We start from the raw sequence: 43,398 nt of genomic DNA on the forward strand, positions 1-43,398 counted from the left end.
CTCTCTGGACAGCTGATTCAGCAGCTCATAGTCAATTTCATTCTTATTGCTTAATAATTCTTCATAAGTTGAATGTTTCTTTTGATTTATTTCCATTTTTCTATTTCTTCTTTCCTTTAATATGTCAGTATATGACCAGAAACAACATTGATGAAAGACTCAAAAAGAAATAATCAGATGATCCTTATTACATAGACATCATCAATCTTCATTACTTCTCCGTGAGAATATGACCATTCATGCTCTGCCAGACATTCGGGAAGACCTTTTGCAATCGCAAATCCATAGCTTTTTATCTTATATCTGGATGATATCAAGGGATTTCCCAAGCCTTCTGTGATAGTGTCCAGATTATCCCTGATCCACTCATCATCCTCCTTTTCGCTGTGCGGAATGATCTCCTCCCAGAAAAGAACCCTGTCCTCTTCTGATGGAAGAATCCATTTCCCGCTGTGACGCTTCGTCCTGATGAATCTGTAGACATCCACCTGTATGTTGCAGGTCATGACATAGTATTCACCATCCCTGTCTGGGATTTTTTCATAAATTGAAATCATATTTTTCTTCCTTTCCTGATTTCTTTTCTATTGAAACCAGCCCGTTTGTTGTCTTTCTTGTACCATATGATTTTCTTCTTTCCATTTCATCAATATCCACGGTCTTCCTTCTTGTGTATCTCGCTCCGCCATCCCATTCCGAATCAGGAATGACATATTCAAGTGCTATATGACAGACGTCACTGTCTGCGACAAAGTCTACAGACGTTCTTTCTGTCCTGAAGATGCTTCTATCGAACAGTCCTCCATAGCTTCGAGAGATTTCTGCAGTTCCTGAAAGCGTGTATCTGCATCCTTTCTTCAGTCTGGCGATTCTATATGTCTCCACCAGTCTTTTTCCGGCGAACTTCGAGTCTTCACATGAAATCGTCAGGGCTTCACGTTTCAGCCTGTTCTCTTCGATCTGACCCTTTCTTGCTTCATTGAGAATATGAGCTGATGGCCCTGCAAAGCCCAATACCGCAGTGACGAGCACAATGCCTGCATGCGGCAATATGTTTTTCAATAGAACATCCTTTCTCGTTTTTCTGTCAGAAATCTCCTTTCTGAGAAGAATGATCTTGAACGCCAGAAGGATGGATAGGATGATGCAGATTTTTGGCATGAGAGATGCAAGAGAAAGAATTATGTGGTCAACAATATCCACTACTATACTCATCATTCAATCTCCTTTTTCTTGTTCTGTCCTTTCTTTTTTCCTCTGGCGTTCTTTCAGGGACCTTCATATTCGCCACGCTGTATCCGGCAGCACAGAATCCTATGGCTGCCGCATTCGAAATCCCCATTAAAAGCAAAAACCCAATCATTTCCTTTTCCTCCTATGTCTCTTTCCTCTTTCGTATTGGATAGTAAAGCACATTGCTTCTGACTGCTCCCACGGGCAAGCCCGTGGGGTTCTGATTGCCAAGGGTAGCCTGTAATCGTATACCATTTTCAGGCTTTGGAGTTACAAGTGTAAATCTGTCTGAATCAGGACTTTCATTACCAAGCAGTCCAACGACCACATTAGCGGTAAATTTCTGCCTTGCGGCAAGGAAGTACAGTCAATCGCCCTGATGATAACCTTGAAGCAGAATTGTCAATAATCCAATGTTGACTATTCATCATCTTCTGTCGAACCGGGAACCTTTGAAATAATCTTATCTTCCGGTTTCCCCACTTTGGAAATCTTCAGTCGGGAATCTTTTTCGAATCCGCACATTGTTGCGCTTCCGGCATAGGAGAATTTGTATCTGGTTCTTGTTTGGCTGTATCCTGAAGCGTAATTGACCGTATATTCGGCATCAGAGATATCCTTTTCGCTGGCAAGCTCCTTGGGAACAGTATAGTGAAGCGTAAAGTAAGTTTCATCGTCGTAGTTGATGACAAACACATCAGTCTGGCTGGCTACAGTCCAGTTCTTTCCTGTCATGTTGTCGTGGATCTTCAGCTCTCCTCTGATGTGATATTTCCCCTCTGATGCGTTCGCCAGTTCATATTCAATCTCGATGACTGAACGGCCGTCCTTTAGCTTTAAAACTTCCGCTTCACTCGTGGAAGCGGCAATTATGACGTATTTTGCCAGTAGTGTCGGAGCCGACGCCAGGCATCCGACCATTACGAGAATGGAAAGACACCAGCCTATGAATTTTCTTCTGCGGAAAACATAATTCACTCCTATGATCATGAGCGTCATCAGCACGGCTGCTGTTATGAAATAGATACAATTCATTGCTACTACCTTCGCTACTATGATTATGAGCATCATCAGCACGGCTGCTGTTATGAAATAGATACAATTCATTGCTTCTGCCCCTTTCTTTTTTATCATTTTTTATATTCACCTTTCGTATTGGATAGTAAAGCACATTGCTTATACATGTCTTCATTACTGATAATTGTTGTTCCTGGTTCCCACGGATCAAGATTTCCTCTCGCATTTGTCCAAGGCAATTCTTTACGAGTCATAGTTTCAAGTTCATTGCCTGTAAAATCTTTAAAAACGCTATACACTTCTTCTAAAAATTCAATCGTATTTTTTTCTTTTTCCTCCTAATCTAGTTGTTTACTTTCTTTTTTTCCTCTCATCTTCGTCATCGAGATAATCAAATATCATTAATACCCATGGGATGAAGAAGGCTACAGCAAATAAATAACCAAGCATTTTCTTTTTCCTCCTAATCTAGTTGTTTACTTTCTTTTTTCTTCTCATCTTCGTCATCGAGATAATCATGCAGCAATACGTAAAGAGCAAAAATTATTGTTACTAACAATGCATTAACCCAGGCTCCAAGAAATAAATAACCAATCATTTCCATTATTCTTTTCCTCCCATATTTTTTTAATATTTATGATTAAGCATGGATGAAACGGACTGTCTTCATTCTTTATCCGTTACTATATAAAAGACAAAACAGGCCCTATAGAATTGCATCCATGCTGATCTTCTTCGTGTTTATCTGTTTTCCCTTTTCTTCGCAGCCAATGAAATGATCACTGCAATCGCCTTTCCAAGGAATGTTCCCATCACAAATCGGAACCCTAGCAACAAGACAAATGTCATGTCTGAATCGGATGATGAAGTCATTCGTGCCTCCGCAATCTTTATCAGTACAAGCTCAGAAATAATCATCATGCCCAGTACAGCAAGCTTTATCAATGCTCCTTTCCAGCTTTGCTGTCTGCTGTCCCTGCGCCATGGCGCACTTCTGATGATATCATCTGCTGCTCCAAAAATAACTCCCAATACTACCGCTGTTATGTTCATTCTTCTTTTCCTCCTGTTTCTTTCATTTTGGATATGCTTCTGCTTCTGGAGATGCTCATGGTTCTGGCATCCCTTGATGTGAAGGGAACAGTCATCAGTGCGATGCTGTCTTCTGTAATTCTTTTCCCAAAGATATTCTCATACCTTCTGCAGGTATCACAGATTCTTGAATACATTGTCTGATCGTATCTGAGGTCATACTGATAAAGCAGCTCCTGTGAATCAAGATTCTGGTATTCATCGGTAAGCTGATCAAGCCCCTTGTTCTGCTCCAGTCCGCTTTCAATGTCATGGAGAGCGCACTGCTGAGCAAGAAGGGTGCAGGTCTCATTGTCCAGTGTCCATCTGCCTTCTCTGAAGCAGATAGTCTCTGCAAGCTGTCCAAAGCTTTCAGCAATGGGCGTAAGGCAGAAACATGACAGATCATCCTGCATGTCTGCACACTTCTCAGATTCCATGATATTGCTGTTGCTGCTTAGTGCAGCTTGGACATGCAGCTCCTTGTGTATTCTTTCAAAGATGTTCTTTTCCTCATGAACATGCTCGAATTCTGCTCCTCTTTCTATTCCGTCGCGAAAGAATCCGAACCTGCTCACATCAGGGTGAGAGACATAATATCTCTGTGCCTGTTCAGGATCGTAGAAAACCTCGCTGTCCAGATACATGTACATGTCAGTATCCTCCTTTCATAGATTCAAGCATCATGACCGCATTTTCAAGCGACTCTGAATCGCTGAACGAAAGCGTGACACTGACACCCTTTTTCTTCTTTTTTGCTTTTGCATTGGCGGAAAACGCTGATGAAAACGCCTCCTCTATCTGCTGAAGCTTTTCATCTTGCAGGTCGCCGTCTTCCGTCTTCGGTGATGATGCACCTCTTGGCTTTTCCTCGGGCGAAGGCTTTTCCTTTCCCGTGGCTATATTGATGTACTTCTGAACAGTTCGTGGTGATTTACCGATAAACTGTGCAATCCAGTCTCTTTTACGACCTTCCACATGAAGGTCTTTGTCATCATCTAGAATTTCTAGAAGCATTTTTACTGTAGAAATTCTATCATCTTCTGTTTCTTCTCTCTGTGCATTTGAGAGTATCAGCTGAAGCTTTTCTACCGATGTTCTGTCAGGGCGTCGGTAGACAAGGCACGGCACATCGGTGTCTATGTCTTCACCCATGTCTACAAGCTTTTTCAGTGCAGTATATCTGCGTTCGCCGCCGAGCAGTCTGTAGCTTCCTTCATCGGTTTCATATACCTCCAGCGGCTTCATAAGGCCATACAGACGGATGGATTCGGCAAGCTCATCAATATCGCAGATTCTTGCGATATTGTTCTTGTTCACTTCAATCTCATCTATGTCGATGCTTCGATACGTAGGACGTTTGTTTATCTTTTCATCCTGTGCGAGCATGCTTGTCAGTGCACTCATACTATTCCATCTCCTCTTCAAATATTCTTTTTTCCAGTTCGCTTGCGAACAATGCGATTGCTCTGCCCTTATCATTCACTTCCGACAGGGCTATTCCCTCATCAAGAAGCCTGGTTACCACTTCCTCAGCGGAAAGGCAGCATATGTCATTGAATTCCTCTCTTGTCAGTTTTTTCATGATGCATCACCCATCACTTCCTGAACAAGATTGTAAAAGTCCTCTCCAATCTTTTTCTTTCTGTCATCAATGATGAAGCTTGATGTCATCGTTGATGAACTTGCAGGAGAATCCTGATAACCTATTGTTGTGTTGTACACATCAATTCCTTCATCAGCATCAGAGAAGATGCTTCTCATCTGCTCAATGAATCGAATATAATCAGGACGGTTCCCCCTATGCACCATCGTAATCAGAAGATGCATTTTAAGATTTAATCCATAAATTTGATTAAATTCCAATACTGTAATGGCTGTTGTAATAAACCCATCCATTTCATACATTCCTGCGGGTTTTAATGGAATAATAATTTCATCACTGCACAAAAGAGCATTAATTGTAATATTATTAAATGCTGGAGCATTATCAATAATTATATAATCATAATGTTTTCTGACTACCCTAATAGCCATTTTCAATTTTCTATCAAAAACTGAAGCTTTTTCATTGCTATTTTTTCTTCTTGTTAACTCTTCATTCGTATTAATAAGTCTTCCACCAATTGATGGAAGAATATTGAGATTTTCATATGCAGTTGTTTTTATACATTCATAGATTACCTCTGGACTTTCCAGCAAAACATCATTAACATCTTTAATATTTCCTACACTTTTTCTAAAATAATTTTCCAATTCTTTCAATCTTTCAATACTGTTTTTCCCTTTCACAGTTAAAAGATTAAAATCCTTTATTCCAGAAGCTGTATAAAACTCAGGGAAAAAAAATCTTGATGTATTACCTTGAGAATCAAGATCAATTAATAAAACTTTTTTTCCTTTATCTGATAAACCCTTTGCAAGATTAAGACAGGTAGTCGTTTTTGACACTCCACCTTTATTATTTAACACACTAATTACCCTCATACTTTTACCTCCATATGTCATCATATAGTATTGCTGATTAATCAAAATTCAATTAACAAATACTCATTAATCAACAACACAAATATAAAATATGTGCAGACAATCCTGATCAGGGATTCATTGGTATTTCTACCAGTATGCTTCGGAAGCAGACGCCATGACTCTTTTGCCCCACTCAGAGTTTCTGTTGGAAGTAGTCGCATGACAAGTATCATTACTTTTAATATAACGGTCTTTGCATCCATTCAATCAAATGAATTTTAACATTCTAAGAGTATTCGCTCCTTTCAATATATGAAGATCATGGCGTCTTATTGTTATAGCTCTCGTTATACGAATATGTATCTACACATGCTATGAAATTGTCAAGATACTCTCTCAGACGTGTGTCTGATGGAAGACACATAAACTCTCCCATGAGACACACGTCTCTTCCTCTATAGACATTAAAGCTTTGCTTTAATGTATAAATTAATTATTTTGAATTTAATTTGACACAATTTTCCAATGATTTTCTATGTGCTTTTGCCAAAATTTTTCAAAATTTAATATGATATTTTTGATGTTCTCTCTTAAAGCAATCAAGTAATCTCTAAAATGCTCATTTGAAGAATGATAAGATAAATAGTAAACACTTCCCTTAACTTCTAAAGTACTGGTATGTGCTACTTTATTTAGTTTATGCAAAAATGTATAAAATTTGTTTGTCCATACTTCATCATCACTAAAAGCATATTTTAATGATTCAAACATATAACCAATTCGTGCATTTATTTCATCAATAATTGAATTAATCGAACGTATCCTAAAGCATGTACAAACTGTGTAATTCTCTTTTATTTGCCTTTTTGGTATATACGATCTATGTGTCTTTTTTGAAAACGACAATACTTCATATAAATCTGAAAGGATTCCCTTCATAAAATCAATCATCCTATTAAAACCTGTACGACCACGATAACTAAAAATTCTTTCTTCAGTCTTCCTTACGGATCGTTTTATTTTTAAAGGATGTCCATTTATGTCTTTTTTTATTTCTCCTTTTTGATGAAGGAGAACAGCATCAACATCCTTTTTTGATGTAAGTTTCTTCTTTAAAGGATTCCAATAATAATCTCTATTGTATTTTTCAAATTCTTCTACTTTCTTTTGCAAAAGCATTCTTGTAAATATAACCACTCTTGCGAATGGCAAATTATTAATAATCTCTATCTCACCACACCACAACATTTTTTCAGTAATAGGGTTATATTTTTTTAAAAACAATTTAATAAATGTCTCCTCACTATTTTTTTCCTTTAACATATTAGGAATCATAAAAAACAATTCATAACTGAAAATATTTCGGTATCCAGAGGAATAATGATATTTTTTCTTTTTTTTATAATTTATAATAAGTTCGGATTTTGAATAAAAATCCTTGTGAGAAAAGATTGTCATATTTTTGATTTTTTCTCTTGTTTCTTTTTCTTCAAGTGGTTTAAAACGGATAAACAATCCATTTGATAACGCCATTTACTTGTACCTCCTACATGAAAAAATGCTCAATTTCAGGTATCTTTTAAAACCTAAAATTGAGCATTTTGACATAATGTTGTTTGTAATAAGCACATATATCGCCCCATTTAATAGAAAGACAAAGTACCTCTAACAGAGGTACTTTTTTATTCCAGAAGCAAAGAAAGCAAAACTTAAGAGCTATTAAAAAAGGCGGCGTTCCCAAGAATACCGCTTTTTATTGTACGCTATCTTGGGATATACTTATTATATTTTAAACAACTGAGGATTGAGTGTATGGTGAATCGCAAAAACAGTTTATTAGACAATGAAGTATATGTATTATAATATATTTAGAAAGAATGGTACTTGGATATTGAAAGTCAGTAAAGATATGCTTCATAAATTATCTAGACTGTTTGATCTCATTTTTTTCTATATTTCTAATGCTATATATCACATGGGGGGTTTACTACAGCATTAATGTAAAATTACCAGTACTCATACGTGTTGGTATATTTGTATTGCTAGTGATGTCATTCTTTAAAATCTATTGGTCATTTATCAGATGTCTTAAGAGTTACACAGAGTCAAACTTTTGAAAGTGACTCTTTTTTTCTTGAATACGCTAACATTTCATCTTGTGAAAAAATTTTATTTTATTAAAACGCCCTATTTATCACCGAAAAAGCCCTTCCATATATTTCAATGGTTTTATATTTGACAGATATTTCACATGAAATGTGGTATATTTATATAAGGTACCAGTTATAACTGGAGAAAGGGAACGATTGATCTCTATGACCAATCAGGTTTGTTTATGATATCTTTACTATTATCATTTGTTATCTTAATTTTAGGTTATTTGGTCTATGGGCGCATTATTGAACGTGTGTTTGATCCAGATGATCGAAAAACACCAGCTATCGAATTAGAAGATGGTGTTGACTATGTGCCAATGAAGCCTTGGAAGGCATTTCTTGTTCAGCTATTAAATATTGCTGGAACAGGTCCAATCTTTGGTGCCTTGATGGGGGCTTGCTTTGGCCCAGTTGTATTCTTGTGGATTATTTTCGGAGCTATCCTCGGTGGTGGTGTTCACGATTTCATGGTTGGAATGATTTCCGAACGTCATGCGGGACAATCCATTGCAGAATTATCAGGTAAATATCTTGGTAACCACGCAAAATGGATTATGCGTATCTTCTCTATCGTACTACTGATCTTATGTGGTACTGTCTTTGTTACAAGTCCTGCTGCTCTTCTTGCAGCATTGACTCCAAATGGATTATCTCAATCCTTCTGGATTGTCGTTATCTTAATCTATTATGTTTTAGCTACACTATTGCCAATCGATAAAATCATTGGTCGCTTCTATCCAATCTTCGGAGCTGTTCTTATCATTATGGCTGTAGGTATCATGTACGGAATTATTTCTGGTGGATATTCAATCCCTGAAATCAACTTCACAGATATGCATCCTACACACTTGCCAGTATGGCCATATATGTTTATCACTGTTGCCTGTGGTGCCATTTCTGGCTTCCACGCAACACAGTCGCCAATGGTCGCAAAATGTATTACATCTGAACGTCAAGGTCGTACTATTTTCTACGGTGCTATGTTGACTGAATCTGTCATCGCTTTGATTTGGGCTGCTGGTGGTCTTGCATTCTATAAAAATACACCTGCATTATTTAATGCTTTAACTAATCTTGGTCAATCTAGCGTTGTTCATCAGATTTCTACAGGTATGCTTGGTGGTGTCGGTGGTATTCTTGCGATTATTGGGGTAGTCGCTTGTCCTATCACTTCTGGTGATACAGCCTTCCGTTCTGCTAGACTTATTCTTTCAGAAATCACTCATTTAAATCAGAAGAGCATGAAGAACAGACTTGTGATCACAATTCCACTTCTTGCAATTGGAGCACTTTTAACTCAGCTTAACTTCGATGTATTATGGCGTTACTTCTCTTGGAGCAACCAGACTTTAGCAATGATTTCTTTATGGGTCAGCACAGCTTACTTATTAAAGAAAAAAGACAACAAGTTCTTATCATTGTTTACAGCCTTGCCAGCTACATTCATGTCAGCTGTCAGCTCGACATACATTCTTATGGCAAAAGAAGGTTTCCAGGTAACACAGTCAATCGCCTATCCAATTGGCGTATGCTTCGCAGCCTGCTGTTTCGTGTTCTATCTTATTCAACTTAAACATTCAAGGGAAAACTAAAAAAGTTCACAATTAGGACATAAATGTTATGTACTCTAAGCTTGTCAATAAAATTGACAGATACAAACATAACATTTCCCTTCCCTTTAACTTATGTTAAAAATGAAAAAGAATCCGATTCCCCTATCGGATTCTTTTTCTTATGCATTAAAAGAAAATTTCACAATCATCTTCAACGATCTTACAGTTTTCAAGTACTCTTGGCATAACTTCTTCAGGTTTAGCACCTTCTTCAAATTCAACCATCATCTTTAATGTCATAAAGTTTACATTAGCATCCTTGACACCTTCAGTCTTCTTAGCTGCCACTTCCATCTTATTGGCACAGTTTGCACAATCCACATCAATCTTATAACGTCTTTTCATTATTATTTCTCCTTTTATTTTAACGATTAAGCATGTATTTAATTGTATACTTAAACAGTACTCCTCAAGTTAGAATCTGTCAATATATTTGATTGAAAAGTTCATAACTTTTGTTAGAATGTATATATTGAAAGGAGCATCCTATGAATAAAGAATTACCACATAATCACGGAGGAAAAAGTATTCAAGTCATCGAACAGATGCCTTCATTAGATGTTGTAGAAGATGTCGCTAATGTCTTTAAACAGTTAGGTGATGCCAGCCGCTTAAGAATCTTCTGGTTCTTATGTCATTGTGAAGAATGTGTCACTAATATTGCGGCCGCCATGAATATGACTTCACCAGCGGTCAGTCATCATCTCCGCTTATTAAAAAGCTCCAACCTGATTGAAAGTCATCGTCATGGAAAAGAGATGTACTATCATGCAACCAATACGGAAATAGCACAATCTCTTCATCACCAGATTGAATCACTTGTTAAGATTACATGTCCAGATGAAAAGTAGGAATCATTTGATTCCTACTTTTTTACTTTGATATATTGTACACCAATACCGCCTACACCCATATGGGCACCAACTACCGCTGGTAGTTCTCTTACGACGACATCGCATTCACCAATTTGACTTATCAAGTAGTCTTTTAGATCATTGGCTTCTTTCTCACATAATACATGTTCAATCGCAAAGGCGTATGTTGAAGCATCTGCACCTTTTTCAATAGCACGATCTATTAAGCTTTTAGCTGCTTTTTTTACAGTTCTTACTTTTGTCAGAGTGTCAATCTTGCCACCTAACTTATAGTTCAGTTCCATAACTGGAACAATTTTTAGCATTCCAGCAAGCAATGCAACTGCAGGGGTGATACGTCCACCTTTCTTTAAATGATCAAGGTTTGGTACCATAATGACTGTTCCTGAATGTTCTACCATATCTTCAAGAACACCCTTGATATAATCTACATCTTTCCCTGCTTCTACAAGTTCTCTTGCCTTATAGACAAGTTCCCTTTGGTTTCTGGCAGTTCCTTTAGAATCAACAAGTGTTATTGGTAATCCAACCATATCACAAGCTACTTTCATTCCATTTAATGTCGAAGAAAGACCAGTTGCAATAGGAATACCGATGATTTCTTCGTAACCATCTTCCTTGATCTTTTCAACAGCCTTTAGCATTTCTCCTGTAGAAGGCTGAGATGTCTGTACAATAAGGTTTTCTTTCTCCATTGTCTTAAATACATCAATACTTGTAACCTCTAATTGATCCAAGTATGTTTTCTGTTTCATCGTAATACAAAGAGGAGCAATATATATCCCTGGATGATCTCCAGTTATTTCTATCTGACATCCACTATCAGCGAGCACTGCAATTTTTTTCATTTTCTTACCTCTCACTTCTTTTTGACAATCTACCGACTATCCTATAATATAAATTTATGAAATCTATAGAAAACATAACACAATATACAACAATCATCAAGAAATCAGAGTTTATTACAACGTTAATTCCATGTAATGAAATTGAACAGGTGGAATCCCTTGTCGCAAAATACTCAAAAAGCGATGCAACTCATAACTGTGTTGCCTATATTGTCAACAATCATGAAAAAGCCAATGACGATGGTGAACCTAGTGGTACAGCTGGATTACCAATGTTAAATGTGCTACAAAGACAGGGATTAGAAAACATCATAGCAATTGTCACACGTTACTTTGGTGGTATTAAGCTAGGGGCTGGTGGCTTAACTAGAGCCTATACCAATAGTGTCGCTGATGCCTTAAAAGAAGCACGCATTGTAGAAAAAGAATGTGTAGCTAAATATCGCATTGATGTAGACTACCATTACAGCAAGAAACTTAGCTACCTTATTCAAGCTAAGAATCTTCCTCTTGTAGATACTATCTACGATGAAAAGGTTCACTACATTCTCTTTTTAAAAGACACATCGTTCATTGATGAAATACAGGAATTAACAGCCAATACTTTCACTTATGAAAAGATTGGTGAAGATTACATCGAAATTGCCTAGTCACTTTCTTAATTGCAAATTAAAGAGTATAATAAAAGCAAGGAGTGATTAAGATGTATGATGTCGCAAAATTATATCAGTTAGTGCTTAACAGAGAAATTGCACTTGCAAAAAATCAGATTCTTGATACACAAAGAATCAAGCATAAGCTTCTAGCCTTCTTGCAGAGTGTCAACACTGTTGGTGAAAAAGCTCATGTCTACACATTCTGGGATCGAGAAATACGTATTGATCATCAGGAAATCCTTGAGAGTTTTATTGAAGGTATTTCGATGATCATGAGTATTGGATATGAGATGCGTATTGATGAAATCAAGACGCATGAAGAAATTCCTTCTTCTATTTCAAAAGATGAACTCATGTTTAAGATCTATGAAGATGTCATTATCTTCAAGAACACATTTGATCCTATTATCTATCAAGATCTTCTAGATGATTATTTCCATCTTGGCTTTATGCTAGGAATTAGCATAGAAGAAATTGTCAACTCATACAAATAACCTTTTGAATAATCAAAAGGTTATTTTTTTCTTTGTATAATTGTTACTTTTTCATTATAGATTGCATTAAGCCACTTGTTGAGCTGTTCTTTCTTTTCATTAGATAATGGTTCTTTTACAGTAATAATAAATACTTTACTCGTCTGTTTCTTGTTATTGACCATCTGTTCCATATTACCTAAAGAAACATTTTCTATTTCTGGATAGATAATCTTTACTTGCTTAGAGACATTCTCTATTGCCCCTATCGCATTGCTTGTAGAACGAGATGAATTTTGTGAATTGATCATAATTCCTGCCATGACAAGACTTGGAATAATCACAATGATAGTATTGCGAATAACTCTCTTCTTTAATTTCTTCCATGCTTCAGGAGAAACATGTCTTACCTGTGGTACTTCTAGAATTAACAAGATCGTCATCGCTGATAAGAAAATAAAGTACGCATTTACAAAGAACAGATACATGGCACTTGCAAGTCTTAGCCAATTTCCTCTTGCTAAAAAGAAACCACAAGTACATAAAGGCGGCATGAGTGCTGTCGCGATAGCGACACCCGGTATGACATTGCTTTTCTCCTTCCTTGTAATGCCAATAATGCCCGCAAGACCACCGCACGATGCAATGAGGACATCATAGATGGATGGAGTCGTTCTAGCAAGAAGCTCCGATGTTTCAGTTGTAATTGGTGATAATCTAAAATAAATTGTAGAGGCTAAAATACTAAGTGTAACCTGGAACATAAGACCAATCACTGATTTTCTAAACAGATGAAAATCAGCTGTAGCAGCTCCATAGGCCATAGCGTGAATACTGCCCATAAGCGGACTGATAAGCATAGCTCCAATAATAACTGCGGTGGAATTCATATTGAGCCCAATTGATGCAACAAGCATCGCTAAAATAAGAATGCTCATATTGCTGCCGGTTACCTGTCCATCATCGACCAGTCTTGTTTTAATCGTATCGTGTGAAGCTGTATCGTTTCTAAGAGAGAACGCTTCACGTATTATTTCTTTAATCTTCATATTGCTATTATACATGATTTATTCAAGTAAATTAACTATAAAAATAGAAACCGAAAAACGGTTTCTATTTTAAGGTTCTATAAATATCTTTTAAAAACTTTGTTGCTAAAGGCAACGGAGAAGGATCATTGATGGCAATAGCAAGCTGATTATCTTCAAAAGAAAGCTTTGCTTTTTTAAATAATGAATTAGAAAGACTAAAGAGATGGACACCATCCGCTTGTCTTGTATAGTCTTTTGTAAATGTGATAACCAGTCCTTTTGCTCCTTCATCTACATTTTCAATAATTGGATGATAGCAAAGGATTTCGAATCTTCTTTTTTCTACGATATTGCATATTTCTCTTGGTAATTCTCCATAGAGATCCTTTAAGGCTGCTTCTACTTCATCAAGTTCTTTCATGCTGTTAGCACGATATATTCTTTGATAAAGCTCAAGTTTTTCCATATCGCTTTCTACATAGTTTTCTGGGATATAGCCATCTACTTTTACATTGGTAGTAGGCACATCTTCTTTTTCCTTTTTCCCTTGCTTTTCATCAATGGCTTCCTGAAGTATTTTCATATACATATCAAAGCCGACACTATCGATAAATCCGGCCTGTTCTCCACCTAGAATATCTCCCGATCCTCTGATAGAAAGATCTCTCATCGCAATCTTGTAGCCACTGCCTAAGGCTGTGAATTCTTTAATGGCCTTTAGACGTTTTGCGCCTTCTTCAGTCAGATTCTTGTTTTTACGGTAGAACAGGTAAGCGTAGGCAATACGGCTGCTTCGTCCTACTCGTCCTTTAATCTGATAGAGCTGTGCTAAGCCAAAGTGATCGGCATTTTCAATGATAATCGTATTGGCATTAGGAATATCGATTCCTGTTTCTACGATGATTGTACAGACAAGAATGTCGTATTCATGATTGACAAAGTCTTCCATGATACGTTCAAGATGATCCTTATCCATTCTTCCATGTCCAATCGCAATACGGGCATTTGGTACTAGCTGCTGGATACGTGAAGCAAAGGATTCAATAGTTTCTGTTTTATTGTAGAGGTAGAACACCTGTCCTCCTCTTGCTAATTCTCTTTCAATGACCTGTTTTATTAATGGTACATTACGTTCACTGACATAAGTCTGTACTGGCAGACGGTTACGTGGTGGCGTTTCTATCTGAGATAGTCCTCTAATGCCCATAAGTGACATCTGCAGTGTTCTTGGAATTGGTGTTGCTGTTAATGTCAATACATCTATCGTTTTACGATATTCCTTGATCTTTTCTTTTTGTCTTACACCAAATCGCTGTTCTTCATCGATACATAAAAGTCCTAAATCTTTAAACTGTACATCTTTTGAAAGAATACGATGTGTTCCTACAAGAAGATCTATCTTTCCTTCTTTTAAATCAGCAAGTATTTCTTTTTTCTGTTTTGTAGTTGTAAAACGGTTCAATAAGGCAATACGTACACCAAAGTTTTCAAATCTCTTTGTCATTGTACGATAATGCTGAGAAGAAAGAATGGTTGTAGGACATAGAAAAGCACACTGCTTATTAGAAAGAATGGCCTTGAAACAAGCACGAAGTGCAACTTCTGTTTTCCCAAATCCAACATCTCCACAAAGAAGACGGTCCATTGGTCTTGCCAATTCCATATCAGCCTTGATTTCATCAACTGCCTTCTTCTGGTCAGGTGTTAATTCGTAGCCAAAGGCATTCTCAAATTCTATCTGCATTTCACTATCTGGCTCAAAGGCAAATCCTGGCTGTTTCATTCTTTCCGCATACAAGGCGATAAGATCATCCGCTAAGCCATCCACCTTAGCTCTGACGCGTGCTTTTTCTTTCTGCCATTTTGTAGAATTCAAGGCATGAACTTGTGGTATCTTGCCATCTCTTGAAGCGTATTTACGAATAAGCTTGAAGTTTTCTACTGGTACATAAAGAATATCATTTCCTTTATAGGCAATATAAAGGAAGTCCTTGTGTACACCTTTAACGACCAGTGTCTTAATGCCCATATATTGTCCAATACCGTTGGTATCATGAACAACATAGTCTCCAATATTTAATTCATTGTAGTCATGGAGTACCTTAGCATCCTTGTATTTTACATAGCCTTTCTTTTTAGATGCTACATGGAAAAGTTCTCTTGCTGTAAGAAGGACAACACGTTCATCAACGAATTCTAAGCCTCTGTTTAATTGTCCCTGATAAAGGTTGATGCCATCGTAGATGCTATCTTCACTTCCTACTACAGTATAGGAAAGCTGATGTTCTTCTAAGAATCTCAGCATGCTGTTGACTTGTGTTTTTTCATTAAGACATATTAACACCTTATCAAAAGTAAGATAATCTTTAAGCTGATTAATAAATACTTTATCATTAATCATCTCTATCTGTGCTGGTCTTGTTCTAAATTCTACCTGATCATCTTTATTTTTAAAGGCAATAAAATCAATATCTCGATGCTTAAGTAGTGTTGAAGGATTATGCGTCAATACTAATCCCTTCAGCATCTCTCCTACTTCCTGCATTTCATGGAAATAATAGAAATTCTCTTCACTGTATCTTTGATATGACTTTGATATATTCAAATAAGATGCCGTAATGATTTCTGCATTATCAGCATAATCCAATATAGAAGATGTTTCACTAAATAATGATAGATACTGATAAATACGCGGATTATAGTCTTCACTTCGTAATGCTTCTTTATCTAAGAAAAGATGTTCTTCAAGGTTCTCTTCTGCTTCTTCTTGAAGACTCATTTTCTCATGAAGTTCATCCATCTTCTTGATGACTTCTTCTACTTCTTCTTTATTAAATAACATATCAGTAGCTGGATAGATTTCTACTTCCTTCACTGACTGTGTTCTTCTTTGACTGTCTTTATCATAGAAAGAAATGGATTCTATTTCATCATCAAAGAATTCAATACGAATTGGATCTTCATATTGAATACTGTAAACATCAATGACACCGCCTCGTCTTGAAACATAAAAAGGACTGTCAACACGTTGAGATGTGTGATAGCCAATATGTATAAGTTTCTTTCTTAACTCCTGTGGGTCAATGATTTCTCCTACTTTTAGTGTCATCAGTGATTGATCAAACAATGTCACTGGTGTAATAAATCTGCTTAAAGAATGCATATGACATATACAGACACATGGTTCTTTTCTTAGCATTGCCATAGCGTTTAATCTTTCACCTACAAGTTCATAAGAATAGGCAACAGATTCTATTCGCAATGATTCATCGCTTGGAAAGTAGCACACCGACGAGAGCAGTTCACTTAATTCACGATAGAGCTCTAATGCCTGATACTGATTTTCTTTTACGATAATCATTGTTTTTTTCTTAAGCAGAAAAGCACTAGCAATGAGGTAGGCCTCATCACTAGCTTCATTTGTAACGATTTCTCCCTTACCTTTGATCATCATCTTTAAGGCAGGATTGTTTTTCAATAAATTAAGTATTTTCTTCATTGTGTTCCTCTAGTTAAATGTATTCATCGCTTTATTGAAATCATCATTGTCAATATAACACATAATAGCATCTACACATGTCTTGATTCCTTCTTGAATAACTGGATATTCAGCAGGACCAAAATGTCCAAGAACATAATTCACTACATCACAGTGTGGAATCTTGCCGATTCCAAATCTGATTCTCTTGAAGTCCTGTCCACCTACATGAGATATAATGCTCTTCATGCCATTATGTCCACCAGCGCTTCCTTTTTCACGTAATCTAAGTTTTCCTACTGGCATATCCATATCATCATAGATGACAAGAATATCTTCCTTATCAATCTTGAAGTATTTCATAATAGCACCTACAGACATACCTGAATTATTCATGTATGTCTGTGGCTTAAGAAGAACAATGTCTTCTCCCTTATATTTAAATTTAGTATACAGTCCTTCAAATTTCTTTGTTCCAATCTCCTGATTGAAATGTTCTGCCAAGGCATCAATACACATAAAGCCAGTATTGTGTCTTGTGTTGTCATATTTTTTCCCTGGGTTTCCTAATCCAATAATTAACTTCATCTTATCTCCTATCTTGCTGCTATGACGAAAGAGCATGGGGCAACGTTCATATAGCCGTTCTGTATTTCTTCATGATCAGCTTTTTGTAATATCTTAAAACTATCTTCGATAGAGATGCCAATGTTATCCAATGAAGGGTTAACATAGATTCTAAATTCATGATAGCTTCCCTCATCCTGAGTAAGGATATATTCTATCATACGATGGTTGATATTGTTAATAGAAATATGATTTCTCATGTCTTCAAAATCATAATATCTAAAACATTTATTTTCTTTTCTTAAGCGAATAAGATCTTTTACAAGATGAACAGTCTTCATGTTCTGATCTCTTCTTCCCCAGTCAAACTGATTGACTTCGTCTCCAGCATTATAGGAGTTGGCATTGCCTTTCTTAGTATCATAGAATTCTTCTCCTGCATGCAAGAATGGAACACCTTGCGAAAGCAATGTCATAACGAGTGCAAGATCACATCTTCTTCGAATATAATCTTCTCCTTCGTCTCTATTGCAGACCACAAATTTATCATACACAGTAGCATTATCATGGCATTCTACATAATTGATGCTCTGTTCAATACTTGAGAATTTATTGTAGTCACACATCGCAAAAATCGCTTCATTGGTTTTATATGTATCACCAGATGTATATCCCTTGATTTCCATCTGATTATTACCACGCATAGTGTCTCTGAAGAAATCATTAAAGAATCCAACCTGAGGCATTTTTCCATTGTTTTCAATAATCGCTTTTTCTTCAATTGGCAATGTCCCCATGTTCCATCCCTCACCATAAAGCATAAATGATGGATCAATAGAGCGTCCCTGTTCTTCTATCGCATTGACTGTCTCTACATCAAGAATTCCCATAAGGTCCATACGATAGCCATCTACACCATAGAGTGTCTGCCATCTCTTGCACATATCAAGAATGTACTTACGACACATCTTAGCAGTGGAATTCATATCGTTGCCACACCATGTCCCGTTAGTTAAGTATCCATTTTCATCTGTTCTAAAGAAATAATGTGGAACTGTTTTTGCAAGAGCATTGTCGAAGATATCGTGCATGTGGTTATAGACAACATCAGGAATAACTCTCATACCATGTTTATGAATGGCATCAATCATATCACGACATTCCTGAATACGGCGGTATCCATCATTAGGAATTGTGACATAACTTCCTTCTGTTACATTGTATTGAGCTGGGTCATATCCCCAGTTATAGAGTTCATATGGATGATCTTCATCGACTGTCGCATAATCGTTAATTGGCATTAACTGAATATGTGTTACACCTAGATCTTCTAGATAATCCACACCACTCTTCTCATTCATCATTGTTTTATTGCCCTCTTCTGCGAAAGCAAGGAACTTCCCTTTATGTCTTAAGTTCCCATAGCTATCAACTGAGAAGTTTCTAACATGAAGTTCGTAGATGACAGCATCTGTCTTATGTTCTAATGGTGGTAGATCATAAGTTTTCTTTCTGATTTTATTTAAATCAACAATAATTGATGAACGTTGATTTGAAGTTGATGCATAAGCATACGGATCACATGATTCAATGACTTGATCATTATTTCCAATGAAATAAGTATATTCATAATTTTCAAGATCCTTAAATATACGTAAGGCAAAGACACCTTTATCTAATCTTTTCATTTCATAGAGTTTAATGTCATCATAATGTTTCAACTTAACAATAACACTTGTCGCTGTAGGGGCCCATACCTTAAAGCTTGTCGCATATGGTGTATAGGCTGGACCAAGGTCATCTCCATCATAGTAGAAATGATCATCAAACTCTTTACATAATGGTAGGCGAGAAAAATCAAGAAAACAGGTTAAGCCGTAGGCGTCAGATACACGGTAGCTCTTCCCTATCTTAAATGACGTATGGAAAAGATATGTGTTGTATCCATCTTCTTCACCGGCTGTATCCCCATGAAGGAGTTCATGTTCACTTGTTTCTAGATCCTTAAGATAAAATTTACTAGAAATACCATTATAGTAGTTCTTTGAAAGGTAAACCTTAATCGTATCAAAGGATATGGCATACGCATACATTCTTGCAGACTCCTGCTGCATATCAAAACACCCCTTTTCTATATTTCACATTCTATCACAAAGAGCTAAAAAAATCGTTATTATCACTTATTATTTTTATATATAAAGAAACCATAGAGCAAAATCTCTATGGTTTCTGATTATTCTTCTAGGAATGAAGAGAGAACGCTATCGACAAGTTCCCAATCTTCATCGCTTTCGCAAGGATGAAATACACCTTCTTCATCAGTGTCATCCTGATACATTGCATAATATGAGATATTTCCTTCATCATCTTCCTTGTAATCTGTATAGATTGTATAATGACGCGTATTATCTAAATTATCGAATGTATAAACGATAAAGTAGTTTTGTTCTTGTCCATCTTCGTCCTGCAATGTGATTTTTAAATCATTATCCATCTTAATGCTTTACCTTTTCTAGATGCCAGATATCTCTTACATATTCTTCAATTGTACGATCACTTGAGAAGTAACCTGCTTCGGCAATATTCTTCAAGCACATTGCTGACCATTTCTGGCGCTGCTGATAAAGATCATTGATCTTTTCTTGTGCCTGACGATAAGCTTCAAAGTCTGCCAATAAGAAATATTCATCATTCTTTGACATTAATTCATCAAAAATAATCTTGAATTCTTCTCTTGAAGGATGGAAAGTACCATCTGTTAAGCTATCGACAACTTTCTTGATCTTTGGATTATTGTTGTAGTAATTCCATGCAGAATATGAATGAGAAGCTTTTAATGCTTCAACTTCATGATCCCTTAATCCAAAGATAACAACATTATCTTCACCTACACGTTCTGCAATTTCTACATTGGCACCATCTAATGTACCTAATGTAACTGCACCGTTAAGCATGAATTTCATATTACCAGTACCGCTGGCTTCCTTACCAGCTGTAGAAATCTGTTCTGAAACATCAGCTGCTGGCATAATCTTTTCTGCTAATGTTACACCATAGTTTTCAAGGAAGACTACTTTTAAGAACTGATTAGTTTCTGGATCATTGTTGACTTTATCTGCGACACTGTTGATAAGCTTGATAACCTTCTTTGCAAAATAGTAAGAAGGAGCAGCTTTCGCACCGAAGATAAATGTACGTGGATAGATTCTAAAGTTTGGATTCTGTTTCATTTCCTGATATAGGTAAATGATATGCATGACATTAAGAAGCTGTCTCTTATACGCATGCAGTCTCTTTACCTGAATATCGAAAATAGAATTAACATCTACATCAATATCATTGTGTTCTTTGATATAATCCGCAAGAACCTGTTTTCTCTTCTGTTTTACATTGTAGAATTTAGCCTGAACGATAGAATCGTTGACATATTTATTAAGACAAGTTAACTGATCTGGTTCTTTGATCCATTCATCACCGATTGTCTCTTTTAATAATGCTGTTAACTCAGGGTTGCTGTAAGCAAGCCATCTACGATGTGTAACACCATTTGTCTTATTGTTGAACTTACCAGGATATAAATCATTAAATTCCTTCATTTCTCTTGTCATAAGGATTTCAGAATGTAATCCTGCTACCCCATTGACTGAGAATGAACCAGCAATTGCTAAGTGTGCCATATGTACCTGGCCGTTCTTGATAATTCTGACTTTATTTAAAATTTCTTCATTGCCATCAGTTTCCTGTTTTACAAAACCGACAAAACGACGATCGATTTCTTCGATGATCTGGTAAACTCTTGGAAGAAGATCTCTCATCATATCAACTGGCCATTTTTCCAATGCTTCAGCTAAGATTGTATGGTTTGTGTAAGCACAAGAATGCTTAACAATTTCCCATGCATCATCCCATTCATAATCATATTCATCTAATAGAATACGCATTAATTCAGGAATAACTAATACTGGATGTGTATCATTTAACTGAATGACATTCTTTTCATGGAAGTTAGAAAGATCCTTGTAGACTCTTAAATGAGCACGAACAATAGAATTTAATCCGGCAGCCACGAAGAAGTACTGCTGTTTTAATCTTAAGATCTTACCTGCAAGTGTTGAATCATCAGGATAAAGTGTCTGACAGATCATATTAACTTCATTTGCATACTGCTGGAAGTCCTTGTTTACAGGAATATTTTCAGAAGGTTCAGCCTTCCATAATCTTAATGTATTAGTAATTACTGTATCATTACCAACAACTGGTACATCATATGGTATTGCTCTTACAGATTCAGCTTCCACATGTTCCCATTTACCTTTCTTATCATTCCAGATGACTTTACCCCAGAACTTGATTTCACAGGCGTGTTTTGGCTTACGCACTTCCCATTTATATCCTAACTGTAGCCACTGGTCAGGTACTTCTACCTGATAGCCATCTTCGATTTTCTGCTTGAAGAACCCATAGTCATAACGAATAGTCTGCCCGAATGCAGGATAAGAAAGTGAAGCTAGAGAATCGATAAAGCAAGCAGCTAATCGACCTAAACCACCGTTTCCTAAACCGGCATCTGCTTCTAATTCTTCAAGTTCGTGAATATTAATATCAAATTCAGCTAACCCCTCTTTAGCAATATCATAGATACCCAGGTTCATCATATTGTTAACTAGAAGACGTCCAATAAGGAATTCCATCGAGAAGTAATGAAGCTGTTTCATAGACTTCTGCTGAACGGCCATCTTAGTCATTGCCCAGTTCACTGAAGCATAATCTCTAACCATGCTTTCTAGAACCATGAATTTCTCTGTAATATGTGACTCTTCGACAGTACGTCCATAAGCTTCAATAATACGTTTCGAGAATTCATATTTAAATTCTTCTTTAGTTTTAAACATTTTTTGTCCCCCTTAGAACAAAGACAACTATTTTTTAGCTGTCTTTGTTGTCTTAGATTTCTTTACTGGCTTCTTTGTAGTCTTGCGTGCTGTTTTCTTCTTTTCAGCAGGTTTTCTATATTCAAAGACTGATGCACTAAATGGTGCAAGTTTCACTGTAATATAGTTTTCCTCATTCTTGCATTGCCCCTTCTTAGAGCGAATAGCTCTAGGATTGGTCATATTGCTGCCAGTATAGACATCCTGATCAGTATTCAGGATTTCCTTGTAGCTTCCACTAAATGGTACTGGTACCTGATATGCATCATGTGAGTTACCAATAAAGTTAGCGACTACAAGAATGCAATTGCCTTCTTTGTCTGTTCTTGTATAGGCAAAGACGGATTGTGCATTATCATCTACAACCATCCACTTGAAGCCATCGTATTCATAATCTGACTCCCATAATGCAGAATGGTCTTTGTAAAGCATATTTAAATCCTTAAAGAACGTATGGAAAGAATCATGCTGAGGGAATTTCAAGATTTCCCATCCTAAAGCTTTCTTTTCATCCCATTCTTTGTATTCCGCAAGTTCATTACCCATGAAGTTAAGTTTCTTTCCTGGATGAGTCATCATGTAAACATAAAGAGCCTTAACCTGAGCGAACTTCTGATCATTGTTACCCCACATCTTATCAAGAATTGTTCCTTTAGAATGAACAACTTCATCATGAGAGAAAGGTAAAATGAATTTTTCTGTATAGAAATACATCATTGAGAATGTCAATAAGTTATGATCATACTGTCTATAGACAGGATCTTCCTTAAAGTATCTTAAGGTATCATTCATCCAGCCCATATCCCACTTATAATCGAAACCTACTCCGCCTTCGCTAGCTGGCTTAGTTACAAATGGATAATCAGTACTATCTTCTGCAATCATCATGACAGATGGATGTGCTTCATTGATTTTAGTATTCATTCTCTTTAAGAATTCAATAGCACCATCGTTTTCACCTATGAATTTATTGCCTTTCCAATATAGCATATTAGAAACAGCATCAAATCTAATACCGTCCATGTGGTAAACATCAATCCAGAAGTTGACCGCACTCATCAAGAATGAACGCACTTCATCCTTACCGGCATCAAAGTAAACTGAATCCCATTCAGAATAACGACGATTGACATCCGCATATTCATAAACGAATCCTTCATCAAACTGAACAAGACCATGCGCATCTTTTACGAAGTGCGCAAGAACCATATCCATGATGACACCAAGTCCAGCTTTATGGCACTCATCCACAAACTTCATTAACTGTTTTGGATTACCATAGCGGCTTGTAGCACTAAAGTATCCTGTAGCCTGATAGCCCCATGATCCATCAAATGGGAATTCATTAAGTGGCATCAACTCTAAATGTGTAAATCCATTTTCTACTGCATAAGGAATGATCATATCAATAAGTTCTTCATAAGAATAGAATTCACCATCTTCTGTATCAGTAAATTCCTTCTTTAATTTCCATGAGCCAAGATTGACTTCATAGATATTAAGTTTCTTATCAAAGTTCTTTGTACGACTTTTTAGCCATTTCTGATCTTTCCATTTATAATTATCAATATCGATGAACTTAGAAGCCGTACCCGGTCTCATTTCACTGAAGAATGCATATGGATCTGCTTTATCAAAAACATTTCCACTCTGTCCTTCAATACGATATTTATACATCTGGAATGCTTTTACATTAGGAATCCATTTTGTCCAGATTCCACCATCATAATAGCGTTCCATATAATCATTAGATCCGTTCCAGCCGTTAAATTCACCAACGACCTGAACGCTTCTTGCGTTAGGAGCAAAGACAGTAAATCTAACCCCTTCAACGCCATCCACAATTTCCTTGTGAGCTCCAAATAACTTATAAGATTCTAGGCAGTTGCCTTCATGAAACAATTCAATTAAGAAATCATCTAACATACTCATTTCCTCCATTACTATATATTATACATGAAAGGGCTTTAAAATCCATTAAAATAGAGCTCTTTAAAGAATTTAAAGGACTATTTTATGACGAGCTCATTAATATTTTTTAACATTAGAGTGATTGTGCCGTCTTCATTTTTTACTTTTTCATAATTCGTTCCAGAAACATAGTCTTCGACATTCATCTTGACTTCTACTTCTGTGTCTGTTGTCAACTTACATGTTTCAAGACTTTTTCCTGAAGGCATGCTTTTCATGACATCATCTTCACCAACGCCAAGATCTTTCATCATGACATCAGCTTCTTCACTAGCCTGATAGTCTTTTTCAAGGACCTTCTTGACAATTTCTATCGGCTTAATGACTTCATCATTCATCAGCTTCTCATTCATGATTCTTTTCATGACCGGAAGCCCTTCTGTCTTATTGACATGATAGATATCATCTAGCTTATTAACGACTTTCTTCATCGTATTAAACTTTTGTCTATCAGTCAGCTTCTCTTCACCTTTGATCCATTCTTTATTAAGATAAGTCTGAAGCTTTCCATCAATAGAGTATTTCTTTTCAATAAGAGAGATTGTTTTCTTATCGACATTGATGACGATTGCTTCATCAACGGGTGACCCCTGTGTAGGCATAATCTGACGTCTTGTCAATCTTACGTTACCTTCTTCAATAACAGTCATTGGCACATACTTATAGTTGAGTTTAAGACACGCAATTACATGTTCACCATCCTGATAGCAATCCACGTAGAGCATATTGGCATTAGGCATGGCCTGGATCATTGTGCCAAGCTTAAAGAAATGTTCAGTAATTTCTTTTGCCTGATGAAGAAACTCTTCATCGCTTTCTACCATCTTATCTCCTCTTAAGATCATTTCATGAAGCGATGGTACAGTTAGCTCCTTAAGCTGATTGCTGTAGAGAGCCTTCTCAATTTTCTTATGATAATAATCTCTAGTTGTATCATTGATTGGCGCAAACTCTTCACTTAAATGAATAGTATTGTGTTCAAAATCAAGCATGTGCATAAGCACTTTATTGATAATAATAGTATTTTGCATGTTTAATCTCCTTTGTTTATTATATAGATATTTATTTCAAAAACCATACGGTTTTAAAATATGAAAACAGGCCTATTCCTGGCCTGTATTCTCACTTGTAGATTCAGTTCGTTCAAAGACATTCTTACTGATGTTGATATCCTCAAGAGCATCCTTGAATACAGCGATAGATACGGTCTTTTTGACACCATTTCTAAGATATGTGACTTCCGAGTTTGTTTCATCAGTCATATAGTATGGCACCCTGCGATAAGCTAATCTCGCATTATCGATAAGCGTATAAGACTGGTTGGTCTTATTATCAGTCACTTGTACAAGATCTCCGCTTAGAACTAACGTATAAGCAACCTTCGTTGCTTCTACCTTGCCAATCATATCCTTTGACTTTGGACCGACAAGCTTTAAATACTTAGAAAAAGACTGCGTTTTTCCAATGTAATAGCCAAGTACTTTTTCATTCTTTTTAATGGTGAATGTGGCACGTTTATAGGAAGAATCACTTTTTTTACCTACGGATTTATAATAGTGGGCCGCCAGGTCCACATCCTCTTTTAGCACTTCATAGCTGAGGGATTTCTTTTCCACCTGATGATTTTTCACAGTTGTTTTTGGTAGATGATAATAGCCTGTCAAAAAGACAGATACCATCGAGATTGTCAAAAACAACATAGCAGGTCCTCTTTGAAGTCTTCTCATATGTTCACATCCTTCCGGTCACATTCTAACATTTTCAAATGCCATACAGCAACTGTAAATTTTATTCAAAATATGATAAAATATTCGATATAAAAGGGAAGTGAAGCTATGGACAAAAATAAACTTAATCCAAAAAAAGATAAAAATCTATTTTATATTATGTACGCTATCATATTTGCGTATGTAATCTTCAATATTCCAACTGTCTATTCATGGCTCATTAATATCTTAAGATTGGCAACACCATTCTATATTGCGATTGTCATTGCTTTTATCTTAAATATTCCAATGAGAAACATTGAAAACTTTTATCGTAAGCTCAGCAAGGACTCTAAGAAGATGAAGTTAAGCAAAGATGCTCTTCGTGCTCTTTCTGTAGCTTCTACATTAGCTATCATTTTCTTTATTGTCTTCCTTTTTTCAACTTTTATTATTCCTCGAATAGGACAAAGTATCTTAATGATCTTTAGCAACCTAGATAACTACGCTGTTCGTTTTTCAGCATGGGTTACTGATTTAAGTCATAGCTTAAAAATCAATTACACCTTAACAACAAAGGATGTTAAAGACTTCTATAATTCCATCAACTTAAATACATTACTACAGACATTAGGAAATATCTTTGGTACATCTGAACACAGTGGTGATATCTCTTATTTTGTCAATTCCATTGGAGGAACTGCCATTACAGTCATCACTTCGTTCTTTATGGCCATCTATATTCTTTCTAATAAAGAAAAACATACGACCCAGTTCCGTAAGATTCTTGTATATCTTATCAACGAAGATCATGCTGTTCGTGTTCTTCAGGTCTGTGATGAAGCTAATCATTATTTCAACAGTTTCATTACCGGAGCAGTCACTGAAGCAGCTGTGTTCATGACATTGATCTATATCATCATGAGAATATTCAGTTTGCCATTCCCAGAACTTATTGCAATCTGTGGCTTTATGTTCTCATTTATACCAATGTTTGGTTCATTCTTAACCTTACTTATTGGTACCATTCTTGTCTCCGCTGCCGCTAGCAGCAAGCTGCTGTTATTTGTGATTTTGTTTATTAGTGTTCAACAATTTGAAGGAAACTTCATCTATCCACGTATTGTCGGCAGCAAGGTTGGTATTGGTGGATTGTTTGTCCTACTGGGCATTACGATTTTCGGTAAGCTATTTGGCTTTGTAGGCGTCTTAATTGGTGTACCACTTACTGCACTTATTTATGCATTACTTACTCGTATCATCAATTTTCACCTTTATCAGAAGCATCTGCATGTCACATCCGAGCGTATTACGCGTATAGATGATGATGGCAATGATATAGAAACACTTTATTAGCCAGTTTATCTGGCTTTTTTCATTATGAGTAAATCAATTGCACATTCTTTATCAATTTGTTATAGTAAGAAAAATATGAAAGGAGTCTTCTATGAAACATTTATTTAAGATCACAGATCATCCCCTTTTTTTATTTATTTTTGTTTTCTTCTTTTGTCTTTATGTATCATCTTCAATTAAATTGTCTTTAAGTATTTCTACATGTGTTCTTGCATTTGAATACTTGATCAATTATCTTCTAGATCATGCAATTGATAGAAAACATATTAAAAAAAATACGCAATCAAATTAACATATTAAAAAAGATCTCTAATCCAACGATTAGAGATCTTTTCTATTAGAATGATTTTTTAGCATTAGCCATGAACTGTTCAAATTCTTCATCAGTTGCAAGAACTGAATGAGTATCTGTAATCTTATGTTCATACCCTGCTTCATAGTCTAATCCACTTGTCGCATAATCATAAGTGAAAGACTTTCTTGTCTTTTCAATCTTTGGATTAGGATGTGGAATAGCAGATAGTAAAGATTTTGTGTATGGGTGAAGTGGATTGTTGAAGATTTCTTCAGCTGTTCCTGTTTCAACCATATGTCCTAAATGCAATACACCAATTCTATCTGAAATGTATTTAACCATTGATAAGTCATGAGCGATGAATAGATAAGCTGCTCCAGTTTCTTTCTGCATCTTTTTCATCAAGTTAACAACCTGAGCCTGAATAGATACATCTAGGGCAGAAATAGCTTCATCCGCAATGATTAGATCAGGTTCCATAATTAATGCTCTAGCGATACCAATACGCTGTCTCTGACCACCTGAGAACTGATGTGGATAACGGTTTGCATGTTCTCTAGATAATCCAACCATTTCAAGCATCTTATAGACTTTTTCATTTCTTTCTTCAATTGAACTGTAGGCATGATGAATATCTAGCCCCTGTGCAATGATGTCGATAACTTTCTTTCTTGGGTTAAGACAAGCCATTGGATCCTGGAAAATCATAGCCATCTTAGTACGTAATGTCTTCAAGGCCTTATTGCTCATTTTTCCAGAGATATCTTCTCCTTCAAAAATGATTTTTCCTTGAGTTGGCTGATATAGACGAATAATAGAACGTCCTGTAGTAGATTTACCTGAACCAGATTCACCTACTAGACCATAAGTTTCTCCAGCCTTGATGTCAAAAGAGATTCCATCAACTGCCTTAACAGTCTGCTTACGTGAAACTCTAAAGTGCTGCTTAAGGTCTTTGACTTCAAGGATAGTATCTCCCTTATGCATTGATGGCACCTTCTTTCTTCATTTTATTAATACGTTTCTTTAAAGACTCTGGCATTTCTACATGAGGAGCTTTTGGATGCATTAACCATGAAGCTACTTCATGTGTATTAGAGCCTTCTACTTTAAACATTGGAGGATCTAATCTCTTATCAATATTTAAGGCATATAAGTTACGAGGTGCAAAAGCATCCCCAACGATTTCCTGAGTTAAGTTTGGTGGTGAACCTGGAATTGTATAAAGTTCATCATCATCTGTATCAAGATCAGGCATAGCTGATAATAGACCCCAAGTATATGGATGTCTTGGATCATAGAAGATTTCATCAATTAAACCTTTTTCTACAATCTTACCGGCATACATAACGTTAACGAAATCAGCTACCTTAGCAACTACACCAAGGTCATGTGTGATATAGATAACTGAGATGCCTTTCTTCTTCTGGATGTCCTGAATTAATTCAAGAATCTTAGCCTGGATAGTAACATCCAAAGCTGTAGTTGGTTCATCACAGATTAATACATAAGGATCACAAGAAAGTGCGATAGCGATAACGACACGCTGTCTCATACCACCAGAAAGCTGATGAGGATAGTTCTTCATTCTTGCTTCTGGATCAGTGATTCCTACTTCTTCAAGAAGCTTAACAGCTTTCTTGAATGCTTCTTCCTTAGAAGTACCATAATGATACATCATAGGTTCCATGATCTGTTTACCAATTGTCATAGTAGGGTTCAATGAAGTCATTGGATCCTGGAAAACCATGGCAATCTTACGACCACGAATTTCAGTCTGAATTTCTTTTTCAGACATTTTTACAATATCTTCAGTGATTTTTTCACCAGTCTTTTCATCGTGCCAAGTATAGTTGATAGAACCTGAATCAATTGATCCGTTCTTTGCAAGAATACCCATGATTGCTTTTGTAGTTACAGATTTACCTGAACCTGATTCCCCAACAATCGCAATTGTTTCACCTTTATATAAATCAAGGTTGACACCACGAATTGCCTTAACATTCTTATTTCCTGTCTTAAAGGAGATATTAAGGTCTCTAATTTCTAAAATCTTTTCTCTTTGACTCATTATTACATCTCCTTCATAGTAGGATCTAATGCATCTCTTAATCCATCACCAAATAAGTTGAAGCTTAACATCAATACAGCCATTACAATAGCTGGAATAACCATTGCATGTGGATGTACCTGGAACAATGAGAAACCATCATTGATCAATGTACCAAGAGAAGCCAATGGCTTAGTTAAACCTAAACCAACAAATGCAAGATATGCTTCATAGAAGATCGCATTTGGAATAGTCATCATTGACATGATGATAAGCTGACCAAAGATATTAGGTAAGATTTCTTTAAATAAGATAAATATATTGCCTGCACCTAATGTACGAGAAGCCAATACGAATTCATCTTCCTTAACCTTTAGTACCTGTGCACGTGTGATACGTGACATAGGAATCCATTCCGTAAAGATCAACGCAACGATAACTGTTGTAAGTGAAGCTTTCATTACTGTTAACAAAATAATTAATACAACTAAAGTTGGAATTGAGTTAATAATTTCCTGAATTCTCTGAAGTACAGAATCAACCATACCACCGAAGTATCCAGAAATCATACCGTAAGTAATACCGATCAATACATCGATAACAACGGCTACAACCGCAATAATAAGCGAATAACGTGTACCCTGCCAAGTACGTACCCATAAATCACGGCCAAGGTAATCTGTACCAAAGAAGTGAACAGAGCTTGGAGCCTGATTGGCAATAGCAGTATTTTCAGCATTAACGCCCCATCTAGATACCATTGGGACAATAATAGCTAATAATGTAATAAGTACAATTAAGCAGATACCAATAACGGCACCCTTGTTTTCCATAAATCGATCAAGAATATCTTTCCACTGTGGCTTAGAAGGTGCAACTTCATCAATCATGATATTCTGTTTATCACCGATGAGCTCAAAATCATCAGGTAAGAATTTATAATCTTCCATTGATTAGTTATCCCCCTTTCCAAGTCTAATTCTTGGATCAATTAATCCATATGAAATATCAATAATAAGCATCATGATAATGTACATGAATGCATATAAGAATGAACATGCCATAACAATATTGTAGTCATTTGCCTGAATAGACTGGATCAATAATGTACCTAAACCAGGTGCGACACAGATCTGTTCTACAACCATAGTACCTGTCATTAAGTTAACAAGGATAGGACCTAAGATAGTAATAACTGGAATCAATGCATTTCTTAATGCATGCTTAAAGATTAAAGTACGACGATCAAGCCCTTTTGCCTGTGCTAATGTCATATATTCACTACCTAATACCGAAATCATCTCAGTACGAGTGAAACGTGCCACGTTGGCAATAACTGACATTGATAATGCGAGTACCGGAAGAATCGATGACGAAATCGGAGAGTCTTCCATAAACATAACTGGTGCCCATTCTAGATTTACACCAAAGATAATAACTAACAATAATGCAAATACAAACGATGGAATAGACACACCCAATACAGAGATCACTGTTGCAATGTTGTCCCAAATCTTATTACGATTCAAGGCCGCAACAATTCCTAAAAGCATCCCTATAATTGTCCCAAAAATAGTAGCTGAAATACCATATAAGAATGAAAGCTTCGCTCTTTGCATAACGAGCTCAGAAACATTCTGATCCTTATAAAGTACATACGATACACCAAAATCACCTTTTAACATATTCTTGAGATAATTAAAAAACTGTACAGGGATTGGTTTATCCAATCCATATTTTGCTTCAATAACTTTTAACTGTTCAGGAGATAACTTCTCAGAATTAAATGGAGTCCCTGGCATAAATCTTGTCATCAAGAACAAGACTGTCAGTATAACGAAAAGAGTAACAACTGAGATAAGAAGTCTCTTTCCAATATACTTAAGCATGGATTTATCCATCTTTTTCACCCTTTCTTTACCTTTTTCATATCTATTTATATAAGCAAGAAACACATTATAGCTGATGCTACAATGTGTTTTCTCGCATATACACATATTTAGTTTACTTTACTTCAACATAAGTAAACGTATAAGGAACACCGACTGGCTTATGTACCAATCCTGATACATTTGTAACCTGAAGTGCAGATCCACCTTTTTCGAAGACTGGAATATTAGCCATTTCATCCATAGCTGTCTTTTCAGCCTTAACCATTAAGTCATAACGTTTATCAACATTAGTTTCAGTCTGAATCTGTTTCATTAAACTATTATAAGTCTTGTTTTCATACTTACCATAGTTATTAGCGTTGCCTGTGCTCATTAAGTTCAAGTAAGTCGTTGGATCAGCATAGTCAGGACCCCAACGAGTAAGAGCTAAATCAAATTTACCGTTCTTCATACGATTATTGATTCTATCCTGCTTAGTCGTTGTCTTCATATCAATCTTAAGACCTTTAATCTTAGAGAAGTTAGTCTGAATATATTCAGCAACCTTATCAGCTGGAGATTCATCAGAACCATAAAGCAATTCTAATGTAATTTCCTTCTTGCCTAATTCTTTTAAGCCCTGATCAAAAGCTTCCTGAGCTTTCTTAACATCATAGCTTGTAAAGCTTCCTGCTACCTTACGGAAATCTTTTCCATCAGGAGACTGAGATAATTCAGCTGGAATAAATCCTTCAGCTTCTTTAGAACCATCTTTTAATACATCAGTACATAAAGACTTTCTGTTAATTGCATAAGATAATGCTTTACGGATATTAGCATTAGCTAAATCTTTATTAACATGGTTTGGTTCAAGATACCATAAGTATCCTTCATTAAATGACTGATAGACATCCTTGCCTTTATACTTATCTACTAAATCAGAAGAGATAGTAGCATAATCGACTTTCTTTGAATCAAAGCTTGCACTTGCACTCTGTGGTTTCATACCTAAGTCCATATGCAATGTTTTAATCTTTACAGCATCTTTATTGTAATATTTATCATTTTTAGTAAATTCAGCACTCTTACCTTTAGTCCATTTGCTCATAACAAACGCACCATTAGAAAGTGTGTTATCAGGAGTAGTTGCATACTTCTTACCAGCTTTTTCTGCAAACTTCTGATTAATTGGATAATAACATGGGAATGTCATTAAGTCCAAGAAATATGGTACTGGAGCTTCCAATTCAACAACAAGTGTCTTCTTATCAGTAGCTTTCACACCTAAAGTATCAAGTTCTTTATCAGTAGCCTGAGTCCCTTTTTCAATTAATGCATCAGCATTTTTAACATTGGCACCTTCAGAACCTAACATGTATGCATAGTTACCTGCGTTCTTGATGATTCTCTTCCATGCATAAACGAAATCATCTGCAGTGACGTCATCCCCATTTGACCATTTTGCATCATCACGTAAAGTGAAAGTGTAAGTCTTTCTATCATCACTTACCTTGTAATCTTTAGCGACAGCTTTTTCAGTCTTTCCGTCTTTGTTGTTGCCCATAAGGCCTTCAGTAATAGCATGAATTGCAGTAAATGACATCCCATCATCAATTACCGATGAATCCATACCCATAATGTCTAGCTCAGAAGCAAATCTAAATGTAGACGAATCAGTCTTAGTACCAGATCCACAACCAGCTAGAAGTGATGCTGCTAAAGCAACAGCAACAATCTTTCCTACTTTTTTCATAATCTTTCCTCCATCATAAGTATCATATGATTAACATATTTAACCATATATAAAATATACTCTTGATATTTTGATAAGTCAACAATTTTAATCGCTTTATTTTAGGAAATCTCAAAAAGTAGTATATCAACTTTCGTGAATGTGTAAAACTGTTAAATATTTATTTTATTTTCAATATATACAAAATGGAAATGACTTCTTTTTATCAATTAGCAAACAAACACATTATGGCTATTGCCATAATGTGTTTTGTCATCAGTGTAGGATTATTTTAATTCAACATAAGTGAATGTGTATTCAACACCAAATGAATGATAAACTAATCCTGATGCATATTCAGCTAATAATGCACTCTTACCTTTATCAAGTAATGGGATATTAGCATAATCCTGCATAGCAACCTTTTCAGCATCAACTAAAAGGTTATAACGTTTAGCAACATCTGTTTCACTCTGAACTTTATTCATTAAAGTATTAAACTGAGCGTTATCATATTTACCGTAGTTATTTGAATTTCCTTTATGTAATAATGAAAGGAAAGTAGTTGGATCAGGATAATCAGCACCCCAACCATTGATACATAAATCAAAGTTTCCACCTGGTAAACGGTTATTGATCTTATCTTTGAAAGTAGTTGCTTTCATTTCAATCTTAAGACCTTTTAACTTAGAGAAGTTTGTTTCTAAGTATTCAGCAACTTTATCAGAAGATGTTTCATCTGAACCATATAATAATCCAAGTGTAATATTCTTCTTACCTAATTCTTTTAATCCCTGATCAAAAGCAGCCTGTGCTTCTTTTAAGTTATAATCAGTATACTTACCTGCTACCTTACGGAAATCTTTTCCATCTGGAGACTGAGTTAATTTTGCAGGAACAAATCCTTCTGCAGGAGATGAACCATCTTTAACAATATCATTACATAATGATTTTCTATTAACAGCTAATGAAAGGGCTTTTCTAATATTAGCATTTTGTAAATCTTTGTTCTTATGATTGATTTCAATATAAGAAGTTGAAGCCATATTGTACTGTTTGAAAGCCTTACTATTCTTATACTTATCAACTAATTCAGTTGCAATTTCTGCAAAATCAAGTTTCTTAGCATCAAAGTTAGCACTTGCACTCTGTGGTTTAATTCCTAAATCCATGTGCAACTTCTTAATCTTAACGACACCCTTGTTATAATAGTCATCGTTTTTCTCAAATTCAGCACTCTTACCTTTAGTCCATTTACTCATAACGAATGCACCGTTAGATAATGTGTACTGTGGAGCTGTTGCATACTTATTACCGGCTTTTTCAGCGAATTTTTCGTTAATTGGATAGAAGCTTGGGAATGCCATTAAATCAGTGAAAAATGGTACTGGTGCATTTAATTCAACTGTTAATGTCTTATCATTAACAGCCTTAACACCTAATGTGTTCATTTCAGCATCTGTAGCTGTAGTTCCTTTTTTAATTAAAGCATCAGCATTTTTGATGTTAGCTACAGTTGAACCTAACATATAAGCATATGTACCAGCGTTCTTGATGATTCTCTTCCATGCATAAACGAAGTCGTTAGCTGTAACTGGGTCTCCGTTTGACCATTTTGCATCATCTCTTAATGTGAATGTGTAAGTCTTCTTATCAGCACTTACCTTGTAATCTTTTGCAATTGCGTTTGTAGTATTGCCATTTTTGTCTAGACCCATTAAACCTTCAGTTACTGCATGAATAGCATCAAATGATACTGTGTCATACACTGCAGTAGAATCCATACTAGTAATGTCTGCAGCTAATGCAAATCTAAATGTAGAAGTATCTCTTTTTGAGCTTCCTCCACACCCCGAAAGCATAGCACAAGACAAGGCAAGAGCAATCGCCTTTTTAACTCGTCTCATAATATTCCTCCTATAAACAAGTTTATCCCGTTTATGAATGAATAGTCTTTTAAGAATGTTTTATTATTTCGATACGTAAAGCAAATAAAAAGACTCGTATCATTCATAGCATGACTAATATTACTATTAAGGACAAGTAAAGTCAACAGTTTTTTTCATATTTATTTAGGAACATCATAAAAGCGTCACGCCACCTTTAGCCATTAAATAAAAGCGCCGTTCAATTTTTTTATTTGTCCTTAATTTTTCATAATTAATTCATTAAAAATTAAGTGAAAATAAAAAAGTACTGATAAACAGTACTTAATTTCATTTCCTTTGAATTTCATATCATCGTTGCATTAAAAATAAAAATTCGTTATTTATGAAGCTATAATGATAATTTTATCCAATTATCTTCTCAATAATTTAGTATATTTCTTATTTCATAGAAAAAGTCCCTATAAAAAGGGACTCTATTAATCTAAATCTGCACCAATTTTAGCAAGAAGCTGATCTTTGTTCATAAATCCGATTGCCTGATTTACAGCTTTACCATCCTTAAATAAGATTAAGTTTGGAATAGACTGTACACCATAAGCTCCTGCGATATCTGGATATTCATCCACGTTGATCTGTACAACCTTTAATCCTTTATCATTAGTAGCATCAATATCTTCTAATACAGGATGCATCATTTTACATGGACCACACCAATCAGCATAAAAGTCTACTAGTAATAAATGTTCATTTTCTACGTTTGTTTTAAAAGTTTCATTAGTTAATTTTTCCATTATTATTCACCTCATCCTCATTATTCATTAAACCCAATTAAATCGCAAGCAATATGCTTCCTGGATAATTAAGAGCTCTTTTCTTGTATCATATGTACATCAAGCTGAGGATATGGAATATTGATATGATGTTCATCAAAGGTTTTCTTCATATCTTCTACAATGTTAAACTTGAACTCTTCAAAGTTCTCAGTTCTAGTCCAGACTCTTAATGTAAAGGTGATAGAACTATCCTTATATTCAGTCAAGCGGACAAAAGGAGGAATGCTTTTTTCACATAGTGGATTTGAAGTCGCAACATCTGATATAAGTTTTTTTACATATTCAATATCACAGTCATAATCTACGTCAAAAGCAAGATCAACACGACGGAAGTCTTCGCTTGAATAGTTGATTAATCGTGAATTAGCCATCACTGAATTAGGAATGACAATTTTCTTATTATCAACTGTAAGCAAGAAAGTATAGAACAAGGATATTTCCTGAATTCTTCCTGTTACATTATCTACTTCAATTAAATCCCCTTTTACAAAAGGACGAGAAAGCATGATCTTAACACCATCCACCAATTCAGCAAGAGTATCCTTAAATGCTAAAGCAATCGCAGCAGCAGCTGTTGTAAAGATTGCAATCAATGTAGTAACATTGACGCCAAGTTCTCCTAAAGCCATGATACCAATAATAATGCCAAATGATAATTTGATCATTGTACGAATAAAACGTAGTACAATTTCATCATATTGCGTTTTTTCAATAAACTTATCGAACATTTTTGCTACAATACGATAAATAAGGTATCCAATTAGAACAATAATAGCAGCTGCTATTAAATGTTCACCAAGGTCAAATAATTTTTCTAAATATTTTTCAGTTGTTCTCATTTTTTCATCTCCGAACTTTATTATAATGAAAGACAAGACTTTTCACAACATGAGAAGATAAACTATTGAATTATCTGATAATTACTGTAAAATAGGACATGTTTACAGGAGGAAACACCATGAACATTGCAGTAATGACAGATAGCAATTCAGGAATTACTCAGGAAAAAGCAAAAGAACTTGGTATTTTCGTAGTACCGATGCCTTTTACAATCAATAAAGAGTCATTCTTGGAAGATATCACTTTAACACAAGAAGAGTTCTACCATAAGCTTGAAGACGAAAACACACAGATTATGACTTCTCAGCCTGCCATTGGTGATTTAACTAAGTACTGGCGTTCCGCATTAGAATCACATGATGCCATCATCTATATTCCAATGAGTTCTGGTCTATCTGGAAGCTGTCAGACTGCCATGATGCTTTCTGACGATGAAGAATTTGAAGGAAAAGTCTTCGTATTAGATACTCATAGAATCTCCGTTACTCAAGAACAGAATGTTCTTGATGCTATTAAGCTCGTCAAAGAAGGAAAATCAGTTGAAGAAATTTGTGAAACAATCACTTCTCACAAATCAGATGCAAGCATCTATATCACTGTTCCTACTTTAAAATATTTAAAGAAAGGCGGACGTATTACGCCTGCTGCTGCCGCTATCGGTAATCTTTTAAAGATCAAGCCTATTCTTTATGTTGGAGGAGAAAAGCTTGATAAGTTTGAACAGGCTAGAACTGTTAAAAAAGCAAGAAAGATCATGATTGAAGCTATCAAGAATGATATTGAAAAAAATCAGTTTGACGATTATGAACTCTATATCGCCTACACTAAAGATTTAGATCAGGCGATGGACTTCAAGAGTGAAGTAGAAGAAACTTTAAATCATAAAGTAGAAACTGTAGCTCCACTCTCACTAAGTGTTTCATGTCATATCGGACCTGGTGCAATCGCATTAGCTGTCGCAAAGAAATATGTAAAATAATGAAGGTGACTTTGGTCACCTTCATTTACTTTTTATGATAATTATATTAGAATGCAGTAAAGAGATTAAACATAAGAAAGAAAGGTGAATACACACTTATGGTTCACACAGACACAAAAGAAAAAAAGAGACCATATAATAAGAAAAGAGGTCATTCGCACAATAACCATAAAAGAAAAAATGTCACGAAGAAGGGCATTGATACTAAAATCTTCGCTTTAGGAGGATTAAATGAAATCGGTAAGAATACTTATTGTATTGAACATGATGATGAAATCATCATTATTGATGCCGGTGTAAAGTTTGCCTCAGAAGGTCTTCCTGGTGTAGATTATGTCATCCCAGATTATACTTACTTAAAACACAATAATAAGAAAATCAAAGGTCTTGTCATTACACATGGACATGAAGACCACATTGGAGGAATACCATTCCTTCTTCAGCTTGTCACTATTCCAGTGATTTATGCTTCTCCATTGGCTATTGCCATGATTAAAAGAAAACTAGAAGAATACAGACTTACAAATGCGACTCGCTTTGTACAGATCACAAATGATTCACGTATTCACACAAAATACTTTAATATCGGTTTCTTTAATACCAACCACTCTATTCCTGAATCGATGGGAATCGTTGTTAACACACCAAATGGTCGTATCGTAGAAACAGGAGATTTCAAGTTTGACCTTTCCCCTGTCTCACAGGCAGCAGATTACCAGAAGATCTCCTTCCTAGGAGAAACAGGAATCGATGTATTAATGGCTGATAGTACAAATGCCGAAGTTCCAAGCTTCTCTATTAGTGAAAAGAAAGTAGCAGGACAGGTTCAAAACGAATTCCGTAAAGCTAACGGACGTATCATTGTGGCTACCTTCGCATCAAACGTTGAACGTGTATCACAGATTATCGATGCAGCCGTAAGATTCAATAGAAAGATTCTTGTCTACGGACGTTCAATGGAAAACAATATTCAAGTTGCTCGTAAATTAGGATATGTTCGTGCTCCTGACCGTTTCTTTGTCAGCAATGAAGAAGCAAGACATCTTCCTGATAATGAAATCCTTATTCTATGTACTGGTTCACAAGGTGAAGCCTTGGCAGCTCTAAGCAGAATTGCCAACGGTACTCATAGACAGGTTAAGATCAAACCAGGTGACACTGTCATCTTCTCTTCAAACCCAATTCCTGGTAACCAGTCAAGCGTCAACAGAGTCATCAATAAACTCTATCGAGCTGGTGCTACAGTATTGGATAACTCATCTATTTCTAACTTACATACATCAGGACATGCCTCTCAGGAAGAAATGAAGCTTATGTTCCTGCTTACTAAACCAAGATACTTCTTCCCAATTCATGGTGAATATAGAATGCTTGTCATTCATTCTAAGTTATATGAAGAAGTTGGTGGAAAGAAAAATCACAGCTTTATCTTAAGCAACGGTGATACCTTATTATTAAGAGATCACGAATGCCGCGTAGGACCTCGTGTTCAGGCAGATGATATTTACGTCGATGGTAATGACTTAACTGGATTATCCACAGCCGTTCTTCATGACAGACAGATTCTTTCAGAAGATGGTATGGTTTCCGTTCTTGTTTCCATGGATTCACATGAAGGAAAGCTTTTAAATAAGCCTATCATCATGTCACGTGGTTTCGTCTATATGAAAGATTCACAGGAACTAATAAGAGAAGCAGAAATGCTTATTAAAAATAAGCTTAAAGAACAGCTTAAGGGCAAAACAACTTTTGGAGAAATCAAAAACACAATCCGTCATACATTAGAAACATACTTCTATCAGAAGACAAGAAGACATCCTATGATTATTCCTGTCATCATGAATAAGAAAGTCTAATGTTCAAGACTCTTAAAGACTATAAAAGACAGATAACAATCTCCATTCTTGGATTTATTGTTATCTGTCTATTCATATGTATGATCAATGTGTTTGCCTTCTCTAAAAATGCCTACAAAATAAGCACTACTGAAGTTGTATCAAGCAAGCTTCCTAATGAATTTAACAATTTTACTATCGCGTACTTCTCCGATGTTCATCTTAACAACAAGAAAGACGTGAATCGTTTTCTCACTATTATCAACGACTTAAATCAAAATGACTTTGATATGGTGTTATTTGGTGGTGATCTTTATGAATCAAAGATCATTGAACAAAGCAAGATCATTAAAGCATTATCTTCTATTCATACTAAATATGGCAAGTTTGCGGTATTAGGCAATGAAGATGATGAAGCTTCATCTGAGAATATATCTCTTCTCAATGATGGTGGTTTTGAAGTATTAGATAATGAACAGCGTGTCATCTATTATAAGAAATCTAAGATCTACCTCTATGGTGAATCTACAAAAGGAAATGTTTCTATCAATGATGATGGCTATTCTCTTGTATTAAGTCATTATCCTGATACTTTTAAGTTGAATAAGAAAACATGTGATCTTCAATTATCCGGCCATACTGGTGGTGGATATATTTATCTTCCATTTATTGGCAGTCTTATCAAAGATAAGAATGGAAAACTTTATTCACATGGTACTTATAAAGAAAAGAATGCTACATTGATTGTTTCAAATGGTATTTCACCAAAGTCATCTTTTCCTTATAAGCTCAACACTAAAAATGAAGTGAATCTTATTACCCTAAAGAAAAGCGCCTAGGTGCTTTTCTTTTATTTATAAGAAAGTCTTTTTCAATTCATAAAACCTTGCTAGAATAATGATAGAAAGAGGGATTAAGATGACGGATAAAAAAAGCTATCTTATCAATACATTGATCATTATCACCATCGGTGGCTTATCTTTATATTTTTCCGTTGGAAAAGAAATTAAGAATGTCGCAAAAAGCGTCTTAAAAGCAAAACCGCTTTGGATTCTATGGCTCGCTTTCATAATGTTACTATATTATATTATGGATGGTCTTCTAACGAAGCTTTTTGCTAAAAGATATAAGAAAGATTACTCATTAAGACAAGGGTTTGTAAACGGACTGATCGGTACTTTGTTCAGTGACCTGACCCCCTCTTCAAGCGGAGGTCAGTTTGCACAGGTCTACCTTTTTAACCACCAAGGCATCCCCCCTACTTCAGCATCTGGAATTCTTTTGATGTGCTTTATCTCCTATCAGATTGTCATGATACTATTTACAGCCGTCATTATGTTGCTGCAGCTATCATACTTTATGCATGAAGGACTCGATGTCACAATGATGGCCTTAGTGGGGTTTGCGATTAACTTCATTGTTACAGCCGCATTGATTCTTGGTGCCTTATCTAAATCATTTCAGAACTTTTTAATTAAACATGTAATCTTCTTTTTATCTAAGATACGTATTGTCAAGAATTATGATGCAACACGTTTTAAGATTGAAGATTATTTTACTTCCTTTAGAACTGAACTTAAGAAACTGTTCCAGCATAAGAATCTTTTATTTAAGGCTTGTCTTATCAATACAATCAAATTGACTATCATGTACTCAACACCATTTTTTGCGTGTAAGGCATTATCGATTAATGTGCATGCTTCACAGTTCTTAAACTTTTTAGCATTAGCGTCCATCATTAATCTTATTAATACTTTCCTTCCTATCCCTGGTGCAAGTGGAGGTAGTGAAGGATGCTACATGATTCTCTTTAATTTCTTAGGTCATGTTAACACTACATCTTCAATGATGTTGTGGCGTTTCTTTTCTTTCTACTTCGGATTGATCTTAAGCTTTATCGTCTTCCTGACTTCAAAAGAAATGAAACAAAAACGTGCTCCAGAACGTTAAAAAAGACTGTTAAAAAACAGTCTTTTTAAATTTCATATATTTCCATATGTTCTCTTTGTAGACGTTCATCAATAGCTTCCATTTGCCCATCCGCATAAGGAATGACAGTGACGCTCATATCATCTAGACATAGACAATTGAGCTGTCCTCTATCCGCAACTGCTAATCCTCCATCGATGCCGATCTTATTATGGAATTCTGGATCATGCCATACATTGAATGATCCATCATCATTAATAAAACATAGTGGCGTATGTCCAAAAACATAAATATAATCAGGATTACATTCACTTAAATAGAAGTATTCTCGAATCCAGCACAATAACTCCGGTTCTGTATCTTCTACTTTCTCAGCTTCAGGATCTACACCAGCATGTACCAGAACAAAATGTTTTCCTTTATAATCAAATTCAAAGAAATCTGGAAGATGATCAATAAACTCAATAATCTCTTCAACAAATGTTCTCCTGTTATCAAAATATTCATCATAGCTGATCGCATTCTTCTGAAGAAATTCTCGAATACTGTCAACCGTCTTAAGTCCACCGTTTTGTTTCCATAGACGATAAGGATTATTACGTTCATCATCAAGATTATTATATTTCATTGCCTGAGCAAGCGATTGTCTCATCATGATTTCATGATTTCCTTTACACATATGAATATTATCCATCGCTTTTACAAAATAATAAATATCAATACTGTTAGGACCACGATCCATGATATCGCCTAATATATAAAGTTCATCTTCATCAGAAAACTCTATTTTTTCTAATAAAAGCTGCAATAACACAAACTGACCATGAAGGTCAGAAATTACAAATTTTCTTCCCATGTGTCATCACCCGCCTCTTGTATATTTTATCATACCGCAATGCAACTGTGAACAAATCTACAAATGCCCTTCAATTTTTTTTGATTTCTATGTTATGATGAAAAAGGTGATTAAACATGGATAATTTCTTTTCAGAGATTTATGCACCCATCATTTTTAAATGGCTTTCTTTTCAAGAAAGCAGTGATGGCATTAAGATCTCTACAATCTATAATAATGAAATGTATCAGACTATCCTTTTTGATATGACTGACTACAAGGGTACAATGACATTATGGGCAAAGGGCATTATTGAAGAACAGATTATCAATAAGACAACCCTACATTCTGTCTTCTATTTGCATTATCAGTTTCAAAATATTCCTCATTTCATGAAGATGTATCGTGAATTTTATGATTCATTAGTAAAGCATGCACGTGAAAAGACAATCCGAATTGGACTTTGCTGCAGTGGTGGTTTTACTGCGACCACGATGGCTCAAATGTCCAATGAAGCGATTCGTCTTTCTGATCTTCCTTTTCATGTTGAACCATTGGCATTTTATCAGCTTGAAGAAAAGATCAATGACTATCAGCTGATCTATCTTGCTCCACAGATTCATCATAAGTTCTTCTCTGTGCAGGACAAACATATTATAAGACTTGATCCTTTGATCTATGCAACGAGGGATATTTATAAATTCATCAAGGATATAGAAAAAAGGGGCTGACCCAGTAAAGTGATTTATGGATAATCACTGAGCTGGACCAGCTCTTTTTTTCTTTCTTTGACTCCCTACAGCCAGATAAAATCTGTTTACGGGCATTTAGACATAAAAAAACACCCATTTTTGGGCGC

At 35.6% G+C, this 43,398-nt stretch carries 42 protein-coding genes and 1 pseudogene; 11 read left to right on the plus strand and 32 right to left on the minus strand.

The features are described 5' to 3' along the window. Positions 1–173: 173 nt before the first annotated feature. The 12 genes from J6L95_RS04165 to J6L95_RS04220 all read right to left on the minus strand — a co-directional run bounded on the left by J6L95_RS04165 (position 174) and on the right by J6L95_RS04220 (position 7,323). The gene (locus J6L95_RS04165) at positions 174–557 is read right to left on the minus strand and encodes a hypothetical protein (RefSeq protein ID WP_287458258.1); all 384 of its coding nucleotides are present in this window, start codon (positions 555–557) and stop codon (positions 174–176) included. Continuing rightward, positions 541–1,218, minus strand: coding sequence for a hypothetical protein (locus J6L95_RS04170; RefSeq protein WP_287458259.1), 678 nt, complete (start codon positions 1,216–1,218; stop codon positions 541–543). The genes J6L95_RS04165 and J6L95_RS04170 overlap by 17 nt, the downstream gene beginning before the upstream one ends. Then, on the minus strand, positions 1,190–1,363 hold the full coding sequence (locus tag J6L95_RS04175; protein ID WP_287458260.1) for a hypothetical protein: 174 nt from the start codon (positions 1,361–1,363) through the stop codon (positions 1,190–1,192). Before J6L95_RS04175 ends, J6L95_RS04170 begins: the two co-directional genes overlap by 29 nt. A gap of 290 nt (positions 1,364–1,653) precedes the next feature. Beyond that, entirely contained in the window at positions 1,654–2,367 is a 714-nt protein-coding gene (locus J6L95_RS04180) for a hypothetical protein (RefSeq protein ID WP_287458261.1), read from the minus strand. Then, a complete protein-coding gene (locus J6L95_RS04185; protein WP_287458262.1) occupies positions 2,364–2,549 on the minus strand; it encodes a hypothetical protein in 186 nt (61 codons plus the stop codon). Before J6L95_RS04185 ends, J6L95_RS04180 begins: the two co-directional genes overlap by 4 nt. Before the next feature lie 164 nt (positions 2,550–2,713). Beyond that, positions 2,714–2,854 (minus strand): hypothetical protein, encoded by a 141-nt coding sequence (locus J6L95_RS04190; RefSeq protein ID WP_287458263.1) that lies wholly within the window; start codon positions 2,852–2,854, stop codon positions 2,714–2,716. 137 nt (positions 2,855–2,991) lie between these two features. Then, positions 2,992–3,303, minus strand: coding sequence for a hypothetical protein (locus J6L95_RS04195; protein WP_287458264.1), 312 nt, complete (start codon positions 3,301–3,303; stop codon positions 2,992–2,994). Next, positions 3,300–3,974 carry a hypothetical protein gene (locus J6L95_RS04200; RefSeq protein ID WP_287458265.1) on the minus strand — a complete coding sequence of 225 codons (675 nt, stop codon included), beginning with the start codon at positions 3,972–3,974 and terminating at the stop codon, positions 3,300–3,302. The genes J6L95_RS04195 and J6L95_RS04200 overlap by 4 nt, the downstream gene beginning before the upstream one ends. Position 3,975: 1 nt before the next feature. Beyond that, a complete protein-coding gene (locus J6L95_RS04205; protein WP_287458266.1) occupies positions 3,976–4,728 on the minus strand; it encodes a ParB/RepB/Spo0J family partition protein in 753 nt (250 codons plus the stop codon). Position 4,729: 1 nt separating this feature from the next. Further along, positions 4,730–4,906: a hypothetical protein gene (locus tag J6L95_RS04210; RefSeq protein WP_287458267.1), complete on the minus strand. Its 177-nt coding sequence runs from the start codon at positions 4,904–4,906 to the stop codon at positions 4,730–4,732. Further along, positions 4,903–5,808, minus strand: a complete 906-nt coding sequence (locus tag J6L95_RS04215; RefSeq protein ID WP_287458268.1) for a ParA family protein — start codon at positions 5,806–5,808, stop codon at positions 4,903–4,905. The genes J6L95_RS04210 and J6L95_RS04215 overlap by 4 nt, the downstream gene beginning before the upstream one ends. A gap of 486 nt (positions 5,809–6,294) precedes the next feature. Next, positions 6,295–7,323, minus strand: coding sequence for a hypothetical protein (locus J6L95_RS04220; protein ID WP_287458269.1), 1,029 nt, complete (start codon positions 7,321–7,323; stop codon positions 6,295–6,297). Positions 7,324–8,125: 802 nt separating this feature from the next. Between J6L95_RS04220 and J6L95_RS04225 the strand changes: the two genes are divergently transcribed. After that, positions 8,126–9,538, plus strand: coding sequence for a carbon starvation CstA family protein (locus J6L95_RS04225; RefSeq protein WP_287458270.1), 1,413 nt, complete (start codon positions 8,126–8,128; stop codon positions 9,536–9,538). A 147-nt stretch (positions 9,539–9,685) separates the two neighbouring features. Here J6L95_RS04225 and J6L95_RS04230 read toward each other — a convergent pair whose 3' ends face one another. Further along, positions 9,686–9,904, minus strand: a complete 219-nt coding sequence (locus J6L95_RS04230) for a cation transporter (protein ID WP_029070014.1) — start codon at positions 9,902–9,904, stop codon at positions 9,686–9,688. Between the two features lie 143 nt (positions 9,905–10,047). Between J6L95_RS04230 and J6L95_RS04235 the strand changes: the two genes are divergently transcribed. Beyond that, positions 10,048–10,410 (plus strand): ArsR/SmtB family transcription factor, encoded by a 363-nt coding sequence (locus J6L95_RS04235; protein ID WP_029070013.1) that lies wholly within the window; start codon positions 10,048–10,050, stop codon positions 10,408–10,410. Between the two features lie 14 nt (positions 10,411–10,424). On the opposite strand, the gene J6L95_RS04240 is transcribed toward J6L95_RS04235, so the two are convergent. Then, positions 10,425–11,282: a DegV family protein gene (locus tag J6L95_RS04240; protein WP_287458271.1), complete on the minus strand. Its 858-nt coding sequence runs from the start codon at positions 11,280–11,282 to the stop codon at positions 10,425–10,427. Between the two features lie 56 nt (positions 11,283–11,338). On the opposite strand from J6L95_RS04240, the gene J6L95_RS04245 reads away from it, so the two are divergent. Together J6L95_RS04245 and J6L95_RS04250 are read left to right on the plus strand one after the other, a co-directional pair. Continuing rightward, complete coding sequence (locus tag J6L95_RS04245) at positions 11,339–11,932, plus strand: IMPACT family protein (RefSeq protein ID WP_031589143.1); 594 nt, start codon at positions 11,339–11,341, stop codon at positions 11,930–11,932. 53 nt (positions 11,933–11,985) lie between these two features. Next, positions 11,986–12,432 (plus strand): dUTP diphosphatase, encoded by a 447-nt coding sequence (locus tag J6L95_RS04250; protein ID WP_287458272.1) that lies wholly within the window; start codon positions 11,986–11,988, stop codon positions 12,430–12,432. A gap of 20 nt (positions 12,433–12,452) precedes the next feature. On the opposite strand, the gene J6L95_RS04255 is transcribed toward J6L95_RS04250, so the two are convergent. The 9 genes from J6L95_RS04255 to J6L95_RS04295 form a co-directional block, all read right to left on the minus strand. Next, complete coding sequence (locus J6L95_RS04255) at positions 12,453–13,460, minus strand: TIGR00341 family protein (RefSeq protein ID WP_287458273.1); 1,008 nt, start codon at positions 13,458–13,460, stop codon at positions 12,453–12,455. 64 nt (positions 13,461–13,524) lie between these two features. Further along, on the minus strand, positions 13,525–16,941 hold the full coding sequence (mfd, locus tag J6L95_RS04260; RefSeq protein WP_287458274.1) for a transcription-repair coupling factor: 3,417 nt from the start codon (positions 16,939–16,941) through the stop codon (positions 13,525–13,527). Between the two features lie 9 nt (positions 16,942–16,950). Beyond that, positions 16,951–17,508: an aminoacyl-tRNA hydrolase gene (gene pth, locus J6L95_RS04265; protein WP_029072760.1), complete on the minus strand. Its 558-nt coding sequence runs from the start codon at positions 17,506–17,508 to the stop codon at positions 16,951–16,953. 8 nt (positions 17,509–17,516) lie between these two features. Next, entirely contained in the window at positions 17,517–19,601 is a 2,085-nt protein-coding gene (gene pulA / locus J6L95_RS04270) for a type I pullulanase (RefSeq protein WP_287458275.1), read from the minus strand. Between the two features lie 119 nt (positions 19,602–19,720). Then, a complete protein-coding gene (locus tag J6L95_RS04275; RefSeq protein WP_029070006.1) occupies positions 19,721–19,981 on the minus strand; it encodes a DUF1292 domain-containing protein in 261 nt (86 codons plus the stop codon). 1 nt (position 19,982) lies between these two features. Next, entirely contained in the window at positions 19,983–22,379 is a 2,397-nt protein-coding gene (locus J6L95_RS04280) for a glycogen/starch/alpha-glucan phosphorylase (RefSeq protein ID WP_287458276.1), read from the minus strand. A gap of 27 nt (positions 22,380–22,406) precedes the next feature. Further along, positions 22,407–24,344: a 1,4-alpha-glucan branching protein GlgB gene (gene glgB, locus J6L95_RS04285; protein ID WP_287458277.1), complete on the minus strand. Its 1,938-nt coding sequence runs from the start codon at positions 24,342–24,344 to the stop codon at positions 22,407–22,409. Positions 24,345–24,427: 83 nt separating this feature from the next. After that, a complete protein-coding gene (locus J6L95_RS04290; protein WP_029072757.1) occupies positions 24,428–25,420 on the minus strand; it encodes a nucleoid-associated protein in 993 nt (330 codons plus the stop codon). A gap of 72 nt (positions 25,421–25,492) precedes the next feature. After that, positions 25,493–26,116 (minus strand): hypothetical protein, encoded by a 624-nt coding sequence (locus J6L95_RS04295; RefSeq protein WP_287458278.1) that lies wholly within the window; start codon positions 26,114–26,116, stop codon positions 25,493–25,495. 108 nt (positions 26,117–26,224) lie between these two features. Between J6L95_RS04295 and J6L95_RS04300 the strand changes: the two genes are divergently transcribed. Together J6L95_RS04300 and J6L95_RS04305 are read left to right on the plus strand one after the other, a co-directional pair. Continuing rightward, positions 26,225–27,451, plus strand: coding sequence for an AI-2E family transporter (locus J6L95_RS04300; RefSeq protein ID WP_287458279.1), 1,227 nt, complete (start codon positions 26,225–26,227; stop codon positions 27,449–27,451). 91 nt (positions 27,452–27,542) lie between these two features. Then, complete coding sequence (locus tag J6L95_RS04305; protein ID WP_029070001.1) at positions 27,543–27,743, plus strand: hypothetical protein; 201 nt, start codon at positions 27,543–27,545, stop codon at positions 27,741–27,743. A gap of 45 nt (positions 27,744–27,788) precedes the next feature. On the opposite strand, the gene J6L95_RS04310 is transcribed toward J6L95_RS04305, so the two are convergent. The 8 genes and pseudogenes from J6L95_RS04310 to J6L95_RS04345 all read right to left on the minus strand — a co-directional run bounded on the left by J6L95_RS04310 (position 27,789) and on the right by J6L95_RS04345 (position 36,960). Next, entirely contained in the window at positions 27,789–28,733 is a 945-nt protein-coding gene (locus tag J6L95_RS04310; RefSeq protein ID WP_029072754.1) for an ABC transporter ATP-binding protein, read from the minus strand. After that, the gene (locus tag J6L95_RS04315; RefSeq protein WP_287458280.1) at positions 28,726–29,817 is read right to left on the minus strand and encodes an ABC transporter ATP-binding protein; all 1,092 of its coding nucleotides are present in this window, start codon (positions 29,815–29,817) and stop codon (positions 28,726–28,728) included. The genes J6L95_RS04310 and J6L95_RS04315 overlap by 8 nt, the downstream gene beginning before the upstream one ends. Before the next feature lie 2 nt (positions 29,818–29,819). Beyond that, positions 29,820–30,746, minus strand: a complete 927-nt coding sequence (locus J6L95_RS04320) for an ABC transporter permease (RefSeq protein ID WP_029069998.1) — start codon at positions 30,744–30,746, stop codon at positions 29,820–29,822. 3 nt (positions 30,747–30,749) lie between these two features. After that, positions 30,750–31,697 (minus strand): ABC transporter permease, encoded by a 948-nt coding sequence (locus tag J6L95_RS04325; protein WP_029069997.1) that lies wholly within the window; start codon positions 31,695–31,697, stop codon positions 30,750–30,752. Between the two features lie 343 nt (positions 31,698–32,040). Beyond that, positions 32,041–33,420, minus strand: a pseudogene (locus J6L95_RS04330) (peptide ABC transporter substrate-binding protein); the annotation flags it as partial. 266 nt (positions 33,421–33,686) lie between these two features. Beyond that, positions 33,687–35,306: a peptide ABC transporter substrate-binding protein gene (locus J6L95_RS04335; RefSeq protein WP_287458282.1), complete on the minus strand. Its 1,620-nt coding sequence runs from the start codon at positions 35,304–35,306 to the stop codon at positions 33,687–33,689. Positions 35,307–35,764: 458 nt separating this feature from the next. Further along, positions 35,765–36,079, minus strand: a complete 315-nt coding sequence (gene trxA / locus J6L95_RS04340) for a thioredoxin (RefSeq protein ID WP_074623860.1) — start codon at positions 36,077–36,079, stop codon at positions 35,765–35,767. Between the two features lie 68 nt (positions 36,080–36,147). Continuing rightward, on the minus strand, positions 36,148–36,960 hold the full coding sequence (locus J6L95_RS04345; protein WP_287458283.1) for a mechanosensitive ion channel family protein: 813 nt from the start codon (positions 36,958–36,960) through the stop codon (positions 36,148–36,150). Between the two features lie 119 nt (positions 36,961–37,079). Between J6L95_RS04345 and J6L95_RS04350 the strand changes: the two genes are divergently transcribed. The 4 genes from J6L95_RS04350 to J6L95_RS04365 all read left to right on the plus strand — a co-directional run bounded on the left by J6L95_RS04350 (position 37,080) and on the right by J6L95_RS04365 (position 41,725). Then, positions 37,080–37,940, plus strand: coding sequence for a DegV family protein (locus J6L95_RS04350; protein ID WP_287458284.1), 861 nt, complete (start codon positions 37,080–37,082; stop codon positions 37,938–37,940). A gap of 98 nt (positions 37,941–38,038) precedes the next feature. Next, positions 38,039–39,796, plus strand: a complete 1,758-nt coding sequence (gene rnjA, locus J6L95_RS04355) for a ribonuclease J1 (protein WP_287458285.1) — start codon at positions 38,039–38,041, stop codon at positions 39,794–39,796. Continuing rightward, on the plus strand, positions 39,796–40,614 hold the full coding sequence (locus tag J6L95_RS04360; RefSeq protein WP_287458286.1) for a metallophosphoesterase: 819 nt from the start codon (positions 39,796–39,798) through the stop codon (positions 40,612–40,614). Before rnjA ends, J6L95_RS04360 begins: the two co-directional genes overlap by 1 nt. A gap of 79 nt (positions 40,615–40,693) precedes the next feature. Further along, positions 40,694–41,725, plus strand: coding sequence for a lysylphosphatidylglycerol synthase transmembrane domain-containing protein (locus tag J6L95_RS04365; protein ID WP_287458287.1), 1,032 nt, complete (start codon positions 40,694–40,696; stop codon positions 41,723–41,725). Positions 41,726–41,750: 25 nt separating this feature from the next. Here J6L95_RS04365 and J6L95_RS04370 read toward each other — a convergent pair whose 3' ends face one another. After that, a complete protein-coding gene (locus tag J6L95_RS04370; protein WP_029069988.1) occupies positions 41,751–42,560 on the minus strand; it encodes a metallophosphoesterase in 810 nt (269 codons plus the stop codon). Between the two features lie 116 nt (positions 42,561–42,676). Here J6L95_RS04370 and J6L95_RS04375 point away from each other — a divergent pair, with 116 nt between their 5' ends. After that, on the plus strand, positions 42,677–43,270 hold the full coding sequence (locus J6L95_RS04375; protein ID WP_173438334.1) for an immunity protein TriTu family protein: 594 nt from the start codon (positions 42,677–42,679) through the stop codon (positions 43,268–43,270). Positions 43,271–43,398 lie beyond the last annotated feature (128 nt).

This window comes from Kandleria sp. (assembly GCF_017934775.1).
GTDB lineage: Bacteria > Bacillota_I > Bacilli_A > Erysipelotrichales > Coprobacillaceae > Kandleria > Kandleria vitulina.

Excerpts from the sequence above, each read along its gene's own strand:
- J6L95_RS04360 (WP_287458286.1), top strand. The coding sequence starts at position 39,796 with ATGTTCAAGACTCTTAAAGACTATAAAAGACAGATAACAATCTCCATT.
- J6L95_RS04310 (WP_029072754.1), bottom strand. The coding sequence starts at position 28,733 with ATGCATAAGGGAGATACTATCCTTGAAGTCAAAGACCTTAAGCAGCAC.
- J6L95_RS04200 (WP_287458265.1), bottom strand. The coding sequence starts at position 3,974 with ATGTACATGTATCTGGACAGCGAGGTTTTCTACGATCCTGAACAGGCA.
- J6L95_RS04295 (WP_287458278.1), bottom strand. The coding sequence starts at position 26,116 with ATGAGAAGACTTCAAAGAGGACCTGCTATGTTGTTTTTGACAATCTCG.
- rnjA (WP_287458285.1), top strand. The coding sequence starts at position 38,039 with ATGGTTCACACAGACACAAAAGAAAAAAAGAGACCATATAATAAGAAA.
- J6L95_RS04370 (WP_029069988.1), bottom strand. The coding sequence starts at position 42,560 with ATGGGAAGAAAATTTGTAATTTCTGACCTTCATGGTCAGTTTGTGTTA.
- J6L95_RS04300 (WP_287458279.1), top strand. The coding sequence starts at position 26,225 with ATGGACAAAAATAAACTTAATCCAAAAAAAGATAAAAATCTATTTTAT.
- J6L95_RS04215 (WP_287458268.1), bottom strand. The coding sequence starts at position 5,808 with ATGAGGGTAATTAGTGTGTTAAATAATAAAGGTGGAGTGTCAAAAACG.
- J6L95_RS04250 (WP_287458272.1), top strand. The coding sequence starts at position 11,986 with ATGTATGATGTCGCAAAATTATATCAGTTAGTGCTTAACAGAGAAATT.
- J6L95_RS04335 (WP_287458282.1), bottom strand. The coding sequence starts at position 35,306 with ATGAGACGAGTTAAAAAGGCGATTGCTCTTGCCTTGTCTTGTGCTATG.
- J6L95_RS04180 (WP_287458261.1), bottom strand. The coding sequence starts at position 2,367 with ATGATAAAAAAGAAAGGGGCAGAAGCAATGAATTGTATCTATTTCATA.
- J6L95_RS04280 (WP_287458276.1), bottom strand. The coding sequence starts at position 22,379 with ATGTTTAAAACTAAAGAAGAATTTAAATATGAATTCTCGAAACGTATT.
- pth (WP_029072760.1), bottom strand. The coding sequence starts at position 17,508 with ATGAAGTTAATTATTGGATTAGGAAACCCAGGGAAAAAATATGACAAC.
- glgB (WP_287458277.1), bottom strand. The coding sequence starts at position 24,344 with ATGTTAGATGATTTCTTAATTGAATTGTTTCATGAAGGCAACTGCCTA.
- J6L95_RS04210 (WP_287458267.1), bottom strand. The coding sequence starts at position 4,906 with ATGAAAAAACTGACAAGAGAGGAATTCAATGACATATGCTGCCTTTCC.
- J6L95_RS04290 (WP_029072757.1), bottom strand. The coding sequence starts at position 25,420 with ATGCAAAATACTATTATTATCAATAAAGTGCTTATGCACATGCTTGAT.
- J6L95_RS04175 (WP_287458260.1), bottom strand. The coding sequence starts at position 1,363 with ATGATTGGGTTTTTGCTTTTAATGGGGATTTCGAATGCGGCAGCCATA.
- J6L95_RS04165 (WP_287458258.1), bottom strand. The coding sequence starts at position 557 with ATGATTTCAATTTATGAAAAAATCCCAGACAGGGATGGTGAATACTAT.
- J6L95_RS04320 (WP_029069998.1), bottom strand. The coding sequence starts at position 30,746 with ATGGAAGATTATAAATTCTTACCTGATGATTTTGAGCTCATCGGTGAT.
- J6L95_RS04245 (WP_031589143.1), top strand. The coding sequence starts at position 11,339 with ATGAAATCTATAGAAAACATAACACAATATACAACAATCATCAAGAAA.
- J6L95_RS04345 (WP_287458283.1), bottom strand. The coding sequence starts at position 36,960 with ATGAGAACAACTGAAAAATATTTAGAAAAATTATTTGACCTTGGTGAA.
- trxA (WP_074623860.1), bottom strand. The coding sequence starts at position 36,079 with ATGGAAAAATTAACTAATGAAACTTTTAAAACAAACGTAGAAAATGAA.
- J6L95_RS04195 (WP_287458264.1), bottom strand. The coding sequence starts at position 3,303 with ATGAACATAACAGCGGTAGTATTGGGAGTTATTTTTGGAGCAGCAGAT.
- J6L95_RS04375 (WP_173438334.1), top strand. The coding sequence starts at position 42,677 with ATGGATAATTTCTTTTCAGAGATTTATGCACCCATCATTTTTAAATGG.
- J6L95_RS04305 (WP_029070001.1), top strand. The coding sequence starts at position 27,543 with ATGAAACATTTATTTAAGATCACAGATCATCCCCTTTTTTTATTTATT.
- mfd (WP_287458274.1), bottom strand. The coding sequence starts at position 16,941 with ATGAAGAAAATACTTAATTTATTGAAAAACAATCCTGCCTTAAAGATG.
- J6L95_RS04240 (WP_287458271.1), bottom strand. The coding sequence starts at position 11,282 with ATGAAAAAAATTGCAGTGCTCGCTGATAGTGGATGTCAGATAGAAATA.
- J6L95_RS04255 (WP_287458273.1), bottom strand. The coding sequence starts at position 13,460 with ATGAAGATTAAAGAAATAATACGTGAAGCGTTCTCTCTTAGAAACGAT.
- J6L95_RS04315 (WP_287458280.1), bottom strand. The coding sequence starts at position 29,817 with ATGAGTCAAAGAGAAAAGATTTTAGAAATTAGAGACCTTAATATCTCC.
- J6L95_RS04325 (WP_029069997.1), bottom strand. The coding sequence starts at position 31,697 with ATGGATAAATCCATGCTTAAGTATATTGGAAAGAGACTTCTTATCTCA.
- J6L95_RS04365 (WP_287458287.1), top strand. The coding sequence starts at position 40,694 with ATGACGGATAAAAAAAGCTATCTTATCAATACATTGATCATTATCACC.
- J6L95_RS04225 (WP_287458270.1), top strand. The coding sequence starts at position 8,126 with ATGATATCTTTACTATTATCATTTGTTATCTTAATTTTAGGTTATTTG.
- pulA (WP_287458275.1), bottom strand. The coding sequence starts at position 19,601 with ATGCAGCAGGAGTCTGCAAGAATGTATGCGTATGCCATATCCTTTGAT.
- J6L95_RS04230 (WP_029070014.1), bottom strand. The coding sequence starts at position 9,904 with ATGAAAAGACGTTATAAGATTGATGTGGATTGTGCAAACTGTGCCAAT.
- J6L95_RS04220 (WP_287458269.1), bottom strand. The coding sequence starts at position 7,323 with ATGGCGTTATCAAATGGATTGTTTATCCGTTTTAAACCACTTGAAGAA.
- J6L95_RS04190 (WP_287458263.1), bottom strand. The coding sequence starts at position 2,854 with ATGGAAATGATTGGTTATTTATTTCTTGGAGCCTGGGTTAATGCATTG.
- J6L95_RS04235 (WP_029070013.1), top strand. The coding sequence starts at position 10,048 with ATGAATAAAGAATTACCACATAATCACGGAGGAAAAAGTATTCAAGTC.
- J6L95_RS04170 (WP_287458259.1), bottom strand. The coding sequence starts at position 1,218 with ATGATGAGTATAGTAGTGGATATTGTTGACCACATAATTCTTTCTCTT.
- J6L95_RS04205 (WP_287458266.1), bottom strand. The coding sequence starts at position 4,728 with ATGAGTGCACTGACAAGCATGCTCGCACAGGATGAAAAGATAAACAAA.
- J6L95_RS04275 (WP_029070006.1), bottom strand. The coding sequence starts at position 19,981 with ATGGATAATGATTTAAAAATCACATTGCAGGACGAAGATGGACAAGAA.
- J6L95_RS04350 (WP_287458284.1), top strand. The coding sequence starts at position 37,080 with ATGAACATTGCAGTAATGACAGATAGCAATTCAGGAATTACTCAGGAA.